General features: G+C 57.2%; 50 protein-coding genes, 1 tRNA gene and 1 pseudogene. 25 read left to right on the plus strand and 27 right to left on the minus strand.

What is annotated here, in order from left to right:
* Positions 1-696, plus strand: a 696-nt coding sequence (locus tag AC1DXW_RS22060; RefSeq protein WP_477760447.1) for a hypothetical protein, incomplete at its 5' end; no start/stop codon positions are given.
* A 293-nt stretch (positions 697-989) separates the two neighbouring features.
* Here the strand turns inward: AC1DXW_RS22060 and AC1DXW_RS22065 are convergent.
* Positions 990-1,199, minus strand: coding sequence for a hypothetical protein (locus tag AC1DXW_RS22065; protein ID WP_223510914.1), 210 nt, complete (start codon positions 1,197-1,199; stop codon positions 990-992).
* A 376-nt stretch (positions 1,200-1,575) separates the two neighbouring features.
* Between AC1DXW_RS22065 and AC1DXW_RS22070 the strand changes: the two genes are divergently transcribed.
* Positions 1,576-1,711, plus strand: a tRNA-Leu gene (locus AC1DXW_RS22070).
* 172 nt (positions 1,712-1,883) lie between these two features.
* On the plus strand, positions 1,884-3,179 hold the full coding sequence (locus AC1DXW_RS22075; protein WP_477756557.1) for a tyrosine-type recombinase/integrase: 1,296 nt from the start codon (positions 1,884-1,886) through the stop codon (positions 3,177-3,179).
* Positions 3,180-3,756: 577 nt separating this feature from the next.
* On the opposite strand, the pseudogene AC1DXW_RS22080 reads toward AC1DXW_RS22075, so the two are convergent.
* Positions 3,757-3,897 (minus strand): annotated as a pseudogene (locus tag AC1DXW_RS22080) (aldehyde dehydrogenase family protein); the annotation flags it as partial.
* Between the two features lie 88 nt (positions 3,898-3,985).
* Positions 3,986-5,245 carry an SGNH/GDSL hydrolase family protein gene (locus AC1DXW_RS22085; protein WP_477756607.1) on the minus strand — a complete coding sequence of 420 codons (1,260 nt, stop codon included), beginning with the start codon at positions 5,243-5,245 and terminating at the stop codon, positions 3,986-3,988.
* A 109-nt stretch (positions 5,246-5,354) separates the two neighbouring features.
* On the opposite strand from AC1DXW_RS22085, the gene AC1DXW_RS22090 reads away from it, so the two are divergent.
* From AC1DXW_RS22090 to AC1DXW_RS22115, 6 genes are all read left to right on the plus strand, one after another.
* Positions 5,355-6,260: a LysR family transcriptional regulator gene (locus tag AC1DXW_RS22090; RefSeq protein WP_477760448.1), complete on the plus strand. Its 906-nt coding sequence runs from the start codon at positions 5,355-5,357 to the stop codon at positions 6,258-6,260.
* A 518-nt stretch (positions 6,261-6,778) separates the two neighbouring features.
* Complete coding sequence (locus AC1DXW_RS22095) at positions 6,779-7,165, plus strand: ectoine synthase (RefSeq protein WP_320390690.1); 387 nt, start codon at positions 6,779-6,781, stop codon at positions 7,163-7,165.
* A gap of 108 nt (positions 7,166-7,273) precedes the next feature.
* Entirely contained in the window at positions 7,274-8,572 is a 1,299-nt protein-coding gene (locus tag AC1DXW_RS22100; protein ID WP_477756636.1) for an MFS transporter, read from the plus strand.
* On the plus strand, positions 8,569-10,098 hold the full coding sequence (locus tag AC1DXW_RS22105; RefSeq protein ID WP_477760449.1) for a class I adenylate-forming enzyme family protein: 1,530 nt from the start codon (positions 8,569-8,571) through the stop codon (positions 10,096-10,098). Before AC1DXW_RS22100 ends, AC1DXW_RS22105 begins: the two co-directional genes overlap by 4 nt.
* Before the next feature lie 32 nt (positions 10,099-10,130).
* Positions 10,131-11,108, plus strand: a complete 978-nt coding sequence (locus AC1DXW_RS22110) for a class I SAM-dependent methyltransferase (protein WP_477756136.1) — start codon at positions 10,131-10,133, stop codon at positions 11,106-11,108.
* On the plus strand, positions 11,108-12,337 hold the full coding sequence (locus AC1DXW_RS22115; protein WP_477760450.1) for an acyl-CoA dehydrogenase family protein: 1,230 nt from the start codon (positions 11,108-11,110) through the stop codon (positions 12,335-12,337). Before AC1DXW_RS22110 ends, AC1DXW_RS22115 begins: the two co-directional genes overlap by 1 nt.
* A gap of 236 nt (positions 12,338-12,573) precedes the next feature.
* On the opposite strand, the gene AC1DXW_RS22120 is transcribed toward AC1DXW_RS22115, so the two are convergent.
* Entirely contained in the window at positions 12,574-13,488 is a 915-nt protein-coding gene (locus AC1DXW_RS22120) for a LysR family transcriptional regulator (protein WP_477756138.1), read from the minus strand.
* Between the two features lie 127 nt (positions 13,489-13,615).
* Here AC1DXW_RS22120 and lysA point away from each other — a divergent pair, with 127 nt between their 5' ends.
* The 3 genes from lysA (at position 13,616) to AC1DXW_RS22135 (ending at position 16,938) form a co-directional block, all read left to right on the plus strand.
* Positions 13,616-14,854: a diaminopimelate decarboxylase gene (gene lysA / locus AC1DXW_RS22125; protein ID WP_477756139.1), complete on the plus strand. Its 1,239-nt coding sequence runs from the start codon at positions 13,616-13,618 to the stop codon at positions 14,852-14,854.
* 432 nt (positions 14,855-15,286) lie between these two features.
* Positions 15,287-15,727, plus strand: coding sequence for a hypothetical protein (locus tag AC1DXW_RS22130; RefSeq protein ID WP_477755533.1), 441 nt, complete (start codon positions 15,287-15,289; stop codon positions 15,725-15,727).
* A gap of 605 nt (positions 15,728-16,332) precedes the next feature.
* Entirely contained in the window at positions 16,333-16,938 is a 606-nt protein-coding gene (locus tag AC1DXW_RS22135) for a transglycosylase SLT domain-containing protein (protein WP_477755534.1), read from the plus strand.
* 128 nt (positions 16,939-17,066) lie between these two features.
* On the opposite strand, the gene AC1DXW_RS22140 is transcribed toward AC1DXW_RS22135, so the two are convergent.
* Both AC1DXW_RS22140 and AC1DXW_RS22145 read right to left on the minus strand, forming a co-directional pair.
* Complete coding sequence (locus AC1DXW_RS22140; protein ID WP_477755535.1) at positions 17,067-17,261, minus strand: hypothetical protein; 195 nt, start codon at positions 17,259-17,261, stop codon at positions 17,067-17,069.
* 92 nt (positions 17,262-17,353) lie between these two features.
* On the minus strand, positions 17,354-18,196 hold the full coding sequence (locus tag AC1DXW_RS22145) for an NAD(P)H-binding protein (protein WP_477755536.1): 843 nt from the start codon (positions 18,194-18,196) through the stop codon (positions 17,354-17,356).
* Between the two features lie 179 nt (positions 18,197-18,375).
* Here AC1DXW_RS22145 and AC1DXW_RS22150 point away from each other — a divergent pair, with 179 nt between their 5' ends.
* Complete coding sequence (locus AC1DXW_RS22150) at positions 18,376-19,032, plus strand: TetR/AcrR family transcriptional regulator (RefSeq protein WP_477755537.1); 657 nt, start codon at positions 18,376-18,378, stop codon at positions 19,030-19,032.
* Between the two features lie 33 nt (positions 19,033-19,065).
* On the opposite strand, the gene AC1DXW_RS22155 is transcribed toward AC1DXW_RS22150, so the two are convergent.
* The 8 genes from AC1DXW_RS22155 to AC1DXW_RS22190 form a co-directional block, all read right to left on the minus strand.
* On the minus strand, positions 19,066-19,350 hold the full coding sequence (locus tag AC1DXW_RS22155) for a hypothetical protein (RefSeq protein WP_477755538.1): 285 nt from the start codon (positions 19,348-19,350) through the stop codon (positions 19,066-19,068).
* A gap of 207 nt (positions 19,351-19,557) precedes the next feature.
* Positions 19,558-19,788, minus strand: a complete 231-nt coding sequence (locus tag AC1DXW_RS22160) for a hypothetical protein (RefSeq protein WP_477760451.1) — start codon at positions 19,786-19,788, stop codon at positions 19,558-19,560.
* Between the two features lie 130 nt (positions 19,789-19,918).
* On the minus strand, positions 19,919-20,140 hold the full coding sequence (locus tag AC1DXW_RS22165; RefSeq protein WP_477755540.1) for a hypothetical protein: 222 nt from the start codon (positions 20,138-20,140) through the stop codon (positions 19,919-19,921).
* Between the two features lie 101 nt (positions 20,141-20,241).
* Entirely contained in the window at positions 20,242-21,321 is a 1,080-nt protein-coding gene (gene modC, locus AC1DXW_RS22170) for a molybdenum ABC transporter ATP-binding protein (RefSeq protein WP_477755541.1), read from the minus strand.
* 3 nt (positions 21,322-21,324) lie between these two features.
* The gene (modB, locus tag AC1DXW_RS22175; protein ID WP_477755542.1) at positions 21,325-22,005 is read right to left on the minus strand and encodes a molybdate ABC transporter permease subunit; all 681 of its coding nucleotides are present in this window, start codon (positions 22,003-22,005) and stop codon (positions 21,325-21,327) included.
* Positions 22,006-22,773, minus strand: coding sequence for a molybdate ABC transporter substrate-binding protein (modA, locus tag AC1DXW_RS22180; protein ID WP_477755543.1), 768 nt, complete (start codon positions 22,771-22,773; stop codon positions 22,006-22,008).
* A 122-nt stretch (positions 22,774-22,895) separates the two neighbouring features.
* Positions 22,896-23,963 (minus strand): NAD(P)H-dependent flavin oxidoreductase, encoded by a 1,068-nt coding sequence (locus AC1DXW_RS22185; RefSeq protein WP_477760452.1) that lies wholly within the window; start codon positions 23,961-23,963, stop codon positions 22,896-22,898.
* A 104-nt stretch (positions 23,964-24,067) separates the two neighbouring features.
* Positions 24,068-26,521 (minus strand): autotransporter, encoded by a 2,454-nt coding sequence (locus AC1DXW_RS22190; RefSeq protein ID WP_477760453.1) that lies wholly within the window; start codon positions 26,519-26,521, stop codon positions 24,068-24,070.
* A 178-nt stretch (positions 26,522-26,699) separates the two neighbouring features.
* Between AC1DXW_RS22190 and acuI the strand changes: the two genes are divergently transcribed.
* Entirely contained in the window at positions 26,700-27,683 is a 984-nt protein-coding gene (gene acuI / locus AC1DXW_RS22195; protein ID WP_477756160.1) for an acrylyl-CoA reductase (NADPH), read from the plus strand.
* Here acuI and ada read toward each other — a convergent pair whose 3' ends face one another.
* From ada to AC1DXW_RS22220, 5 genes are all read right to left on the minus strand, one after another.
* Positions 27,684-28,748, minus strand: a complete 1,065-nt coding sequence (gene ada / locus AC1DXW_RS22200) for a bifunctional DNA-binding transcriptional regulator/O6-methylguanine-DNA methyltransferase Ada (RefSeq protein ID WP_477760454.1) — start codon at positions 28,746-28,748, stop codon at positions 27,684-27,686. It lies immediately after the preceding gene.
* A gap of 87 nt (positions 28,749-28,835) precedes the next feature.
* Entirely contained in the window at positions 28,836-29,516 is a 681-nt protein-coding gene (gene alkB / locus AC1DXW_RS22205; RefSeq protein WP_477760455.1) for a DNA oxidative demethylase AlkB, read from the minus strand.
* The gene (locus AC1DXW_RS22210; protein ID WP_477760456.1) at positions 29,506-30,210 is read right to left on the minus strand and encodes a 2OG-Fe(II) oxygenase; all 705 of its coding nucleotides are present in this window, start codon (positions 30,208-30,210) and stop codon (positions 29,506-29,508) included. Before AC1DXW_RS22210 ends, alkB begins: the two co-directional genes overlap by 11 nt.
* Positions 30,211-30,327: 117 nt before the next feature.
* Positions 30,328-30,495, minus strand: a complete 168-nt coding sequence (locus tag AC1DXW_RS22215) for a hypothetical protein (RefSeq protein ID WP_477756504.1) — start codon at positions 30,493-30,495, stop codon at positions 30,328-30,330.
* A gap of 37 nt (positions 30,496-30,532) precedes the next feature.
* On the minus strand, positions 30,533-30,835 hold the full coding sequence (locus tag AC1DXW_RS22220) for a DUF1883 domain-containing protein (protein WP_007912251.1): 303 nt from the start codon (positions 30,833-30,835) through the stop codon (positions 30,533-30,535).
* A 201-nt stretch (positions 30,836-31,036) separates the two neighbouring features.
* On the opposite strand from AC1DXW_RS22220, the gene AC1DXW_RS22225 reads away from it, so the two are divergent.
* Together AC1DXW_RS22225 and AC1DXW_RS22230 are read left to right on the plus strand one after the other, a co-directional pair.
* Positions 31,037-31,393, plus strand: coding sequence for a hypothetical protein (locus AC1DXW_RS22225; RefSeq protein WP_218430727.1), 357 nt, complete (start codon positions 31,037-31,039; stop codon positions 31,391-31,393).
* Between the two features lie 72 nt (positions 31,394-31,465).
* The gene (locus AC1DXW_RS22230; protein ID WP_046038394.1) at positions 31,466-31,696 is read left to right on the plus strand and encodes a hypothetical protein; all 231 of its coding nucleotides are present in this window, start codon (positions 31,466-31,468) and stop codon (positions 31,694-31,696) included.
* On the opposite strand, the gene AC1DXW_RS22235 is transcribed toward AC1DXW_RS22230, so the two are convergent.
* Together AC1DXW_RS22235 and AC1DXW_RS22240 are read right to left on the minus strand one after the other, a co-directional pair.
* Positions 31,687-31,989: a hypothetical protein gene (locus AC1DXW_RS22235; RefSeq protein WP_477756505.1), complete on the minus strand. Its 303-nt coding sequence runs from the start codon at positions 31,987-31,989 to the stop codon at positions 31,687-31,689. The genes AC1DXW_RS22230 and AC1DXW_RS22235 overlap by 10 nt on opposite strands.
* Positions 31,990-32,125: 136 nt before the next feature.
* Positions 32,126-32,314, minus strand: coding sequence for a hypothetical protein (locus AC1DXW_RS22240; RefSeq protein ID WP_477756506.1), 189 nt, complete (start codon positions 32,312-32,314; stop codon positions 32,126-32,128).
* Between the two features lie 272 nt (positions 32,315-32,586).
* On the opposite strand from AC1DXW_RS22240, the gene galU reads away from it, so the two are divergent.
* The 3 genes from galU (at position 32,587) to gorA (ending at position 36,746) form a co-directional block, all read left to right on the plus strand.
* Positions 32,587-33,426, plus strand: a complete 840-nt coding sequence (galU, locus tag AC1DXW_RS22245; RefSeq protein ID WP_093220174.1) for a UTP--glucose-1-phosphate uridylyltransferase GalU — start codon at positions 32,587-32,589, stop codon at positions 33,424-33,426.
* Between the two features lie 339 nt (positions 33,427-33,765).
* Positions 33,766-35,280 (plus strand): MFS transporter, encoded by a 1,515-nt coding sequence (locus AC1DXW_RS22250; protein ID WP_477760457.1) that lies wholly within the window; start codon positions 33,766-33,768, stop codon positions 35,278-35,280.
* Positions 35,281-35,387: 107 nt separating this feature from the next.
* Positions 35,388-36,746, plus strand: coding sequence for a glutathione-disulfide reductase (gorA, locus tag AC1DXW_RS22255; protein ID WP_477756272.1), 1,359 nt, complete (start codon positions 35,388-35,390; stop codon positions 36,744-36,746).
* Here gorA and AC1DXW_RS22260 read toward each other — a convergent pair.
* Complete coding sequence (locus tag AC1DXW_RS22260) at positions 36,743-37,753, minus strand: DNA-binding protein (protein ID WP_477760458.1); 1,011 nt, start codon at positions 37,751-37,753, stop codon at positions 36,743-36,745. The genes gorA and AC1DXW_RS22260 overlap by 4 nt on opposite strands.
* A 288-nt stretch (positions 37,754-38,041) precedes the next feature.
* On the opposite strand from AC1DXW_RS22260, the gene AC1DXW_RS22265 reads away from it, so the two are divergent.
* From AC1DXW_RS22265 to ahpF, 3 genes are all read left to right on the plus strand, one after another.
* Positions 38,042-38,980 carry a site-specific integrase gene (locus tag AC1DXW_RS22265; protein ID WP_477755296.1) on the plus strand — a complete coding sequence of 313 codons (939 nt, stop codon included), beginning with the start codon at positions 38,042-38,044 and terminating at the stop codon, positions 38,978-38,980.
* A gap of 138 nt (positions 38,981-39,118) precedes the next feature.
* A complete protein-coding gene (gene ahpC, locus AC1DXW_RS22270; protein ID WP_007975937.1) occupies positions 39,119-39,682 on the plus strand; it encodes an alkyl hydroperoxide reductase subunit C in 564 nt (187 codons plus the stop codon).
* 127 nt (positions 39,683-39,809) lie between these two features.
* Positions 39,810-41,372 (plus strand): alkyl hydroperoxide reductase subunit F, encoded by a 1,563-nt coding sequence (gene ahpF, locus AC1DXW_RS22275; protein WP_477760459.1) that lies wholly within the window; start codon positions 39,810-39,812, stop codon positions 41,370-41,372.
* A 162-nt stretch (positions 41,373-41,534) separates the two neighbouring features.
* Here the strand turns inward: ahpF and gloA are convergent, their stop codons facing one another.
* Positions 41,535-42,056: a lactoylglutathione lyase gene (gene gloA / locus AC1DXW_RS22280; protein WP_477755298.1), complete on the minus strand. Its 522-nt coding sequence runs from the start codon at positions 42,054-42,056 to the stop codon at positions 41,535-41,537.
* Between the two features lie 144 nt (positions 42,057-42,200).
* Between gloA and AC1DXW_RS22285 the strand changes: the two genes are divergently transcribed.
* Entirely contained in the window at positions 42,201-42,719 is a 519-nt protein-coding gene (locus AC1DXW_RS22285; RefSeq protein ID WP_477755299.1) for a DUF4946 domain-containing protein, read from the plus strand.
* 163 nt (positions 42,720-42,882) lie between these two features.
* Here the strand turns inward: AC1DXW_RS22285 and AC1DXW_RS22290 are convergent, their stop codons facing one another.
* The 3 genes from AC1DXW_RS22290 to AC1DXW_RS22300 all read right to left on the minus strand — a co-directional run bounded on the left by AC1DXW_RS22290 (position 42,883) and on the right by AC1DXW_RS22300 (position 45,999).
* On the minus strand, positions 42,883-43,248 hold the full coding sequence (locus tag AC1DXW_RS22290; RefSeq protein ID WP_008075430.1) for a histone-like nucleoid-structuring protein, MvaT/MvaU family: 366 nt from the start codon (positions 43,246-43,248) through the stop codon (positions 42,883-42,885).
* Positions 43,249-43,481: 233 nt separating this feature from the next.
* Positions 43,482-45,014 (minus strand): EAL domain-containing protein, encoded by a 1,533-nt coding sequence (locus tag AC1DXW_RS22295; protein WP_477755300.1) that lies wholly within the window; start codon positions 45,012-45,014, stop codon positions 43,482-43,484.
* 112 nt (positions 45,015-45,126) lie between these two features.
* Positions 45,127-45,999 (minus strand): LysR substrate-binding domain-containing protein, encoded by an 873-nt coding sequence (locus AC1DXW_RS22300; protein WP_477755301.1) that lies wholly within the window; start codon positions 45,997-45,999, stop codon positions 45,127-45,129.
* 78 nt (positions 46,000-46,077) lie between these two features.
* On the opposite strand from AC1DXW_RS22300, the gene AC1DXW_RS22305 reads away from it, so the two are divergent.
* Positions 46,078-47,034 (plus strand): DMT family transporter, encoded by a 957-nt coding sequence (locus tag AC1DXW_RS22305; RefSeq protein WP_477755302.1) that lies wholly within the window; start codon positions 46,078-46,080, stop codon positions 47,032-47,034.
* Between the two features lie 251 nt (positions 47,035-47,285).
* A complete protein-coding gene (gene hppD / locus AC1DXW_RS22310) occupies positions 47,286-48,362 on the plus strand; it encodes a 4-hydroxyphenylpyruvate dioxygenase (RefSeq protein WP_223463079.1) in 1,077 nt (358 codons plus the stop codon).
* A gap of 126 nt (positions 48,363-48,488) precedes the next feature.
* Here the strand turns inward: hppD and rarD are convergent, their stop codons facing one another.
* The gene (gene rarD, locus AC1DXW_RS22315; protein ID WP_477760460.1) at positions 48,489-49,370 is read right to left on the minus strand and encodes an EamA family transporter RarD; all 882 of its coding nucleotides are present in this window, start codon (positions 49,368-49,370) and stop codon (positions 48,489-48,491) included.
* Positions 49,371-49,503 lie beyond the last annotated feature (133 nt).

Raw genomic sequence — 49,503 nt, forward strand, 5'->3', positions numbered from 1 at the left:
AACGACAAGGCGAAAGACAACGACAAGGCGAAAGACAACGACAAGGCGAAAGACAACGACAAGGCGAAAGACAACGACAAGGCGAAAGACAACGACAAGGCGAAAGACAACGACAAGGCGAAAGACAACGACAAGGCGAAAGACAACGACAAGGTGAAAGACAACGACAAGGCGAAAGACAACGACAAGGCGAAAGACAACGACAAGGTGAAAGACAACGACAAGGCGAAAGACAACGACAAGGCGAAAGACAACGACGAGGCGAAAGACAACGACAACGCGAAAGACAACGACGACGCGGATGACAATGACAACGATGCCGCACATGCAGCCAGGGACGCTGCCAGAAACGACGCAGATGCAGCCCGGGATGCGGCAAAAGCTAGTGCAAATGCAACCAGAGACGCCGCCAGAGCTGAGGCGGATGCAGCTCGAGATGCAGCCAGAGCTGCTGGCGATCCGGACGCAGATGCTGCCCGAGATGCTGCCCGGGCCGCTGCAGATGCAGCCAGGGACAAAGCCAAGGCAGACGCAGATGCAGCCAGAGATGCTGCCAGGGCTRCTGCAGATGCAGCCAGGGACGCCGCCAAGGCTGACGCGAAAGCAGCCAGAGAGGCAGCCAAAGTCGAGGCGGAAGATGCTCGGGAGGATGTGGCGGACGCGCCGGATGTCGACGCGGTTGAGGTACACAACTAAGCCTGCACGCGCCGTAATGAACACGGCAGGCCTGGCCGTAGAAGACGTCCCGCAAGCTTGAGGGGCGTATCACCAATGAGTCGCAAGCCCTAAAGCATCGCGGGGTTTGCGACTTTTTTTCGAAATATGTCGCACAGTCCGAAACACTGACGAGAATGGCGGCAGTGGGGGCGGAGCTGACCGGGTCAGCAATCAATCCCGGTCGTTCACAAAACCTGGAGCCCTCCCGTTTTTGTGGCGCAGGATCGGGAAGTTGGACTCATCTTTCCACCAACCGCTTTTGGCGATTGCCGTCACTCCGGCGCCATCATCACCGCGAGCGTCATCTTTATGAACTCTTCATTCTTGTCGATGGCTTCCAGCGCGCCGCGCACGTTGTCGGCGACGTCGGCCGAGCCGCGCTGCTCGACCCAGTTCGAAAGCTCTAGGATGGCGGCTTCTAGGGCGAGCTGGTTTTCGTTGATTTTGAAGAGCAGGGAAGGGAGTAGGTCTGAGTTTGGCATCGCGATTCCTCCGTGGAGATTTCAGCGTAGCAGCCGGTGATGATGGAGGAATGGGGAGAGGGGTAACGGTCGGCTGGACGCCGGAAGGGTTGTGCGCAAAACCTCCGCTGGAAGCCGCGGATTATCGTTTGCAAAAGCACAAAAATACGGAAGTTTTACCGCTCTAAAAACCGGATATATACATTATAAAACAATATGTTAGGTTGATGCAGGCCCCGGCATCGGGGGCTAGGGGCCGGAACCACACAGCGAAACGCTATGGTATGCGTGATCGGCATATCTGCGGTGTAAGTCGCTTTGGGGCGAGGACCTACTTTGACACTGAAATGGGTAATTTTTCTGGTCCGCAATCTCTGAAAAGTATGCGGAAACATTGGCCTGGATGGCAGCCAAAAAGGCGTGATTGCGACCCGAAAAAACTATTGAAAGGTGCGGCCTGATTGATTTTCTCTTGGGACTTAAAATCCCCCGCTCGTAAGGGCGTGCCGGTTCGATTCCGGCTTCGGGCACCATCTTGCAATCCATAGAGCGCTTACAAGTTCTCTGGAATCCCCGAAAAACCTGCCTTATGGCGGGTTTTTTCGTTTTGGCGTTCCGTCGGATTCCGGTCCGTTCTGCTGGAATCTAGTCGTTTTAAGGGTAAAATTAGGGGTAGTCTCCGGTTCGAATAAGGAGAGTACCCTTATGTCGCGCACAACTGCTCCGCTCACTGACTCTGCTTGTCGCTTAGCCAAGCCAAGGGACCGCCCCTACAAGCTTTTCGACGGCGATGGTCTCTATCTCCTAATCCAACCAAACGGTCGTAAAGGCTGGCGCCTCAGGTATGTAAAACCTGATGGGCGAGAAGGATTGACCTCACTCGGCAGCTATCCTGTCATTGGCCTCGCCGATGCGCGCCACAAGCGTTTAGAGGCGAAACGGATACTTGCGGACGGCATTGATCCCGTAGAGAGCAAACGTAGAGCCAGGACGGAAGATGTGGTCAATGGCCGGACCTTTGAAAGTGTTGCATTGGACTGGCACAAGAACATGATGGCCAAATGGACACCCGACCATTCCAAGACTGTGTTGAACCGCCTTAAAACCTATGTTTTCCCGTTGATCGGTGCCCGCTCGATTGCTGGTCTCGATACCTATGACCTGATGCAACCTTTGGAAGCGATCAGGAAACGAGGAACGATCGACGTCGCCTTAAGGGTGCAAAGCTTCCTGCAAAGTATCATGCGTGAGGCAAAGCACCTCCGCCTCATCCCCGTAAACCCCGCTTACGACCTTCAAGGCTTGATCAAAGCACCGCGAGTTTCCCATCGACCTGCTTTACCCTTATCACGCCTTCCTGAATTGCAGGCCCGAATCAATGCCTACCAGGGCCGCAAACTGACCCGGTTGACGATCATGCTGTCGCTGCACGTGTTTGTTCGTTCCAGTGAGCTGCGTTTCGCCCGCTGGAGCGAGTTTGACCTCAAGCGCGGCGTGTGGGAAATCCCGGATACTCGGCCCGAGCTGGAAGACGTACCCCATTCGACGCGGGGTACGAAGATGGCGGGTGATGTTCATCTTGTTCCTTTATCGCCGCAAGCCGTGACCCTTCTTGAACAGATCTATGCGCTCACCGGCACATTCGACCTAGTATTTGCGGGCGATGCCAGGGCCTGGAAGCCAATGTCCGAAAACACCGTGAATAAAGCGTTGCGCACCATGGGATACGACACGAAGACAGAGATTTGTGGTCACGGATTCCGCTCAATGGCCTGTAGCGCACTGATCGAGTCAGGTCTGTGGTCTGAGACGGCCATCGAAAGGCAAATGAGTCATAGAGAGCGGAACAGCGTTCGTGCCGCCTGCATTCACAAGGCAGAGTTCATTGAAGAGCGCAGGCTGATCATGAACTGGTGGAGCCGGTACCTTGAGGCCAATCTTCAGGAGCATGTCACCCCTCACGAGTTTGCGAATCAGTCCGGCGAGAATGTCACTCGTTAATAAGTAAAACGTGGCGCAATGAAGTAGGTGTACCGGTAATGCTTCGTTGGGGGGCGATTAAAAGGTCGTTCGCCAATTGATGTCCTCACTCCGGATAATTTCGACGTGACCACACGGTTCGTGTGCAGTGCCCTGGGCTCAAGCTGAGGTGTTAACTTCGAGCGGTGGCAAAGGATGTTACCGTTACAGTTGAGTGCTTCTGATGGACGTTTGTTGTTCTTCGAGTTGCCACTGGAGGGCTGGACTTCACATGCCACCTGAGGCATCGGGAGAAACTCGAAAAGTGACGGTCAGCATCTGATTTCTACGGGCTAATGATCACGATATGCTGCTTCTACCATTGAATAACCCGCTTGATCTGGTCGCATTGTTGGGGGGGCAATCTATTTTTCGATTTAAGAGCTCGGAGTGCAGTCGTTGAGTAAAAAGATTTATAGAGCTTACCTGGCTGCTTTTTTCAATTGACTCAATATGGCCTGCAGCGTCGATATTTTACTGATGTAGGGGCTTTATCATCAGTGGTCGCGCATTGTGTGGATGCGCGACCGGCTATGATTTTAATTTAACGCAGTTGGAATCATGTGGTTTTAAGTTGGGTGTACTTGTCGAAAGAGTGTAGCGAAAGATCTCGACCAAACCCAGACTGCTTGCCACCACCGAATGGAACAGCAACGTCCAGAGCATCCATGGCATTGACTGAGACTGTTCCCACATTTAGTGCATGAGTTGCGAGGGCTTCGTCGTAATCCGCCAAGCCCCTAAATTACTTCTCGAGCTCAGGGCTATTTAAGACCCATATCAACCTTTCACTGGTTGGGCTGAGGTACTAGAAAAGCATTTTTCAGATCGACACTCTCCGCCATCGTCTTGTTGCCAGCATCGCCGGGATGCAGGTGGTCTCCCGAATCAATCAGCGGCAGTAGGCGAGTGGGGTGTTCAGGATCGCGGGTCAACAGATCGAAGTCGATCACTGCGTCGAAGGCGTGACTGGTTCGTATCCAGTGGTTGACTGTCTGGCGCAGTTGTTCTTTTTCCGCGCTGTGATAATTCTTCACGATCGTTCCATCCAGGGCGCCTTCGAAGGGCATCAGCGTTGTTCCAATGATGCGAATGTTGTTTAGGCGTGCTTGATCGATCAGTTGACGATAGCCAGCAATCAATTTTGCCTTGGGCGGCACGAGCCTGTTAGGTTCGAAGGAACTGCCCGGCCAACTGATGTCATTGATACCGAGCATCAGAATCACCGTTTTTACCCCGGGTTTGGCCAGCACATCCCGCTCGAAACGTGCCAACGCGCTGACCCCCATGCCATCCTCGAGCAGGCGAGCCCCGGAGATGCCGGCATTGAGTACAACGAGCTTCTGTGTGGTCAAGCGCTGCGCGAGGAAGTCCGGCCAGCGTCGATTGCTGTCCAAAGTCGAGCCGTTGCCATCGGTAATGGAGTCGCCGAGCACCACAAGTGCATGGGTGTCGAGCGGTGCATCCACCAGAATGTCACTGAGAAACAGCCGCGCCTCCACGTGCTCGCGGCCTTCCAGCCGCTGAGCGTCGAGCTGTTTTCCTGGTGTGATGAATGCCGTTTGCTTGCCATCCCAGTGGAAGGTCGTCAACGGCGTGCGCTGTGGCAGATAAAGAGAGATTGCAAGCTCAGCGAGTACCGGCACTGCCAGTTCTATCGGGTCACTGATCCGCGTTTCGCCCGCAGCGATGATGACCTGCTCCTGATCGCTGAACGTCAGGGTGTGCCCGGAGCCCGCGCGAATGTGATCGACACCTTCTACAATGGCGACACGCGCGGCACCGATGACCAGCGGTTGCTTGCCATATTCATTAGAAACCACCACGCGTACCCGACTACCGCCGCTACTGATGCGCACTTTTTGGTGGATCGTGCTGTCAGTCAGTGTTTCAGGAGTTCGCGTGGGCAGCGGCAACTCATTGCCCCAGGTGGGTTGAGGGCTGGCCATCCAGGTGGTGACCCAGTTTTCCGCTGCCATGACAGGGCTTGCGGCAAGCAGGGCAGTCAAAGCGAGAGGCAACGGTATTCTAGAGTGAAAGGCCTTCATCCAGGTATGTCCTTGGGCGGTAATGGTTCAGGAAGGCCAGATTGCTCTATTCAAAATGGGTGTGGTAGAAGGGGAAATCCCATACAGCCCATTCCTGAATCGAATACCCATGGACAATCTTAAAGCGATGCAGTGTTTCGTACGCGCCGTCGAGCTTGGAAGCCTGTCATCTGCCGCGCGTGAGTCGGGCAGCACTCAGCCCACGGTCAGCAAGCTGATCGCCGCCCTGGAGAAGCAATTGGGAGCCCGCCTGCTGATTCGTGGCACTAACGGGCTGACACCTACCGAACCGGGAAAGCGTTTCTACGAGCGTGCCAAAGGCGTGCTGGAGGAGTACAGCGAAGCTGTTGCAGAGGTGCGCGGTCTGACCGAACGCCCCGAGGGGTTTCTACGCATCAACGTTCCAGTCAGCCTGGGGGTGTTGCGTTTGAATGGGTTGCTATTGTCGTTCATGGAGGAGTACCCGGCCATTGAAGTGGAGCTGATCCTCAATGATCGTTTCGTCGACCTCACTGAGGAAAATGTCGACCTGGCTCTACGCTTGGGGGGCACATTGCCACCGAACGCCGTCGCCCGACACATAGCGACCTCACCGCGATATCTGGTGGCCGCACCTGAATACCTGCGTCCCCATTCCCCGTTGAAAAGCCCGGCCGACCTGAGTGAACACAATTTCCTGCGGTTTGCGTGGTTGACCGCAGGCGATCGTCTGGAGCTCAGTGGCCCCCTTGGGGAGCAGGTAAGCGTCACGACTCAGGGGCGCTATCGAACCAACAGCTCATTGGCCATTCGCGACGGTCTTCTACAGGGCGCCGGGCTTTGTATCACCCCGGCCTGGCTTGTCAGCGACCTGCTTGAATCAGGGCAGTTGGTGCGTGTTCTGCCTGAGTGGAGCGGCCCGCCAAACGACGCTTTTCTGATCTATCCGGAGCGCCGCTACCGCCCTCTGCGCACGCGATTACTTATGCAGTATCTGGCCGAGCGGGTGGGGCAGTTACCAGGGTTTATGCCCTAGCTAAAACCTCTATCGACGCGAAACCGGTTGTATCACAGAGCGAGAGGTGTACGGGCTCTTACGTCAAGGAAAGCGCCAGCTCGGCGAGTCTACCTAAGCGTGCGGATCTCGAATGTGCCGTCGCCTGCATTGAAAAAAGTCGGAAAAAGCCCGTTGACACTCCTAAATTCTTACACGTAGGATCAGGGCTCTTCAGGGAGCAACAACCGGGTCAGGGAATGACTGGTCTGCCGTAATGGCATGCGTGCCACAGGCACGTCCTTCGACAAGACTTCCTGCATTTGCTGTAGGAAAGCATCCTGTTATCTGGTTGTGATTTGCCCTTGATCTGGGGGGCTAGTTTTCATTTTATTTGCGAAAGACAGCGCTACCTCGAAAGGGGCGCCTCAAGCGATCTGTTGAACATTTTGCTGTGTGCAAGCCTGCCTCTGCGTTACCTGTTCAACCTTACCGACGCAGCCGCTGTGCTTGCATCGAACTTTTGAAGCGGCAAGTCAACTATTCACAAGGAACTGAATATGTTTGTTCGTAGCATCCGAGATGTCGAGAAAACCGATTTTTTCGTCGAGTGGGGATCAGGCACCAGCCACCGCCTGCTGACAGAGCAGGACGGAGTCGGCTTCACCATTTGCCACACGGTGGTTCGCGCCGGTACGGAATCGCTGCTTCATTATCGCAATCATCTCGAGGCTTGCTATTGCATCGGTGGTGAGGGCGAAATCGAAGACATGGAGGGCACCATCCATGCAATCCGTCCGGGAGATATGTACGTTCTGGACAAACATGATCGTCACTATCTGCGTGGTGGCAAGTTCACGGACCTTATTCTGGTCAGCGTTTTCAATCCTCCCCTCGCAGGCACCGAGCGCCACTCTATAAACAATCAGAGTGCCTCTTCGTACTGAGTTCCGAAATGGACTGCCTGCTCGACGGGCCAGTCGTTTCCAACCAACGAGTAACGAGACGACAGGGGCTTTTTCAGTCCTGTTGAGTGACTGTGCGGAGTTGATGATATGAAATTGTTCAGGCCGTTGCTTCAGCGGCCCGTAGCCTTGCTGTGGGGAGGGTTGGCGCTCTCTTCGATCGGTGACGAACTCTTCGCGATTGCCATCGCCTGGATGGCGGTGCAGATCGCCGGAACCGATGCGAGCTGGCTCAGTGCCTTGCGCGGTGCCGCTGCGTTGGCAGGTGCTTTGCTGGGGGGGATATGGGCAGAGCGCTGGGACCACCGTCGCACGATGATCGGTGCCGACCTGGCGCGAGCGGGGCTGGCCTTGATTCCGGTGCTGGCTTGGGGGCTCGGCATCATGAGTCTGTGGATGCTGGCGGTGCCGCTCATGCTCATGATGATCGTCAACTCGTTGTTCGAGCCGGCGCTGCGCGCCAGTCTGCCGCGCATTGTCGCGGCGCCGGACCAGTTGCAATCGGTCAACGCGCTGTTCGATGCAATCATCCGGGTCGCCCGGGTGATCGGGCCAATGCTGGCAGCGGCGATTACGCTGCTGATTCCGATCGAGCATCTGTTTACCCTGAACAGCATCACCTTCCTGATCTCCGCGTGGGCGGTCATGAAGCTGGGCAAAGCGTTGCCGCGCCAACCTGTCAAGGCAACAAGCCGGCGTGCCGGATTTACCGCCGGTTGGAGAAGTCTTGCGGGACGCCGCCAGATGCAGGCGGTGTATGTGTGTGCGGGACTGGGCAATGTTGCCTGGAGCGTGGGTATATCGATCGGCATGGCGCTGGCCGTCGTCAAATACGATATCCAGGGATTCGGCGTACAGGGTTTTGCTGCCTACGGCCTGATCATGGGGGCATACGGGGCAGGGAACCTGATCTCCATTTTTGTTGTGGGCAATCTGCAGATCCACCGCTTGTATCACGGGTTTACCTTCGGCTCCGTGGTCAACGGCTTGGGCATCGCGATCATCGGTGCGGCCGTGCTGTACCTGCCACCGGAACACGTCCTGACGGGGATGATGGTTGGCGCAAGTCTTGCGGCACTCGGCGGGCCACTGATCGACATCTCATTCATTCTGCTCATTCAAACCCGGTTCAGGCAAAGCGAAATCGCCGGGCTGGCAAGGCTGCGCTTTGCCACGCTGGGTGCGTCGATTCTGATTGCCGGTGCCTGCGGTGCTGCGCTGTATGCCCGTTTTGAAACCGGCCTGGTGATTGTCGGTGCCGGGATTTTCGAAGTGATCGTGGGGGCAATTGTGCTGCTCGTCCCCAAGGACAACGAAGCCGTACAGGCGAACAGGGAAGACGACTCTTCGTCGTCAACCTTGGCGGATGGCAGCGAGGTGGCCAGATGAAACAGTTCCATGACTATGTAAAAGACCACGCCGAGCGAACACCGGACAAGATTGCGCTGACCATCAGTGGCCGAAAGATCACCTACGGAGCGTTGGACGAACTCGCCTGCGTGGTAGCCCGGCAGTTAGTGGGCACGGGGATGACGACGAGTGATCGGGTCGCACTTAATGCACCCACTTCCATCGAAACCATTGCCTGTGCGCTGGGCGTCATGAAAGCCGGATTCGTCCTGGTGCTGATGCATTACGGTATCGCCGCCGAAAAACTGATCCATCAACTTAACGATATCAAGGCAAAGACCTTGATCGTACCGGCAAGTGCCAGCCTCGATGAGTTGACCGGGAAGGTCCATTTACAGTTCGTCTTGCACATGGGCGATTGGCACACCAGCCGATTTGCCGGGTTGAATGAAGCGTTCCCGGAGTGTGATGGGGGGCTTGAGGGCAGTGAAGTCCGCGTCATCTTTCACACCAGTGGTTCGACGAAAGACTCGAAAGGCGTGGCGGTCAGCAACAGCAATATGATGGCGGCCTACACGGCGGTTTCCAGTTATCTGGGGGACTTCGCAGATGCGGTCATTCTGAACTTCTCACCTCTGCATTTTGATTACGGCTTTTACAACATCATGATGCCGTTGCTCGGCGGTGGTCATTCGGTTTCCGAAAATGCACTGCCTGAGCAGCCGGAGCACTTGCTCGATTTGATTCAACGCCGAGGCATAACCGGGATGCATATTCTGCCGCCCGCCTTTCACTACCTCTTGCAGGCCGACCCCGACACGTTTCAACCGGAAAAAATCAAATCCCTGAAGTACATTGCCAGCAGCGGGCAAGCGTTGCCTCCCAAGCATATACAGCTATTGCGAGCGCTCCTTCCGGGCGTTGCCGTTTACTCCATGTATGGCCTGACGGAGTGCAAGCGAGTCGCGTATTTACCTCCAGAGCAACTTGATCAACGCCCCGGCTCGGTGGGTAAGGCGATTGCCGGGGTTAACGTATTCCTGGTTGACGATGCCGGGCAACTGATTACCCGGCCTGATTGTGTGGGAGAACTTGTGGTCGCGGGTGATTTGGTCATGCTCGGTTACTGGAACAAACCAGAACTGACCCGCCAGGTCGTTAAAAACAATCTGTTCGGTGAAGCGCGGGTTTACTTCACCGGTGACCTGTTCAAACGGGACAGTGAACAGTATCTCTATTTCGTCGGTAGAAAAGACAACGTATTTACGCGGCGGACTTTTCAGGTGAACCCCCGGGAAATCGAGCATGTGATCGTCGCTCATGAAGCCGTGAGCGAAGCGGTTGTGATCCCCGTCCCTGACGAAGTGGCCGGTCAGGTTCCGAAGGCCTGCGTGGTATTGAAAGAAGGCCATGAGTTGTCCGCTGATGCGCTCATCCAGTACTGCGCCACGCAGCTGGATTGGTACATGGTGCCCGCCATTGTCAGTTTTCATGCGGCGTTGCCCCGCAACCTCAACGGCAAAACCACGGCGCATCTCCTGGCCGCCGGCGCTATCGCAATTTAATAAACACTTAACGCGTAAATGGAATTACGGAAATGACCACAGATTCAAACCCTGCGTTTGTCGATTCTGCGATGAACAAACTGGCCGATTATTTTGACGATCTGGCAAACGGGAAGGTCCAGGTGCCCAGGCAGGCTGTGACAACCAGAATTCGTGAGCGTATCCAGGACGATGATGTCAGGGCCTACCATGATTTGCTGGTGACGCAGACGGGGCCGCTTTTCTCGCACTTCCTGGCCAGTGTGCCGGGGATTGTGGAAGAGCTTTCACGCATCGGTGTGGCGCTCGACCGATATACCCGTGAGCGACGAAAAAAAGACGATCGAAACTTTTCCCTGTGGGAAATCGATGCGTTTGACGGGAGCAGTGCAAGGACCCTGGCGAAGTATTCCAATGGGGCCATCAGAACCCTGACCAATTCTCCGAACAAGGCCAACCAGCAACATTTCGACGCCCACACCGACAAGGAAATCTCTGCATTTTATTCGGGGTCATTTCTTCAGATCACAGAGGATATCGTGGCGGACGCCTTAGGCGTCGACTCGCTGTTTTGCGGAGTCGACTACCTCTATGAGATGGCGGCCTTTCAATTCTATGGCAGAAACAGGGATGAGCACCTGAAGTTCGTTTCCCGCTTTTTGCGAGAGGATGGCCTCGCTTTCTTTCTGGAAAAATGCAATCAGAGCGACATCCAAGAGTATGAGCGACGGGCGCGGGTAAAGGACGAACAGCACAAGTCTCATTATTTTTCCGAGGCGCAGATAGCCTGGAAAAGGGAGGCCATGTTAGTGCAGATGGAAAACGGTCAGATCCTTTTCTCTGATTTCGTCGAAGCCGCGTCCCGCTATTTTTCTCATATCTATGTCATCTGGAACGGCACCAATTTCTATGAGTTTGTCGCGTCCAATGACGAAAACTGCATCCGCAGGTTCATCGAACTGCTAGGCGAGCCCTTTATCCCCGAAGGGTTCTGCTTCGAGTCTCCGGTTGTCAGGAAACTTTGTCCCTAATGCTGATTGTCGAGGTAACGAAGTTCATGGACTGGATGGCTAACCTGTCATTGGAACATCATGAAACCTGCGATCGCGCGCGAAAACTGCTTGGCCGGTGGCGGGCCCGTGCCGCTGAAACCGAACAGGCTCGCTGTGTTTCGCAGCAGACGGTGGAGGAATTACTTGCAGAAGGGCTTATGCAGTTGTTTGTGCCTGGACGCTATGGTGGGCTGCAGCGCGATTGGCCAACCCTGGTTGAAACCTCCCGAATTGCCGCACGCGCTTGTCCGTCGACCGGTTGGATGATAGGTCTGGTGGGCAGCCATGCGGCGATTGTCGGGCGGCTTCCTCCCACCTGTCAGGAGCAGGTCTTTGCCGATGGCGCCGGGCAAATCATTGCGACTGCTTCCGTGTCCAAAGGGGTCTCGATCCTGAAGCAAGACGGTGGTTTTCGTATCGGCGGAACCTGGCGTTTCAGTTCAGGGATCGATCATGCCAACTGGGTGATCGTGTCCGGCAAGGATCCTCGTGGCGCATCGTTCGGCCAAACGCTGTTGTTCACGCTCCGCACGGATCAGGTTCAGATCGAGGATGTCTGGCACGTTGCTGGAATGTGCGGTACCGGATCAAAAGACCTGCGGCTGGATGATGTCTTTGTGCCGGATGCTTGGGTCGTCTCGCAATCCGAGTGTTTCGGCCCGGCACCGGCAGGCGCCAGGCACAATCCGGACGGCTACCTGTTTGATGTGGAGTTCATTCCGTATCTGGGCAGTCTGCACATCGGCCCGGTGCTTGGCTGCGCGGAGGGGGCCTACGACGACTGCATTGCAGCACTGCGAAAGCATGAACCCACGAAGGAGGGCGGGGCATTAAAGGCTCGGCCAATATGGCTGGAGCGACTCGCGGAGAGTGCTGCGGAGTTGAGCTGCGCCAGACACCTTTACCAAGCCATTACCTTTTTACTCCATAGCGCAGGTGTCGCCCGCAGGTCACTGTCTCTGCAAGAGTTGGTCACCCTCAAGCGCGATCGTGCGTATCTGATTCGGTTGTGCGTGCAGGCCGTGCAACGGCTGGTGTGGCAAATGGGGACTGCGGCGATTTTTGATGCGAGTCCGGTGCAACGGCACTGGCGTGACATTCAGGTGATGGCGTCCCATATGGATGTGAATTGGGATGCCGCCATGCTTGCTTATGGGGATTTTGTGCTGGATCCGCGCCAAGGTGATGCATTAGCGAGAACACTCTGAATTGCGCACTGGGGCGAGAGGGTGATCCGTCCCGGTATCCGACATTGCTTCGCGCGTACACAACGCTCGAAATCCTTGCCGAAAAGAAGATTCTTCATTACGGCCAACTGCTAGATATCGTACAGCCTGAGAGGTAGAACGCTTTGTTCGGATCACACCGAGTCCGCGATGTACTCACGCAGCCATTGATGCGCGGGGTCATGATGGGAGCGCTCATGCTAGAGCATGGCTATCTTTTAACTGGAACCCTCTAGTGCATTGGCAAGACACAGCGCCTCATCGCTCAACGACTTGCAGAAGGCATCGACGAAGATAGAGGAGGGCCGATAATCAGGCCTGATCAACATAACGCGATAGGGAATGGACACATTGATCGGCCGAATGGCCAATCCTCTGCCTGATTCCTCCACGGCGGTCAAAGGGTTGATAATCGCCACCCCCAACTGTTGCCTGACCATGGCACAGACCGATGCGGCGTTGGTTGTTTCGATGACGGTATGCCGTTCGACTCCGGCCTGACGAAAGTGCTCATCGAGCGTCTGACGATAGATGTCCAGACCCGAAAAGTTGATGAAATCGACACCGCGAAAATCTTCCATTACGAGCAGCGGCCTGGACAGCAAAGAGTGACCCTCTGGCAGTATGCAGACCATGTCGGAACAAAAGAGCAATTCCCCTTGGGTGCCTCGAGGTACATGCTCACCCTCGGTCAATCCGAGGTCGTAACGCTGGGCGCTGAGTGACTCTTCCAGTAAGGGGGATTCCTGTGCAGCAATGCTCAAGCCTATGCCGACATGCTGTTGCTGAAAGTGCTTACAGACCTTGGGCAACAGCGTCTGGGAAAACAACGGAAGGCAGGCGACGCTCAGTTGGCCATGTTCGAAGCGACGGATCGACTGTGCAACGCTGTTGATTCGTTCCAACCCGATGTAGGAACGTTCAACTTCTTCGAGCAGCATAATGGCCTGAGCCGTCGGTACCAACCTCCCTCCCTCTCGATCAAACAGCCGAAGGCCAGAGATGCTTTCAAGCCGCGCCAGTTCCCGACTGACCGTGGGTTGGGAAGTAAATAGTAAGCGGGCCGCTCCGGTGACGCTCCCCGCCTGCATGATGGCGCGGAAGACTTCGATATGCCGTATGGAAATTCCCACACCTGGCCTCCGTCAGTTGATCAAGGCCTATATCAAAACTGAATCGACTAGCAAAGAATAGATATTTTATTGAATGCTGAATGGTCGACATGATGGCTTCTCTCTTTACTTCAGATTGAATACCTCCATGCCCAACCATTCCGTTTTCCAGCAATTAGCCGAGACTGCGAGACAGCACGGCACCCCGCTCTGGTGTTATGACGCGAAGACCATCAGGGCACGCATCGACCAACTGCAAGGCTTCGATGTCATTCGATACGCGCAAAAAGCCTGTTCCAACCTGCATATTCTCCGGTTGATCCGCGAACAAGGCGTGCGGATCGATGCCGTATCACTGGGTGAAATCGAGCGGGCGCTGCTCGCTGGATACAGCCCTGCCGGCGACCCGGCAGGCATTGTTCTGACTTGTGATCTGTTCGATGAAGCGACATTGCGACGCGTCGTCGAACTGAACATTGAGGTCAACACCGGCTCGATTGATATGCTCCGCCAATTGGGCCAACAGTCTCCCGGCCATCGCGTCTGGCTGCGGATCAATCCAGGGTTCGGCCATGGCCACAGCCGCAAGACCAATACCGGTGGTGAAAACAGCAAGCATGGGATCTGGCATGACCAGGTTCAAGAAGCGCTCAGCGTGATTCGGCAATTCGGGCTGAAGCTGGTGGGATTGCACATGCATATCGGTTCAGGTGTGGATTACGCGCACCTTGAGCAAGTGGGCTGTGCCATGGTCTCGGCCGTGAGGGCACTCGACCACGATATCGAAGCTTTCTCCATAGGCGGGGGGCTTTCCACGCCTTATCGTGTGGGGGATGAACCGGTGGATATCCAGCGTTATGCGAACGCATGGCGCCAGGCCAGACAGGACATCGAGGCTTTTCTCGCTCACCCGGTACGGATGGAGATCGAGCCCGGTCGCTTCCTGGTAGCCGAGTCAGGCTATTTGGTTACCGAAGTCCGCGCGGTCAAAAAAGTCGGTAGCCAAAACTTCATCCTGGTGAACGCCGGCTTCAATGACCTGATGCGGCCAGCCCTCTATGGCGCCTATCACCACATGACCTTGCTGGACTCCCAAGGTGTCCCGGTCAGTCGTCCGGAGCACCTCTGTGTAGTGGGAGGTCCCCTGTGCGAATCCGGCGATATTTTTACGCAGGATGAACAGGGCGTCACACCCCGTTTGTTACCTGAAGCGCAGGTTGGCGACTTGCTGGTCATGCACGATACCGGCGCGTACGGCGCCTCCATGTCATCCAATTACAACAGCCGCACACTGTTGCCGGAAGTGTTGATCGAGCAAGGGCAAGCTAAATTGATTCGACGTCCCCAGCCGTTGTCGGACTTGCTGGCCTTGGAGTTGGGGCTTTAAAGCCAAGTGGTGATCGAAACCGATCTATCAATGAGCTGCGAATCTCTCCATGCTTGCGCCCCCCCCTCATACAACGCGACACCTGCGCTTCCTGCCGTGCAAAAAGGCGGAACGGGAAACGAAACTCACATCTAGCGTCGCGTTCCAGTCGTACCATTGGAAAAGCTCAATGAGGGTACACATAGAGGTAGAGAAATTTTCGAACTTAAAATTTTCCTTTATTTTCAGCGACAAAGAAGAAGGTTCGATTCAGGCTTCACCATGAATATCAAGGGCTTGCGTGAGATACCTCATGCAGGCCCTTAGTTTTTTATTGCCGCAATTCCTATTTTGTAGACGTCACCTTCTTCCCTTTGCGGTTGCGGATGTATTGCTTAGTCATCACTACGGTGGTGTGACCAAGCTGGTCCATTACCTCCCGGATGTTGCCGGTTGACTCAGAAACTGCCCCGTCCTCGGATCGAAGTGGCGCACAAAGTGAACGTGCCTGGAACCGAAGGGCTGGTCGCTGACCCCGGGCCCTCTGATCACCTTGACGCTGTTCATCCGGTGGATTGGTATGAAGTGCCGGTTATCCATTGGTACGAAATGCCGGTTGTGCATTGGCACGAAATGCCGGTTTCCCATATGAAACGGGCCCGTGTGGAAATGGTGGAATTGCCCGCATTGCTGTGGCTGCCCACTGACCAGAACGGTCGGGTGAGGATTTTGACCGAGGCCGCCACCGCTGATTGCCTCCAGGGAGAGGCTGCTTGCCAGAAGCCCCGCGACCAAGAGCAGGAGCTGTTTGAAGATACGCATAGCGCCACCTCTGACGGTCCCCCTGCACTAAATTATAGTGCGCCATGGACCCCGGCCTGGCCTTGGCGCTGAAGTAGACATCTAACCAAACGGCGGGTGAGCAGAAAGTAATAACCTATAAATTACCTTCTAATTCATTGTGTTACAGAGCGGATGTCCTAATTTTTACCATATCTCGGCACGACCCCGAAAAGATGCCGCAAAAAAATCTCAAACCACTGGGTATAAGGCTTGTGGCGGCGTGCCTCGGAAAGAATTGAGGCAGGAATATTCGTGTAAGCCATTGAATTATATGAAGATATCGAGTGGAATTAAAATCCCCCGCTCGTAAGGGCGTGCCGGGTCGATTCCGGCTTCTTACCATGAATATCAAGGGCTTGCGTGAGATACCTAATGCAGGCCCYTTTTCTTTACTCTGCAAAAACCAGCCTCTGCTCCAATCCATCACGTTACGCATCCGAACGGACTACCCGGTCATGCTCACGCAAAAAGAATCACCTCAGGCATGAAGTCCATGCAGGGCCTGGTTTTGCAATAGGGATTTACAAAGCAGTCTCTCAATAAAGGTGACGAGGTCAAGATGGATGTCTTCTGAAGTTTTTGCCTGCAACTGCCGACTCAAGCTCCTTGCAGTAATCGGAGGGCACTTTATGCCCTTATTTTTTTGAGGGTGCTGGATGAAACAAAGACAAGTTTCGCTGTTGGCTCTGTTGTTTATGTTTTTGACAGGTTGCACGACTACGCCACCCAAAGATCAAAGCAATCTCTGCAATATTTACCATGAGTATCCCGACTGGTACGAGGACTCGCTGGAAATGCAGAGTGAATATGGGACGCCTGCGCATGTGGCCATGGCGATAATGAAGCAGGAAAGCAGCTACGTGGCTGACGCATTGCCGCCTCGTGACTACCTGCTCTGGGTGATCCCTTGGGGGCGAGTCAGTTCGGCTTATGGTTATGCGCAGGCTCAAGATCCGGTGTGGGGCGAGTACAAGGGCGATACTGGCAACGGCGGTTCGCGTGACAGCTTCGACGACGCGATCATGTTTATCGGTTGGTACACCACTGGCACCCACCGCCAGCTCGGAATCTCCAAATGGGACACCTACAATCAGTACCTGGCTTACCACGAGGGGCGTGGGGGCTATAGCCGCAATACCTATCGCAGTAAGCCGTGGCTGATGCAGGTTGCCCAGAAAGTGCAAAAGCAGTCAGAGATTTACAGCGCCCAACTCAAGCAGTGCCGTCAAGAGTTGGAAGACGAACGTAGTGGGTGGTTTTAGAGAGGCAATGCCATCGATTCCGTTGCCCGGCGTTATCTGAAACCAAGGGTTCGCGAGCGAACGCTGTGCAAACCCTTGGTTGTTTCTGCTTCATTTCATCTGTCTAGATCGTGGTTGCCTGATGTTTTTCAGGACGCCGGATCTGCCTTGCGGCGATCGCTGCCGGTCGGGTTGCCGGTATCGATCAGCCTTCTTTCCAGCAGTACGTTTTCCAAAGCCTGGCGGTCTGACGGGTTCATTTGATGTTCTCGCTCCTTGAGTTCCAACAGGATCGGGCTGGACCATTGGCGATAGATTTGTTCAGCACTACGATTGGGTGACATGGGTACCTCCTTGATCAGGCTCCTGCCAATAAAGGCGCCGCAGTTCGATACGCAAAATACCCTAGTCGACGAAGCGGGTTCTCGCCACTGCTTTACGTCGGACTTGCATTTCCCCAGATGCCCGTAGCGGCCGTGCGCTGTACGTAGTCGCTAAAGTCGCGTGCCGGCCGACCCAGTGCCCGTTGTACGCCATCGGTCACGGGCGTGTTGCGGCCATCGAGCACAGTCGTGAACAGATACAGCACCAGATCGATCAACTCCGGGGGAAGTTGTTCCTGTTCCAATGCTTGTCGATAGGCATCCGCTGGTACGGCCACGAATTCGATGTTGCGATGGGTGGAGCGGGCGATCTCGGTCACGGCTTCGGCAAAGGTCAGCGCCCGAGGGCCAGTCAATTCATAGAGCTGGTTGGTGTGTCCGGGTTGGGTCAGTGCGGCGACGGCACATTCGGCGATGTCCTCTGCATCGACAAAGGGTTCGGCGACTCGGCCGACGGGGAGTGCGAGTTCGCCTTGCAGAATGGGTTCAAGAAAGTGCGCCTCGCTGAAATTCTGGCAGAACCAACTGGCCCGCAGAATCGTCCAGTCAATCCTGCTGTTCTGTACGACACGTTCGGCCTGTTCTGCTTCGATCTCACCGCGCCCGGATAACAAAACCAGTTTGCGGACTCCGCTTTTCACTGCCAGGTCGGTGAACGCCTGAATGGTTTCAAGGGCGCCTGGAACGGCGAGATCAGGTTGGAAGGAAATGTAGACCGCATGAGCGCCATCTATCACCGCGTCCCAGGTTGATCGATCTTCCCAGTCGAAAGGGGGATTCGCATCGCGGGAGCCTTGGCGAACGGGCAAGCCGGCCGCTTCGAGTCGTTGTGTGATTCGCCGCCCGGTTTTGCCCGTGGCGCCAAGGACCAGTGTGATTGGTTGATCGGTTTTCATCGCGTTCATCTCCATCGGTTAATGTGAGTGATACTCACGTTTAAAAGATGATAGATGCTCATGTTTTGTCGTCAACCCATCAGATCGAATTGCCCGACGTGTGGACATCTGATATTGGGCGTAAGGAGTGGCGATGCTAAGGTGAGTACATGTCACGTTATTGACCGGGAAATTCGCTCGTGCGCAAAAAAACCTCTGAAACCCTCGAACAGCCTGCTGCGCAAGCGGTTCGACGCAATCCCATGCAACAGCGCAGCCGTGAGCGTCAGGAGCGGATATTGGCGATGGCGACTCAATTGATCGCAGACAAGGGCAGCGATCAGCTCAAGATGAGTGAAATCGCCGAGCGCTCCGAAATCTCGATCGGTTCTCTTTATCAGTACTTTCCCGACAAGAGTTCCGTCATCCGGATGCTGGCCGAACGCTACAACGCTGAGAGCCGTCGTTGCATTACAGAGGCAATGGAGGCGGTCGAGGATGCCCAGGGTTTGCAGGCGGCTTATTCGCAGTTGCTCGATCAGTATTACGAGATCGTGATGGCGACACCGGTGATGCGTGACATCTGGTCCGGCATGCAGGCCGACAAACAGTTGTTGCAGCTGGAGCTGGGGGAGAGTCGGGTTGCCGGAGCGCTGTTGGCCCAGGCCATGCTTCGCGTATTTCCGCAAAGCGATGAGCTACAGGTTCAGGAGTCCGCGTTTTTGATTTGGCACCTGGGCGAGGCGACCATGCGGTTGGCTGTCACTTGTACGCCAGAGGAAGGACGCGCGCTGGTCGAGGCGTTCAAGCGCATGTCCCTGCGCGAGGTCATGGACCCAGCGTGCAGGGACATCTAATCGCAGTAAAAGCCTGGCAGTTGTTTCAATTTCCTAAACGAAAGGTTGGCCGGCAAAGCCGCGCGGCAGTCGTTGCAGGCCGGCCATCGCAGTCAGTCGCTCGGTCCAGGCTGAACGCCAGTTATTGGCGGTGTGGACGGCTTTGGCTTTGCGTGCTGCGCGGCGGGCAGCGTTGCGTTCGGTCTTGCGGGCTTCCTTGTATGCGTCGGTGTTTCGGCAGCTTCTGCATTTCACCCGATTGAGTTCGCGGGTCGATACGAGGTTGTTGCCGTTGTGACCGCAGGCCAGGTGCCCGCTGACTTTGAAGTGAGTGACCATTGGAACGTCTCCTTGGTGACGTGTGATCGGTTGACCCCACGTGAGCGGTGACGTTCGTTTGGTTTTGCGCAACAAAAAATCCCGGCGCCAGGTCGGGTTGTGAGAGAGGGTGAAAACCTGGCAGGCAGCCAAACGTTCGGAGACGTCACCGTCACCGATCATGCTGCCCGAATCGGACCTGTCCTCGTACCGCAAATCCGCGACGGATCATCTGAACCGGGGCAGAGGCGGGTCGACAGGTTTGAGTGACGACAGCGTGTGCCGAATCAGCGGCGCGTCCTTCTCGATGTCGTTCAGGCGATCACGAATTCTGAGGGCGGTGGGGTGCCCGCCTTGATGATCGACCCAGTCGGCGATTTCCTTGCAGGCCGCGGCCAAGCGGGCCTGACGGGAGTCCAGCAAGGTGAGCAGGGTGGTGATGGACTCTTTTTCGGACATGGGAGACACCTCCGTTCAAGAAACCTGAGTGTGGCAGCAAAAAGCCCGCCGGGAGCGAGCTTTCTGCCGAATGGGTTACTGATCCTTCTGCAATTTCAGTATAGACCCGTTCAAAAATGGTGACGGGCCGTCAACTTTGTCGGGCTGTCACTTGTGATTTAGCGTTCAACAACCGGCAAACGCGCTGGGCGTCTTCCTCAACATCGTATCCGTCACCGATGAAGCCTTGGGTTCGGGTATCGGCGATGCGGTACCAGGCCGCGGCATCCGGTGGCAGGTGGTCATATTCACCCGCACGGCGGCCATGGATGATGATCCTGTTGCAACGCTTCACTACGAAAATCTCTTCCATGGCGTCTCCGCAGCTGATTCGTGTACAGATCAACTATAGAAGCCATTGGTGATCGTGCAAAAAACAGGCAGGTTAATTCGTCGGCTCAGGTGCCGCCGGATTTACGCCAGCACCGCGACCGCTTTGATTTGTGCCCAGAGTTGCTGACCGGAATGGACGTTCAATTGGTCGCGGGAATAACGCGTGATCCGTGCAAGCAGCGGCGAGCCTGCGGCGTCCAGGCGAATCAGCACATGGGCGGCGTTGTCGGCATTCATTTCACTGACCACCGTGACCGGCAGGCGATTGAGAATGCTGCTTTGCTCGGCACTGTGCAGGCTCAGGCTCACATCCCGCGCCTGGACCTTGCAGCGCAGTGTCTGACCCGTATCCATCGGTGTGTGAGGCACACGAATGTTGAGAGTGGTGTCGGGCAACTGCAGGCTGAGCAGTTGATAGTCGGCGTCATAGGCGCTCACGCGACCTTCGATCACCACACCGGCGTCATCCCCCATTGCCAGCGGCAAGTCGAGGCGCGCCAGGGTCTGGCCGATCGGGCCGCTGGCCAGCGCTTTGCCGTTGCTCAGCAACACGATATGGTCGGCCAGCCGCGCAACTTCATCCTGGGAGTGGCTGACGTACAGCACCGGGATGTCGAGTTCGTCGTGCAGACGTTGCAAGTAGGGCAGGATTTCACTTTTGCGCTGGGCATCGAGCGCGGCCAGAGGCTCGTCCATCAACAGCAGTTTCGGGCTGGTGAGCAGTGCGCGGGCCATGCCGACGCGCTGTCGCTCACCGCCCGAAAGGTGTTGTGGGTGCCGGTCCAGCAAATGGCTGATGCCCAGCAACTCGGTGGCGTGGGCCATATCGACCCGACGCTGCGACTTGGGGATGCGCTTGAGGCCGAACTCCAGGTTGGCCAACACCGACAGATGAGGAAACAGGCTGGCTTCCTGGAACACGTAGCCGAGCGCGCGTTTGTGCGGCGCGACGAACACCCTGTTTTCGCTGTCTTGCCAGACTTCATCGTTGACCTGGATAAAGCCTTGATCGGCCCGTTCCAGGCCGGCAATGCAGCGCAGGCAAGTGGTCTTGCCCGAGCCGGAGTGACCGTAAAGCGCAGTGACGCCACGCCCCGGCAGTTGCAGGTCGACGTCCAGGGCGAAGCTCGAGTAGCGTAGTTTCAGGCGCATTTGAATCATCGATCAGCTCCAGCCCACTTTGGTTTTTCGGCTGGAATACAGCGCCAGCAAGACGACAAACGAGAACATCAGCATCGCCCCGGCCAGCCAATGGGCCTGGGCATATTCCATGGCTTCGACGTGATCGTAGATCTGCACCGAGACCACGCGGGTCTTCTCGGGAATGTTGCCGCCGATCATCAGCACTACGCCGAACTCGCCGACGGTGTGAGCGAAGCCGAGAATGGCTGCGGTAATGAAACCGGGGCGGGCCAGGGGCAGCGTCACGCTGAAAAAGGTGTCCCAGGGATTGGCCCGCAGCGTCGCGGCCACTTCGAGCGGGCGCGTGCCGATTGCGGAAAATGCGTTTTGCAGCGGCTGGACCACGAACGGCATCGAATACAACACCGAACCGATGACCAGCCCCGCAAAACTGAAGGTGAGGGTGCCAAGGCCGAGTGATTGGCTGAGCTGGCCGATGTACCCGTGAGGGCCGAGCGCCAGCAACAGATAAAAACCAATCACTGTCGGCGGCAGCACCAGGGGCAGGGCAACAATCGCCCCGACCGGGCCGCGCAGCCAGGAGCGGGTGCGCGCGAGCCATAGCGCAATCGGAGTGCCGACAATCAGCAGGATGACGGTCGTCAGGGACGCCAGTTTCAGGGTCAGCCAGATGGCGGAATAATCGGCACTCGATAGCGACATTTAGATTTCGTAACCGTAGGACTTGATGACAGCTGCCGCTTTCGGCCCCTTGAGGTAGTCAACCAGTGCCTTGGCGGCCGGGTTGTCCTTGCCCTTGTTGAGAATCACAGCGTCCTGTTTGATCGGGTCGTGCAGACTGGCTGGAACGATCCAGGCCGAACCGCTGGTGATCTTGCCGTCCTTGTAGATCTGCGACAGGGCGACAAAACCCAACTCGGCATTGCCGGTGGAGACGAATTGGTAGGCCTGGGTGATGTTCTGGCCTTCAACGATCTTCGCTTTGACCTTGTCGGTCAGACCTTCCCTGGCCAACACCTGGGTCGCCGCCAGGCCATACGGTGCAGCTTTCGGGTTGGCGATGGACAGGTGCTGGTATTCGTTCTTTTTCAGCACATCGCCCTTGGCATCGACGTAGCCTTCTTTGGCCGACCATAGCGCCAGCGTACCGACCGCGTAAGTGAAGCGCGACCCCTTGACGGTATCGCCTTCGGCTTCAAGTTTTTGCGGGGTGCTGTCGTCTGCCGAGAAGAACACTTCGAACGGCGCGCCGTTTTTGATCTGGGTGTAGAACTGGCCGGTAGCGCCAAAGGATGCGACCAGTTTATGCCCGGTGTCTTTTTCGAAATCAGCGGCGATGGCCTGGATAGGCGCGGTGAAGTTGGCAGCGACAGCCACCTGGACTTCGTCCGCCTGGGCTGAGCCCAAGGCGAATACGGCGAGAAGGCTTGTCAGGCAGGCAGGGGCAAAACGTGAGGCACCAATGGTCATGAAACGGCTCCGTTAAAGGCAATTGCAGCAGGTTAATCGTTATGTACAAAAATATATAGCGAATTGCCTTTGAACGGAATGTGCTGTCACAAAACTGTATACAATTTTAACGCAAGTGCTGCTCAGGGGTGACGTAGCAGTCTGGCTAATCCTTCTTCAGCCAGTTGTCGAGTGAGTGCCGCGGTGGTCAATTCAACCCCGAGGGTAAAGGCCTGGCCGGCCCAGAGGTTGCTGAAGTCCGCTTCACCTTTGGCCCGCAGAGGCATCAGCGCGCCACCGGCAAGGGGGAAGGCCGGGGCCTTGGCGCTCATGGGCCCCAGTTCACGCATCACCCGATTGAGGATGCCCCGGGCCGGGCGACCGGTGAACACGTTGGTGACGGCCGTCTCGCTTTCCCTGGCGGTGCGCAAGGCTTTGTGATGGGACGGACTGACCTTGGCCTCTGGGGTGAACAGGTACGCCGTACCCACCTGCACTGCCGAAGCGCCCAGCATGAAGGCGGCGGCGACGCCTCGTGCGTCAGCGATGCCGCCGGCGGCAATCACCGGCACTTTCACCGCATCGACGACTTGCGGCACCAGGGCGAAAGTCCCCACCTGACTGCTCAGGTCATCGCTGAGAAACATCCCGCGATGGCCCCCGGCTTCGTAGCCCATGGCAATGATTGCATCGCAGCCATGCTGCTCAAGCCACACCGCTTCTGCGACGGTGGTGGCCGAGGACAGCACTTTCGCACCGGTGGCTTTGACCCGGTCAAGCAGGGATTTTTCCGGCAGGCCAAAGTGAAAACTCACCACTTCAGGGCGAAACGCTTCGACCACTTCGCAGGCGGCGTTATCGAATGGCGCCCGGTTGGACACCGGTGTTGGCGCATCAAAGTCGGCGCCGAGTTCCTGGTAGTAGGGTTGCAGCAGGTTTTTCCAGTCCTGCGCGCGTTGTTCATCAGGGGCTGGAGGCTGATGACAGAAGAAGTTGACGTTGATCGGGCGCTGGGTGTGTTGGCGGATGGTTTTCAGCTCTTCGCGCAATTGATCCGTGCTGAGCATCGCCGCCGGCATCGAGCCCAGCCCGCCGGCATTGCAGGCTGCAATCACCATGGACGAGTTGGTGGCACCGGCCATCGGCCCCTGAATGATCGGCAGTTCGATCCCGAGCAGGTCAAGAATGCGGGTATCTGGCCATTGGTTCATGTGCTGTGTTCTCCGACATTGAAGCAGGGCAGGGACGGTAGAACAGGATTTGTAACGCAACGACTGGCGCAAGGCCAGTCGTCATTTCAGCGGCTGAGGCTTTTTCAGCGTCGGTGGAAGCCGCCACCCCCACCGCCGAAGGAGCGATTCATAAACCCGGAAGAGTCGTGAAAACTGTTGAAGCGATCATTACCGAAGGAGCGCGCATCGTATTCTCGGTTGAGATTCTGGACCTGGGCCGTGTTGGCCGAATCGAGATGGGTTGCACCGCCCTGGACCATCGATTGCCAGCCGCTGTCGGTCCTCTTGTAAACGTTGCCATCATGGCCGGCGTACACGTTGTCGCCGACATGCGCAACGCTGCCGTTGCGATCGTGAATGCCAGCGTATTGGGTGGTGTTGCCGGTATTGGGGTTGTAGACGGCCCCGCGATTGGCGGTGACCTGGGTGCCGGTACGGACGTTGCCGGCCGTCACGTGCTGGCCGGCAATGGCCCCGCCGTTGGGGCCGACGGCCACACCGCTGCGGCCAGCGGCATAGTTGCCGGTGTAGACGTTGTGTACCGCGCCACGCTGGCCGGCCGCGGCGATGCCGGTGCGCGAGTTGTAGGAGGCTCCAACCTGACCGGCCCAGCGATTGCCGGTCCAGGCGTTGTAACCGCCGCCGTAGCGGCTGACCGAAGCCCGGTCGCCCCACTGGCGGTAGATGTTGCCGGTCGTGCCGGCCCAGCCACCGGGGCCCCAGGCGACGGCGCCGCCATGATAGCCGTAAGCGGCACCGCCCCAAGGCATTGGCGCCGGGTACAAATGTGGCCCCCAAGCGTAACCCCAACCGTAATTGCCCCACCACGGATAGGCGCCCCAGCCCCAACCCACGGCGACCGTGCTGCCGCCCCAACTCCAGCCGAAACCGAAGCCGAAGGTCCAGCCTGTCCAGGGTGTGTAGCGAATCGCCACGCCAAAGCCATAGGTCACCGGCGGGCCGTACCAGACACTGCCCACCCACGGCGTATACGGATAACCGGTGCCATACACCACCACACCGCTGTCAGGGTCCAGCGTCGAACCCTGGTACCCCGGCGTGTAACCGACGACGACCGTATCGCCACTGGCTTCGTAGACTTTCACGTAAGTGACGTAGTGCATCGGTGAACTAGGCGGGATCGAATAAATCACCGCCGGCACCGAAGAGGCGACCGTCCAGGGGCCTTGCACCGACGTGGCCACGAACCAGACACCGTTCTCCACTGCGTACCAGCTTTGTGCATCGACCATGATGATCGGCATCGGGCTGTTGACCACGTATTGCAGGGGCGTGCCTTTGATGGCCTTGAGTTGCGGTTCGCCGTCAAATGCCGGCTTGCTCATTTTCACCTGGCTTTTCTTGATCGCCGAGGTCTGCGCAATGGTCGCTGCAATGGCCGCTTCCCTGGCTTGCGGTGTACCGGCCACCGAGGCTTTTACGTTTTCCTTGGGGCTGTCATCGGGAATGTTGGCGAAGTCTGCCGGCAGTTTGTCTGCGCCGACAAAGGTCCAGGGGCCTTTCATGTCTCCGGCGCGGAACCAGCGACCCGAGATCAGCACGTAGCTGTCCTGGTCACCGATCTCCTTGAAAATATGCCCGGTGGTGTTGGTCACATACAGCAGCTTGGTGTTCTGGATCGGCTGCCATTGCGGCGGGCCGTCAGTGACGATCAGCTCGGTCGGCACCGTGGCGATATAGATTTGCGGAATCGGCGGTTTGGCCAGTGTCGGTATCTTGTCCTTCGGATCGCTCTGGCCCGTCAGCAGGTCTACCTGGTGACCCTGGATCGCAGCTTTCTTGGCTTTCTCCAGCTCGGCTGAAGGCGGGTGCAGTGGCGCATACTGCCCGCCCAGATTGTCCGCCACCATCCAGCCATCGAACACGTGCAGGTAATGTTTGCCCTTCGCATCCTTGAGCAGCAGCGGCCGGGTGTTGATCACCCGCTGCAGTGAGGTGCCATCAACGGGGCGATAGGCAGGCTCGCCATCGATGTACACCAGCAGTGCGGGTACCTCGGACGAAATAATGGTCGGCGGGGTATTTTCCAGCGGCTCGCTGCCGGACTTTTGCTCGGCGGCGATGACGCCGAGCGCGGCTTCGAGTTGGTCGAGGGAAATGCTTTTCGTGCGGTTCTCGGCGTCTTGCTTCACCGCGGCGACCCAGCTGTCAGCCTTGGTTGCGCTATCGGGGAAATCGGCCTTGGTGATGGTGTAATGGTCGAGCGCCACCCAGCGGGTGGCCTTGTCGACCAGCGTGTGTGCGCTGAACTGCACGATGCCGTAGGTGGATTTGCCATCGGTGCCCGTGGCCTCCACGGCAGTCCGCGCGTTCAGGGTGTAGCCGTCCCAACTGTCCAGTTGCGGTTGGTAGATGGTCAATTTGGTGTCGCCGGCAGCCAGCACCTGTGGCCAGCTGGGGGAGGCGGTCGCCTGATTCGCGGGAGGTTGGGCGGGCTGCTCCGGTGCTGCCTGAACGCCGCTGAGCGGAACCAGACAGAGCATCAGTAAAACGCTGAATAAACGCAGTTGAGGCATTGTCAGCTCCATCGACAAGACAGTTTGTTGCGGCATTTCAAGGTTGCGAAAAGCATAGCCGCCGTCAATGAAAACGCTCGGCGGTTTGCCTGATTGGCTTAAAGTCGGGTACGGCAATCCGTTGCCATGTGTTATTTCAATGGCTCCACCACCAGACTGATTCCATTGAGAGGCCGTAATGTTCAAAGGTATTTTGATCGACAAAGACGACAGCGGTTACCGGGCCACACTGCAAGAGATCCAGGACGATCAGTTACCCGAGGGCGATGTCACGGTGCGTGTTGCCTACAGCACGCTGAACTTCAAGGATGGCCTGGCGATCACCGGCAGCAGCCCGGTGGTGCGTAAATTCCCGATGGTGCCGGGCATCGATCTGGCCGGTGTCGTTGAAGTCAGCGACCATCCGGACTACAAGGTCGGTGACCAGGTCCTGCTCAATGGCTGGGGCGTGGGTGAAGGGCATTGGGGGGGATTGGCGCAGAAGGCTCGCCTGAACGGTGACTGGCTGATCCCGCTGCCCAAGGCATTCACCGCTGCCCAGGCGATGGCCATCGGTACGGCGGGCTACACGGCCATGCTGTGCATCCTGGCCCTTGAGCACAATGGCGTTACGCCCGAACAGGGTGAAATCCTGGTCACCGGCGCCAACGGTGGTGTCGGCAGTTTCGCCATCGCGTTGCTGAACAAGCTCGGCTACCGGGTGGTGGCTTCCACCGGGCGTACGTCGGAGCATGACTACCTGAAGCAACTGGGTGCTGGCGAAATCATCGACCGCGCCACGCTGTCCGAGCCAGGCAAGCCGCTGGCCAAGGAACGTTGGGCGGCCGTCATCGACTCGGTCGGCAGCCACACCCTGGCCAACGCTTGCGCCAGCACCAGGGCCAATGGCACCGTCGCGGCATGCGGTCTGGCGCAAGGCATGGACTTTCCTGCATCCGTTGCGCCGTTCATTTTGCGCGGCGTGACCCTGGCCGGTATCAACAGCGTGACCCAGCCCAAGGCCAAGCGCGTAGAGGCCTGGAATCGCCTGGCCAGGGATCTGGATTTCAACCTGTTGCCGCTTATCAGTCACGAAATCGGCTTGAGCGAAGCCATCGAAGCCGCGCCGCGCTTGCTTGCCGGGCAGTTGCGCGGGCGCGTGGTAGTGGATGTGAATCGCTGATTACGGCGACTCGCGCTCCAGCAACTGCCGTTTGCGCTCGACACCCCAGYGATAGCCCGACAGGTTGCCATCGCTGCGCACCACGCGATGGCAAGGGATCGCCACGGCCAGGCTGTTCGCGCCGCAGGCTTGAGCCACGGCGCGAACGGCTTTCGGCGAACCGATGCGTAGGGCGATGTCGGCGTAGCTCGCCGTGCTTCCGGCAGGGATCTCCCGCAGCGCTTGCCAGACCCTTTCCTGAAATGCGGTGCCGCGCACGTCCAATGGCAAATCAAGGCCAATGGCCGGCGCCTCAATAAAGCCGACGACTCTGGCAATCAACGCCTCGAACTTCTGGTCAGCACCAATCAGGTTGGCGCGCCGAAACTTGTCTTGCAGATCACAAACCAGTTGGTGCGGATCATCGCCGAGCAGGATCGCGCAGACCCCGCGCTCACTCTGCGCCACCAGAATCGCGCCCAGCGAACACTGGCCGACGGCAAAACGAATGTCGTTGTTTTGACCGGCGGCGCGGTAGTCCCCGGGTTTCATTCCCAGCAGTTGGTCTGCCGCTTCATAAAACCGGCTGTTGGAGTTGAAGCCGGCGTCATACAGGGCATCGGTCACCGAGCCGCCGTCTGCCAGTCGCTCGCGTACCTTGCGTGAACGATGGGCATCGGCGTAGCCCTTGGGCGTCAGGCCGGTGACGGCTTTGAACACACGATGGAAGTGAAAGCTGCTCAGGCCCGCCGCCTCGGCCAATTCGCCCAGGGCAGGCAGCGTTTCGGCGGTTTCGATCTGGCGGCACGCGGCGGCCACGATGGCGGCATGTTGCGCGGCGACTTCGCTCTGATCCTTTGTCGCGCGTTTGCTCGGACGATAACCCGCGGCCCGGGCCTGTTCGGCGCTATCGAAGAATTCGACGTTCTGCGGCTTGGGCAAGCGCGCGAGGCTGCTGGGGTTGCAATAGATGCCTGTGGTCTTCACGGCATAGACAAACTGCCCGTCAGCCTTGGGGTCGCGCGCGACCACGGCGGCCCAGCGCGGATCGTTTTCGATGGAGATCTTGGTCGATTGGGTAGTCATGGCGTCACGTCCATTGAGGGGTTGCCTGCACATTAACCATGGGGCAATTCCCACACACTCCGGCGCTTGCGGTCAAATTCGCAGTCTTTATCTGGCGGTGCGGAAGGTGAAGTTGATGCGTTGCTCGCCCAGTCTCGGGTGATGGCCGTCCTTGATCGGCAACACGCCGTGATAACGCAGGCGATCCACGCCACCCCAGACGACGATGTCGCCATGCAGCAGGGGGATGCGCTGGCTGTTGTCGCCGCGTGCAAAGCCACCGAACAGGAACATCGCCGGCAGCCCCAGCGACACAGAAACGATGGGGGCTGCGTAGGAATGTTCGTCCTTGTCTTGATGCAATGACATTTTTGCCCCGGGGATGTAGCGGTTGATCAGGCAGGAATCCGGCGCAAAATCGGGGAAACCCGCTGCCAGTGCCGCCGCTTGTGCCAGTTGCAGAAACACCTCGGGCATCATTGGCCAGGGCCGGCCGGTCTGTGGATCATCGCGGGTGTACCGATAACCGCTGCGGTCAGTGGTCCAGCCGAATGTGCCACAACTGCTCAGGGCGACCGACATGGTAAAGCCGCCGGGCGTGACCATCTGCCGAAACGGCGCAGCCGCCAGCACCGCCTCCAGGGCGGGCAGCAAACGCTCCAGCCAGGGCAGGGCGAAGCCTCTAAGTACGTAGGACTGTTCACCAATCTGCTCGCGCCTGGGTTGTTGCTCGGGCTCTGCATCGGCAAACAGATCGAAAGTCAGCGGATTCATGGGTTCATGACGCATCGTGAAAGATGATTCCAAGGGTATGCCGTTTGCCGCTGTGCAGGCGACTCACGCCGTGGCGCAGGGTCACGCGATAGTAACCGCGAACGCCTTTGACCGGCCGCTGGTTGACGGCAAAGATCACCCCGTCGCCTTTCTTCAGGCTGATGACCATCGGGCGTGACTGCATTCGCGGGCGCTGTTCGGTCAGGACAAACTCGCCACCGGTGAAGTCTTCTTCGGGTTCTGACAGCAGAATCGCCACTTGCAGTGGGAAAACATGCTCACCGTATAAATCCTGATGCAAACAGTTGTAGTCCTGCGGACCATATTGCAGCAATAACGGTGTCGGACGGTTCTGACCAGCGGCATGACAGCGTTCGAGGAAGGCTTGATGGGTTTCAGGAAAACGCTCGGGCAAACCCATTTGTTCCTGCCAGCGATTGGCGATGGGCACCAGGCGCGGGTAGAGCGCACTGCGCAAGCGGGCCACCAATTCCGGCAACGGGTAGTTGAAATACTTGTATTCGCCGCGGCCGAACCCGTGACGAGCCATCACCACGTGCGAGCGAAAGGGCTCGGTTCGAGGGTACAAGGCGCTGACCTGATCACAAGCCTTGTGGCTCAACAGTGACGGGATGACGGCGCAACCGTCCTGATCAAGTTGCTGTTCCAGCCAGGGCCAGTCCAGCCTGTCCAGATATTGCTCGCTCATTGCCGGGCCTCTTGTTGTTGAGGTCGCTAGTCTGCACGGCAAAAATAAAGCTGGCACTCCGCTGCTTGCGGTCGAACTGCGAATGGGAGCGGACGTCCATTGTCGCTCCGGATCGCGTTACAGCGCTTTGCTGACGCTGATTTCGCTGATGACGTCGTCTTGTCCATGAAGGGCATCCAGCGCCGCTTTGGCTTCTTCCGGGGTGCCGTTTTCAAGCTGGGCAAACTCGAAGCGGCGCTCACCGTTGAGTTTGTATTTGATGACGTACTTGGTCGTTTGGGCCACGGTTGTATCTGCCTGTCTTGTGTTTCGGGTTCGCTGATCAGCTCAGTTTCGTGCTGGAACGGCGAATGATTTTGATCGAGTGGGTCAGGGTGGGTTTGCGCGTCACGCTGATAGCGCGGCGGTTGACGGTGTCGATCGTGATGTTCCAGAAACCGGTGCTGGGAGCGGTGATGCGGGCCGGAAACGTGTCGAATGCGCCGCCGTGATAGGTGTGACGACCGCCATTCTTGAAGCTGCGGAAGTTGGCGTCGTTCATCAAGCGGATGTTGCACATTTGGGAGCATTGAATGACGACAATGTCGTCTTCATTGAGGTGCTCGCGCTGATGGATAAATTTCATGAGGCGCCTCCAGAAGGGCTTTTTCTACAAAATCAAAACGATAGCATGGGCGATTGGCGCAGTTTATCAGCCCGAAGGGCTTATTATCCGGCCACTTTGACAATTAAAAACGCTAATTTCACGTTTGATGAGCGATAAAGCAGTTTGTCTCGGAGAAAAAACGCATCTGCGCTGTCCGAGCCTCTTTATCGGAGGTTTTGTATGAAGTGGGGTTTTTTGGTTCTTTCGCTGGCGGTATTGGTGAGTGGTTGTGCGAACGTCTCGGAAATCAACGAGTCGCTGCCGACCATGAACGTGATTTCTGGCAAGAAACCCCATGAATATGCGCAATGCCTGAGCGAAAAACTGGCCGACAGTCGTGGCGCCTTGCAAATCGAGCCGCACAAGGATGGGTTGCGTGTCATCGTGCCACTCAAGTATTCCTCGGGCCCGTCTGCCGTATTCGACATTGAAGAGCGTTCGGGTGGCAGCAGCATCAAGCTGCACGAGAGCATGTCCAATGTCCCGGTGCGTCCAATGGACGTACAGAATGCTGCCAACGAGTGCATTTCCGGCTGATAGACTGTCGACGATCAGCACCGATGCCGCCAAAGCCATGCTTTGGCGGCATCGTCATTTCTGGAGTCGAACATGAAGCGAGAGCAGGTCCGGGAGCGCCATGCAGAGGGTTTAATCTCTGCCACTCATGTGATTCAGAATCCGGCGGAGCTGGGGGAATGGATCGTGTTTTTCAAGAAAAGCGCCGGGCGCAGCTATTTCCTGGTGGATGACAATGATGAAGTCGAGTCTTTCAGTCGCCTTGATGATTTGATCGATACCGTGCGTGGACTTGGGATCAAGTTCGCCGAAATTCATCTGTAGGGCCGAGCGCCTTCTTTGCAGACCACCACGACACTGCGGCTCTTGTAGTTGCCGATATCGGCGCCGAGGGTCTTGTCGCTCTCCTTGAGCGAGGGCGTACCATCGGTTCCGACAATCTTGTAGCCGGTGCCGGCACAGGACGCATCGGCCTTTTCGTAGCACGCAGCCCAGGAATTGGCTTCCCCGGAGCAATCAATCGATAGGCCTTGTTCTCCGTTGCCCAGGTAGGTTTCTTCCGACGTTGCGCAGCCGCTCAGGGCCAATACCGCTAGCAAAGGCAAAATTTTGTTCATGGCTTGATCATCATCAGGGGAGGGGCTAAGGCTGAGACAGCGCCGCAGGCAAAAGGTTATAGCCAAACGCCACGTTATTGCATGCATTCATAAAAAAGCCCTGCGCAATGGCAGGGCTATTCGCATTGGACGTCGATCAGCTATTGTCCTTGCCACGTCGCTTGGGCTCCGGGTGCTCAAGCTCCAGCACCGAGGCCACTTCGATTGCCAGGGCTTCGGAAGGGAAAGGTCCGGCGATATTTTCACCGGCGACACTGGCTACCCACCATTGACCGTCTTTCACCTGATTGATCAGGAATCCGTTGACGCTTTTTACTGCCGACATCTATTTGCCTCGTTGTCTGGTTCAATCGCGCCATGATACCGCCAAACGCACTCAACGGGTGCCGAAGGGCGTATGGTGCTTCGTTCCTGGCGGTTGAAAGCCGTGCAATTGCGCAAGTCTCTGCTATGCATAAGGGCTTGCGCAGGGAACTATCGGCCAGTTTATTTCTCTATGTTGGCATCGGTTAGCCAGCGCGGGGGCATTGTAAGGTGCACGCCGCCTGATTAGACTGCGCCGAAACTCGTACACGCACAGCCCTTACAAGGACTTATATGATCAAGAAATGCTTGTTCCCAGCAGCCGGCTACGGCACTCGCTTCCTGCCAGCGACTAAAGCCATGCCCAAAGAAATGCTGCCGGTGGTGAACAAGCCACTGATCCAGTACGGCGTTGAAGAAGCACTGGACGCTGGCTTGAACGAAATCTCCATCGTCACCGGTCGCGGCAAGCGCGCCCTGGAAGACCACTTCGACATCAGCTACGAGCTGGAAAACCAGATCAAGGGCACCGACAAGGAAAAATACCTGGTCGGCATCCGCCGCCTGTTGGATGAGTGCTCGTTCTCCTACACTCGCCAGACTGAAATGAAAGGTTTGGGTCATGCGATCCTGACCGGTCGTCCGCTGATCGGCGACGAGCCGTTCGCCGTGGTACTGGCGGACGACCTGTGCGTCAACCTGGAAGGTGACGGCGTACTGAAGCAGATGGTCAAGCTGTACAAGCAGTATCGCTGCACCATCGTCGCGATCATGGAAGTAGACCCGCAAGAAACCAGCAAATACGGTGTGATTGCAGGCGACCTGATTGGTGATGACCTGTACCGCGTACGCAACATGGTTGAGAAGCCAAAGCCGGAAGATGCCCCGTCGAACCTGGCGATCATCGGTCGTTACATCATGACGCCGGACATCTTCAGCCTGATCGAACAAACCGATCCAGGCAAAGGTGGCGAGATCCAGATCACTGACGCCCTGATGAAGCAGGCGCAGGATGGTTGCGTGATTGCCTACAAGTTCAAGGGCAAGCGTTTCGACTGCGGTGGCGCCGAAGGCTACATCGACGCAACCAACTTCTGCTTCGAGAACTTCTACAAGACGGGCAAGGCGTACTGATAGCGCTTGAGCTGCTTGTATTGAATTCACCTTCTCAGGTTGTGTAGCAACAAACAGATGAAAGCCCAGGCAAACGCCCCGACTTGTTCGGGGCGTTTGCTTTTGTGCGGGCTCAGGTACGCAGGGGAACGAGAAGGTAGGTATCGCCTGACATCCATCGCTAGGAGTTGCGAAAGAAAATTCTGATTTGTTAATTGCCGGCGCAAACGATGATTGTTGTGGCTAAAAACCTCTGTATTAAATGGGATATACCAGAGCCGGTTTGCACTGCGTGACTAATGTCACGTCAAGGACGCGCTTAAAGTCGCTGAGGTTTTATGAGGAAATGGAGCTTCGTGAATGGCGTTAACAGGAAGCGTGACCCTAAAACGGTGGTTGGCTCTAAGCGTACTGATGCTCCCGGTATTGCTGGTAACAGTTGACAATACGGTGCTTGGATTCGCGTTACCAAAAATTGCCGAGGCCCTGCGTCCGAGTGCTAGCCAGCAGTTGTGGATGATCGATGCTTATTCGCTGGTATTGGCGGGGTTGCTGGTGTCGATGGGTAGTCTGGGAGATCGAGTCGGTCATCGTAAGTTGTTGCTGGTCGGGTCCTTGGGTTTTGCGATTGTGTCGGTGTTAACCGCGTATTCCGATACCGCCGCGCAACTGATTGCCGGGCGAGCCTGTATGGGTATTTTCGGTGCAATGCTGATGCCCTCAACGTTGGCGTTGATACGTTCGGTGTTCGAGGACCGAGAAGAACGCAGACTGGCAGTCGCGATCTGGGCAACGACGTTGACGGTCGGCTCGGCACTCGGTCCTTTGGTGGGCGGGGTGTTGCTGGAATTCTTCAGTTGGGGGTCGATTTTCCTGTTGGCGGTGCCCGTGTTGGTGCCACTGCTGGTGTTGGGGCCACTGTTGTTGCCCGAATCCGAGCGAGATGCTTCAGGACCGTTGGATCCGATAAGCATCCTGCAATCGATGGTAGCTCTTGGTGCCATTGTTTATGGCATTAAACACAGCGCCAGTAATGGTTTCGACTGGATGGCGCTGACAGCATTTGCAGTAGGCGCAGTTGCGGGCTGGATGTTTGTGTGTCGACAGTTACGCCTGCCAGTGCCGCTGATGGACCTGAGCCTGTTCCGCAGTGGCACCTTTAGCGGCTCTGTCGCGATCAATTTGATGAGTCTCGCGTTTCTCGTCGGTTTCGTATTCTTTGCCACTCAGTTCCTGCAGATCGTTCTTCAGATGTCGCCCTTGAGTGCTAGCCTCGCGTTGATTCCTGGTCAGGTCATGGCGATTGTAGTGGGGATGGCGGTCGTGCCTGTCGCACGGCGATTACAGGTGCATGTGCTGATACCGATTTTGATGGCGTTTGCTGGAGCGGCGTTTTTGCTGGTCGCCAGCATGGGCAGTAGCCTGACCGTTCTAGTGGTGGCTTTTGCCTTGCTGAACATTGGCGTGGGCGCAATCGCGACGGTGTCCAATGATGTGATTTTGTCAGCCGCACCACCGGCAAAGGCGGGCGCCGCGTCGGCCATTAGCGAAACGGCCTATGAAGTGGGCGTAGTTTTGGGGACGACAGTGCTCGGCGGTGTCGTCACCGCCTACTATCGCGGCGCATTGCAGCTTCCGGGGTTCCTGAGCGAAGTGCAGATGATGCTGGCGAGTGAGACGCTGTCTGGCGCCTATCATGTGGCGGCAGACTTGTCGGGTGATCAAGCAAGGGAATTGATGGCGCAGGCGGGAAGGGCATTCGAAGGTGGGATCGGTTTGGTTTCGTGGGTGACGTTCGGCTTGGCACTCATGGCGATTTTGATTGCTTGGCGCACTCTGCGGACACCGAAAACGCAATCTGCAGAGGGGCATTGATCGAAAATGAAGATTGGGCCGCGCATCGCACGGCCCGAGCATTTCAGCACAATGCTTGCTCAGCGGCCGTCCGCAGGTATGCTGTTGGCCTGCCGAGGAGATTGAAAATGGCCTACGATTTTGACCTTTATGTGATTGGTGCCGGTTCTGGCGGTGTGCGGGCGGCGCGGTTTGCTGCCGGGTTCGGCGCAAAAGTGGCCGTGGCCGAGAGCCGCTACCTGGGCGGCACCTGTGTAAACGTCGGCTGCGTGCCGAAAAAATTGCTGGTCTACGGTGCGCACTTTGCCGAAGACTTCGAGCAGGCTTCCGGTTTTGGCTGGAGCCTGGATGAAGCGCAGTTCGACTGGGCGGCGCTGATCGCCAACAAGGACCGCGAGATCAATCGCCTCAATGGCATTTATCGCAACCTGCTGGTCAACAGCGGCGTGACCTTGCATGAAGGTCACGCGAAGATCGTCGACCCGCATCAGGTCGAGATCAATGGCGAGCGCTTTACCGCCAAAAATATCCTGATCGCTACCGGCGGCTGGCCGCAGATTCCGGAGATCCCGGGGCACGAGCATGCCATCAGTTCCAACCAGGCGTTCTTCCTCAAAGAGCTGCCCAAGCGAGTGTTGGTGGTAGGCGGTGGCTATATTGCGGTCGAGTTTGCCGGGATCTTCCACGGCTTGGGTGCGCAGACCACGCTGTTGTATCGCGGCGAAATGTTCCTGCGCGGCTTCGACGGTTCCGTGCGCAAGCATTTGCAGGAAGAATTGACCAAGCGCGGCATGGATCTGCAATTCAATGCGGACATCGAACGCATCGACAAGCAGGCCGACGGCAGCCTGAAAGTCACGCTCAAGGATGGTCGCCAACTGGAAACCGATTGCGTGTTCTACGCCACGGGTCGTCGTCCGATGCTGGACAATCTCGGGCTGGAAAACACGGGGGTCAAACTCGACAGGAAAGGCTTCGTCGAGGTCGATGAGCTGTATCAGACCGCCGAGCCGTCGATCCTGGCGCTGGGCGATGTGATTGGTCGTGTCCAGCTGACACCGGTTGCCCTGGCAGAAGGCATGGCGGTGGCGCGACGCCTGTTCAAGCCCGAGCAGTATCGTCCGGTGGATTACAAGATGATCCCGACGGCGGTGTTCAGCCTGCCAAACATAGGCACCGTCGGTTTGACCGAAGAAGAGGCTCGCGAAGCCGGCCACGAGGTGGAGGTCTTCGAAAGCCGCTTCCGGCCGATGAAACTGACCCTGACTGAATGCCAGGAGCGCACGCTGATGAAGCTGGTGGTGGACGCCAGGACCGACAAGGTCCTGGGTTGCCACATGGTCGGCCCGGACGCCGGTGAAATCGTCCAGGGCCTGGCGATTGCCTTGAAGGCCGGCGCCACCAAGCGCGACTTCGACGAAACCATCGGCGTGCACCCGACGGCCGCCGAAGAGTTCGTCACCATGCGTACGCCGCTCGCCGGTTAATCGTCCTTCGCTGCGTCTGCCGCTGCCGCAAGGGTCGCGGCCAGACGCACGCGTTCTTCCAGATCCGTGCGGGTCTTGGCCAAATCCATTTCCAGTGACCTGTTGAGCTGCGACTGCTCATCGACATTCTGTTTGAGTGCCTGGCTTTCCAGCAGGGCGACGCGCAGGCGTTCCTGGAGGAGGGTGCGTTCGCCGTCGACGCGGGTGGCCTGTTCCAGCAACTGATCCTGACGGCTATTGCTTTGCTTGAGCTGTTCTTGCAGCAGGCTCAGTTCGCGCAGCGTGCCGCGGTTTTCAGTCAGCAAGCGTTCATTGTCGCGGTGCAACTGGGTGATTTCATCCTGGCGTACCAGCGCGCTTTGTTGTGCCTGGCGCAGTTCCATCTGTAGTTGTTGCACCTGGCCTTCATGGCGACTCATTTCCTGTTCGCGCTGTTCCTTGACCGCATTGCGGTAGTGCTCCAGCGCGTCGCGAGTGTGCAGGTGTTTTTCTTCAAGGGAGCGGATCTGCTCGTCCTTGTCTTTCAAGCGCAGTTCGAAATCGGCCAGCGCCTGGTTCAGCCCGGCGTTGCGGGTTTGCTCCGTTTGCAGAATGGCGCGGGTTTCTTGCAGGGCCTCGGATTCCTGGGTCAGCGCCAGGCTTTGAAATTCGTATTGCTGGTGCAGTTCGCTGTTGGCCTCTTGCGCTTTGCCGAGCTGGTTATCCAGCGCCTTGCGTTGTTCTTCGTACTGCGCGCGTGCCTGGTCGATGGGTTCTTGCGCCTGCTCCTTGAGTCTTTGTGCGAGCCGCGCCACCAGCGCCATCAGTTCGTCGTCGATCGGTTCCGTCGGCGCTTCGACAGGTTCAACCCTGTCATCGAGCTCCTTGAGATAGCGATGGATCGTGGTTTTCGAACCGGTATTGCCCATCTCGATCCGTACGGCATCGATGCTGGGGTTTTCGCCGCGGGCGAGGATCGCCAACCGAGCGGCTTGAACCACCGCTTTATTTACACCGCCGCGTGCCATGAGTTCTCCCGGGTTTTGATGGTGTGGTACGTACCACGTAAATACACATTGTACCATTCAATCCATAAAGTTAAATACTGAATGCTATTAACACGGGATATACTGGTATTACCCCGTGTGATGACGATTTCAAGGTATTCCTCGAGCTATTTCCGTACACAAACCCTGTAGGAGCGAGCTCGCTCGCGAAAAACCAGAGAGCGCCGCGTGCATTCAGACGGCCAGCGTCATCGTTAACGATCATCGCGAGCAAGCTCGCTCCTACAATCAGTCAACACAGGTTTTGCAATGACCGAGCTGGATCGTTACCTGCAGGCTGCGACACGCGACAACACTCGCCGCAGCTATCGCGCGGCCATCGAACACTTTGAGGTGACATGGGGTGGTTTTCTGCCGGCCACCGGCGACAGCGTGGCGCGGTATCTGGTGGCGCATGCCGGGGTGTTATCGATCAATACGCTCAAGTTGCGGCTTTCGGCGCTGGCGCAGTGGCACAACAGTCAGGGCTTTGCCGATCCCACCAAGGCGCCGGTGGTGCGCAAAGTATTCAAGGGTATTCGTGCGCTGCACCCGGCCCAGGAAAAACAAGCCGAACCCTTGCAGCTTCGGCATCTGGAACAGGTGGTCAGTTGTCTGGAACTAGAAGTGCAAACCGCCAGGGCCGCAGGCGACCGGCCGGGTTTGCTGCGGGCCAGGCGCGACATGGCGTTGATTCTGCTGGGCTTCTGGCGCGGCTTTCGCAGTGATGAGTTGTGCCGGCTTCAGGTTGAACACGTGCAGGCCAGCGCCGGTTCCGGCATCAGTCTCTATCTGCCGCGCAGCAAGAGTGATCGTGACAACCTCGGCAAGACCTATCAGACGCCGGCCTTGCAACGCTTGTGTCCGGTGCAGGCTTATATCGACTGGATTACCGAGGCGGCACTGGTACGTGGGCCGGTGTTCCGTGGCATCGACCGTTGGGGGCATTTGGGTGAGGAGGGATTGCACGCCAATAGCGTTATTCCGTTATTGCGTCAGGCGTTGGCGCGGGCGGGTATCGCCGGCGAGCTTTACACCAGTCACTCCTTGCGCCGTGGCTTTGCGACCTGGGCGCATCAAAGTGGCTGGGATTTGAAGTCGCTGATGAGCTATGTAGGCTGGAAAGACATGAAGTCAGCCATGCGTTACATCGAAGCCAGTCCGTTCCTCGGCATGGCGCGCATCACAGAAAAGCCCGTGTCACCCTAGATACCGTTTTCTTCTATTAATACAGCTGGCTAATAGCGAAAGCCAATCAGCAGCATCAGGTTTGCCAATGAGCCTTCCGTTCGTCGAGTGGGTAAAGTTCTCTCCATCAACTTCTTAACCCCTGACGGAGAGTCAACGATGCCTATCATCAACAGCCAAGTTAAACCGTTCAAAGCTGACGCATTCAAAAATGGCGACTTCGTAAAAGTCTCGGACGCTGACCTGAAAGGCAAGTGGTCTGTGGTGTTCTTCTACCCGGCCGACTTCACCTTCGTCTGCCCGACCGAGCTGGAAGACCTGGCCGACAACTATGACGCGTTCCAGAAGCTGGGCGTCGAGATCTACAGCGTTTCTACCGACACCCATTTTGCCCACGCTGCCTGGCACAACACTTCGCCAGCCATTGGCAAGATCCAGTACACCATGATCGGCGACCCGACCCACGCGATCTCCCGCAACTTCGACGTGCTGATCGAAGAAGCCGGTCTGGCTGACCGTGGCACCTTCGTGATCAACCCTGAAGGCCAGATCAAGATCGTTGAACTGAACGACGGCGGTGTAGGCCGTGACGCTTCCGAGTTGCTGCGCAAAATCAAGGCAGCCCAGTATGTCGCTGCTCACCCAGGTCAGGTTTGCCCAGCCAAGTGGAAAGAAGGCGAGGCCACTCTGGCACCGTCCCTGGACCTGGTCGGCAAGATCTAAGTCTGTGACGCTCTTCATCAGGGCGGACTTCCGCACCTTCTAAGCAAGCTGCACCGCCCAATAAAAACGCCCGGGCGAGATTCGCTCGGGCGTTTTTTTGTCTCAAGAATTCAAGGAAATCGCCCGTATGTTGGACACCAATCTTAAAGCCCAGTTGAAATCGTACCTGGAACGGGTCACCCAGCCGATCGAGATCGTTGCTTCCCTCAACGACGGTGCGAAATCCCAGGAAATGCTCGAACTGTTGAAAGACGTTGCCAGTCTTTCCACCCGGATTACTTTGCTCGACAACGGTGATGATGCGCGCAAGCCGTCGTTCTCGATCAATCGCCCCGGGGCCGATATCAGCCTGCGTTTCGCCGGCATCCCGATGGGCCATGAATTCACCTCCTTGGTGCTGGCCTTGCTGCAAGTCGGCGGTCACCCGTCCAAGGCCAGTGTCGAAGTGATCGAACAGATCCGCTCGCTCAAGGGCGAGTTCAACTTCGAGACTTACTTCTCGCTGTCCTGCCAGAACTGCCCGGACGTGGTCCAGGCGCTGAACCTGATGGCGGTACTGAACCCGAACATTCGCCACGTCGCCATCGACGGCGCGCTGTTCCAGGCTGAAGTCGATGAGCGCCAGATCATGGCGGTGCCGAGTATCTACCTCAATGGTGTGAACTTCGGTCAAGGCCGCATGGGTCTGGAAGAAATCCTCGCCAAAATCGACACCAGCGGTATCGAGCGCCAGGCCGAGAAGATCAGCGCCAAAGACGCTTTTGATGTGCTGGTGGTCGGCGGTGGGCCAGCCGGCGCCTCGGCGGCAATCTACGCGGCCCGTAAAGGCATTCGCACCGGTGTCGCGGCCGAACGTTTTGGTGGGCAGGTGCTCGACACCATGGCCATCGAGAACTTTATCTCGGTGCAGGAAACCGAAGGGCCGAAACTGGCCGTGGCCCTGGAGGAGCACGTCAAACAGTACGACGTGGATATCATGAATTTGCAACGCGCAGACAAATTGATCACTGGCAAAGAAGGTGAGTTGCACGAAGTCCACTTCGCCAGCGGCGCGAAGCTCAAGGCCAAGACCTTAATTCTGGCGACCGGCGCACGGTGGCGTGAAATGAACGTTCCGGGCGAGCAGCAATACCGCAACAAAGGCGTGGCGTACTGCCCGCACTGTGACGGCCCGCTGTTCAAGGGCAAGCGCGTGGCAGTGATTGGCGGCGGTAACTCCGGCGTCGAAGCGGCCATCGATCTGGCCGGTATCGTGTCCCATGTCACGCTGCTGGAGTTCGATGTGCAGCTGCGTGCCGATGCGGTATTGCAGCGCAAGTTGCACAGCCTGCCGAACGTCACCGTGATCACTAGTGCTCAAACCACTGAAGTCACCGGCGACGGTCAGAAGGTCAACGGCCTGCGCTACAAGGATCGTCAGAGCGACGAGTTGCGCAGTGTGGAACTGGAAGGAATCTTTGTGCAGATCGGTCTGCTGCCCAACACCGATTGGCTCAAAGGCACCATTGAGTTGTCACCCCGTGGCGAGATCATCGTCGATGCCCGCGGTGAAACGTCGGTGCGGGGTGTGTTCGCCGCCGGCGATGTGACCACCGTGCCATACAAGCAAATCGTGATCGCAGTGGGCGAGGGCGCCAAGGCTTCCCTGAGTGCCTTCGATCACTTGATCCGTACTTCTGCCCCGGCATAAACCCCGGCGCTGAAAACACAAAACCCCATGAATGATCATGGGGTTTTTTTGTCTTGCACGTCACTTATGTAGGAGCGAGCTCGCTCGCGATGGTCGTCAACGATAACGCTGGTTGGCAGGTGCCCCGCGGTGTTCTCAGGTTTATCGCGAGCAAGCCCGCTCCTACAGTGGCGCTGGCTGAATGATCTCGATCCAGTAGGCGTCCGGGTCCTTGATGAACGCCAGGCTCTTCATACGACCATCGCTCAAGCGTTTCTGGAAATCGCAGCCCAGTGCTTCAAAGCGCTCGCACGCGGCGACGATGTCCGGTACCGAGATGCAGATATGGCCGAAACCGCGGGGGTCGGTGTTGCCATTATGGTAGGCGAAATCCGGATCGTTCTCGGTGCCATGGTTGTGGGTCAGCTCCAGGATGCCGGGGATCGATTTCATCCACTCGGTGCGCGCGACGGCATCGGCCGGGATCTGGTTTTTGTCGACCAGCGCCAGGAAATACAGACTGAACTCGGCTTCCGGGAAGTCGCGTTTTTCCACCAGCGTAAAGCCCAGAATGCGTGTGTAGAAATCCAGGGACTTGGTGATGTCCTTGACCCGCAGCATGGTGTGGTTGAAGACAAACTTCTGCGTGGCGGCGTCCGGTTGGGCGGTGACGCCGGGGAAGGTGTTCAATTCGTGCAGGCTCATGGGCCCTCCGGGAAATATGTGGGCTAACGAATGGCGACAATGATACGCAAGGGCTCGGACATCACCAAACCCAAACAGTCGGCTATTGCCTGACAGCCGGCCTGGGCCCAGACTTTACGGCTTGATCCGTGAGTGCCCATTGCAATGATTCGATTCCGTAACGTGCTGTTCATCTTGCTAAGCGTGCTTTCGCTGGCTGGCGTTGCCCGCGCCGATGCGCCAGTAGTGACCTGGCCGGAAGGCTGGCAGGTCGAAGTCGTGCCTGAATCGGCGTCTGGGGTCAGTCGCCAGCGGGCGGTAAAAAATGATCAGAATGGATCGCCGCTCATGGTGATGGAACTGACCATGAGTCCGGTGCAAAGCGATCACCAGGTAAACCTCGAAGGCGTATTGCTGGAGATGCGCAAGTCAGTTCAAAAAGACTTCTTTCAGGGCGGGTATCAAAGTGTCTGTACGCGCATTCATTCGACTACGTTGAGTCGATTGGCCGCGCTGGAAACAACCTGCACCATCACGCAAAATGGCAGGCATGTGCTTTCTCAAACATTGGTGGCTGCGGTGGATGCCGATAAGGCCTATGTTCTTTCCTACGCCGGGCAGGCTGAGGCTTATAAGGCGAGCCAGGATGAAATAGACGCTGCCCGAAACAGCTTGAAACTTTAGTAAGCGACAGTGCTTTTTCGATGCATGAAGAAAATTTTAGATATCCAAATGGATTAAGCACAAAGTTGGTGGCAGTCAGGTAGTTGGCTGGTGTCCGCCCCGGGCATTTAGATAACCCATGAAAAAGCCCTGCATAAGCAGGGCTTTTTTGTCGCCGCGAGAGTTAGCCGCGCAGCCACGAATCAACGGTGGCTGCACCGTACTGTTCTTTCCAGGCTTTCAGGCCGCGGTGGTTGCCGCCCTTGGTTTCAATCAGCTCGCCGGTGTGCGGGTTCTGATAAACCTTGACCACACGGGCGCGGCGGGTTTTAGGTGCGGCTGCCTGCTGCAGGCCGGATTTTGCCGGGTTGGGGTCGAGAATGGCGATGATGTCGCGCAGGCTCTTGCCATAGGTTTTCATCAAGCCCTGGAGCTTTTCTTCGAATTCAATTTCTTTCTTGAGCCCGGCATCGTTCTTCAAGGACTCCAGCTGCTTGAGCTGTTCTTGAAGAGCCTTTTCGGCTGCACGGAATTCAGCGAGTCTGGACAATATCTTTACTCCAATAGTGTGTTTGGCTGATACCAACCGCAAACAAAGCTATAAGCCAAGAGCCTTGAAGCGACTCGGTGATAGTGGCTCACCTGCCAATTTAGCACAGGCATGTAAAATTGTAGTAGTTAATTGGCCAAGAGTAAATCCTGTCTTTTTTTTCATGTAACGGCAGTAGTGTTTTGATTCAAATTGGTGCGTGTGGTCGTTGTTTTATCGGTTAAATCCGCTAGTTAATGGTTGCTTAATGCACTAATGAACTCCGCGCCGGGCATGGGTTTGCCGAACAGATAACCTTGCAGGAAGTTGACCTGATGAGCGCTCAGGTAATCACTCTGTTCACGGGTTTCGACACCTTCGGCCACCAGGGCAAGGTCGAGCTTGGCCGCCAGCTCGATGATGCTGTCCAGGATGTGGCTGGAGAGTGTGTCGATGCCGATCATGGCGACAAAGCTCTGGTCGATTTTCAGGAAGTCCACATTGAACTGCCGCAGGTAGCCAAGGCTCGAGTGGCCCGTGCCGAAGTCGTCGATGGCGATTTTCACGCCTAGTTCGCGAAGTTGCTCCAATAGTTGCAGGGTGATGGTCGTGGGCACGATCAGTTCACGTTCGGTCAGTTCCAGCACCAGATGGATCGAGCCCGGCTCGAACGCATCGAGAAACTCGCGACAATCCTTGACCAGCTCCAGGTCCTGACAATGGCTGGCGGTGATATTGATGCCAATGTGAAACGGCTTGTTGAATCTGGCGGAGTGCGGGGCGAGCAGGGCGGCGGTTTGTCGCATCAGCGAGCGGGTCATTGGTACGATCAGCCCGGAGTGCTCGGCAAACGGGATGAACAGGTCCGGACGCACCAGACCTTCCTTCGGATGTTTCCAGCGCATCAGCACTTCCGCGCCGGACCAGTTTTTGCTGTCGCCATGCACCACGGGCTGGAAATACGGAATGAACTCTTGAGCTTCCAGTGCCCGCTGCATTTCCTGGGTGGGTGCCGATGAGCGTTTTTGCAGGAAATGACCGATTGACCCGGCAATCACACCGAAGAAAATCAGCAAGCTGAACAATGGCGGATATTCGTTTCTCATGTATCGCCAGGTTTCGCCTTCGGGAAAGCCGGCTTCCACGGCAAAAGCATAGTGCCGGGAGGCCAATCGACTTTGCGCAACGGGCAGGTCCGGCGCGGCGCCCCTGTGAACCTTGCCGTCGGCGGCTATCCAGTCCGGGCCTACTTGCAGCAAGAGCAAGGTCTTGCGGCCGATCAAACGCAGAATATGACTCAAGTGATGACCATAGAGGGTCGTCAGTGCCCCTTTTTTTCCTTCGCTCAGGCGGTATACCAGCAAGGCGGTGTCGGGCGTTACCGGATTGCCGTTCCTGAGCCATAAGGCGCCCTGGGTGTAGTCACCGGGGTTGACCTTCTCCTGGTAGTCGCCGAACAGAGAGCTGCAATAGAGGTTGTTGTTCCACACCAGATTGGTTGAACTCACGAAGGGGCGGCGAGTGACCTGCTCGCGCAGGGCCAGACTGACGTCAGCGCAACTTTGGCCCGCCAGTGGCAGCAGTTCACGAGCGGCCTGGGCGCTGTTGTCGAGCATCAAGTCGAACTGGCGAATCGCTTCTTCGGCGGTTTGTTCGGCATTTTGTTTGAGCGCACGCCCTGCTTGCATGTAAAGAATGGCGGCCCCCAGCAGCACCGGGAGCAATCCACTGATCAGGGTGACAGCCATTCTTGTGCTGCGACTGCGGGTTTTGGCTTTCAGCGGCATTCGCGAATCCTGTCACGAAGAAGTAAGGCTCTCAAACGCTGGCAGGGCAAAACGCCTCCCACGAAGAGTTCGGGTACGGGCCATGATAGTTGGCCCTTGGCGGTTATGCCGCTCAACGCCAGTCAAGGCTTTCGGCCAGTTTGATAAAGGCCAGCGTCGCGGGTGATGCCTGGCGTCGATCGAGCACCGCCAGGCCGACTTGGCGCAACACTGCCGGCGACAGCGGTTTTTTCACACAGCGGCCGTCAATTTGATTGGGCAATGAACCTTCGGCAACTACCGTCACCCCGTCGCCACGAGTGACGACATCCAGGGTGCTGATCAACTGTGAGCAGCGATAACGGATGTTGGGCGTCAGTCGGGCCGCCGTGAACAGGCGTGAAACCAGCTCCGAAGAACCGGCCTCGGTCAGCACAAACGGGAAATCGCATAGATCCTTCAGACTGAGGCTGTCGTGAACCGCCAGCGGGTGGTCGGCGGGCAGTAGCGCGACCATCTGGTCTTCGATCAACGCGACCGTGTCGAAACGCTCCTCGGGCAACACAACAAAGCCGATGTCGATCCGTCGTTCCTCTAGCCACTGGAGCACCTGGCGGTCGGGGCCTTCGTCGATATGCACCTCTATGCCGGGATGGGCGGCGCGGAACTGCTGCAGAATCAACGGCAGCAATTTGATCGATGAGGTCGGGCCGAAGGAGCCGATGCGCAGCGTGCCGCGTTTCATGCCCCTCGCATCGGCCGCTTCCTGGCGCAGGGTGTTGGCCAGGCCGAGCATCGTTCGGGCGCGCAGCAACAACTGCTGGCCAATGTCGCTCAACTCGACCCGGGATTGATGGCGGCGCAACAGCTCGACACCCAACTCCAGTTCCAGGGACTTCAAGGCATGGGACACCGCCGATTGGGAAATACCCAGGCGATTGGCTGCTGCCGTGAAGCCTTGGAGTTCGGCCACGAGGGAGAAAATCTCCAGTTGAGTGAGGGTCATGAGTGTTTGCTCATTTTACGATGACTGGGTATTAGTCAAATGATACGTCATCTCTCCAATATCCGGTCCTGGAATCTAATGACGATCTGCGAGCAAGCGCTGTCAAAACCCTCGGATCTGCCGGTGTATCTGAAACTGGCGGCGGTCACCATGGTGTGGGGTGGCACCTTCGTTGCCGGACGCTATCTGGCCGATAGCCTCAACCCACTGCTGGCGGCCAGCCTGCGGTTTCTACTGGCCAGCGTGGCGTTGCTGCTGTTTGTGCGCATGGCGCGGATACCGATGGTTCGGCCTAGCGCCCGGCAATGGCTGCAATTGCTTTTGCTTGGCTTTTTCGGGATTTTTTTTTACAACCTGTGCTTCTTTTACGGCCTGCACTACATCAATGCTTCACGGGCATCCTTGATCGTGGCACTGAATCCGGCCGTGATCGGGCTGGCCTCCTGGCTGCTGTTCAAGGAGCGTTTGAACAAGGCAAAAGTCGTGGGTATTGCGATCTGCATGGCGGGCGCCAGCATGGTGATCGTCAGCCGCGATCCGCAATTACTGGCCGGCGGTGTCGGTGTCGGTGCTGGTGCCTGGCTCGGCGATCTGCTGATTTTTGGCTGTGTCCTCGGCTGGGGAGTCTACTCGCTGTTCTCCAGAGAGCTGAACCAGACCCTGGGACCGGTGCAAACAGTGACCTATTCGATTTTGCTCGGCACCGGCATGCTCTGGATGACTAGCATCGTCCGCGGCGAGGTGAGTGTCGCCGCGATCAGCCAGCTGGGTGCACAGCAATGGTTGAGCCTTTTGTACCTGGGCGTGCTGGGTTCGGCGCTGGCCTATATCGGCTATTACGAAGGCATCCGCAAAATCGGCGCGATGCGTTCCGGGGTGTTCATTGCCTTGAACCCACTGACGGCGGTAGTCCTTGGCGCGCTGCTGCTGGGTGAGCCGCTGACGCTGGCCATGTGTCTGGGCGGCGGGCTGATATTGGCAGGGATTTTCCTGTGCAATAAACCCCTTGCACGAGCAGGGAAAAAGGGGATTTGATACAGAAGGCGGACAAACTGATTTACGCTGTGTAGAATCGGTTTACGCATACAATAATAATCGTCTTCTGGCAGCAGAAGCCTCGCCCGCAAGAGCCTTGGGTCGACAATGAAGATATTCGGGTTTCAACTGATCTACGGTGACTTTCTCGCCCGCAGTGTGCGGGGCATCTCCTGTGCGCCACCCGCCAGTCTCAGCATTGCTTACAACTAACCTTTGTTAATTGATAAAAAAATGATGAGGCGCCGACCATGGCAGATCTATACGAAAACCCAATGGGCCTGATGGGCTTTGAATTCATCGAGCTCGCATCGCCAACCCCGAACACCCTGGAGCCGATCTTCGAGATCATGGGCTTCACCAAGGTGGCGACCCACCGTTCCAAGGACGTGCACCTGTATCGCCAGGGCGCGATCAACCTGATCCTCAATAACGAACCCCATAGCGTGGCCTCGTACTTTGCGGCCGAGCACGGTCCGTCGGTGTGCGGCATGGCGTTTCGCGTCAAGGATTCGCAAAAAGCCTACAAGCGTGCCCTGGAACTCGGCGCCCAGCCGATCCACATTGAAACCGGCCCGATGGAGCTGAACCTGCCGGCGATCAAAGGCATCGGTGGCGCGCCGCTGTACCTGATCGACCGTTTCGGCGAGGGCAGTTCGATCTATGACATCGATTTCGTGTTCATCGAAGGCGTGGACCGCCACCCTGTTGGCGCCGGCCTGAAGATCATCGATCACCTGACCCACAACGTGTATCGCGGTCGCATGGCCTACTGGGCCAACTTTTACGAGAAGCTGTTCAACTTCCGCGAAATCCGCTACTTCGACATCAAGGGCGAGTACACCGGCCTGACCTCCAAGGCCATGACCGCGCCCGATGGCATGATCCGCATTCCGTTGAACGAAGAATCGTCCAAGGGCGCCGGGCAGATCGAAGAGTTCCTGATGCAGTTCAACGGCGAGGGCATCCAGCACGTTGCGTTCCTGTCCGATGACCTGCTCAAGACCTGGGATCACCTGAAAAGCATCGGCATGCGCTTCATGACCGCGCCGCCGGAGACCTACTACGAAATGCTCGAAGGCCGTCTGCCGAACCACGGCGAGCCGGTCGGTGAACTGCAAGCGCGGGGCATTTTGCTGGACGGTTCGTCCGAGTCGGGCGACAAGCGCCTGCTGTTGCAGATCTTCTCGGAGACCCTGATGGGGCCGGTGTTCTTCGAATTCATCCAGCGCAAGGGCGACGATGGTTTCGGCGAAGGTAACTTCAAGGCACTGTTCGAATCCATCGAGCGTGACCAGGTGCGTCGTGGTGTTCTTTCAACCGACTAAGCCGTTACACCGATAAAAACTGTGGGAGCGAGCTTGCTCGCGATGGCGGTGTGTCAGTCAACATTAATGTTGAATGTACAACCGCCATCGCGAGCAAGCTCGCTCCCACATTTGTTTTGTGTGTGCTTAAGGTCTGCGCTGCCGCACCAGATGCTTGAACCCCTCGAACATCAGTACCAGCACGGCCATCCAGATCGGGATGTAGGTCAGCCATTCGCCGGCCTTGATGCTCTCTCCCAGCAGCAATGCCACCCCCAGCAGCAACACCGGTTCGACGTAGCTCAACAGGCCGAACAGGCTGAACGGCAGCAGGCGGCTGGCAATGATGTAGACCACCAGCGCCGACGCACTGATCACGCCGAGCAGCGGGATCAACAGCGACAACCATGGATGCTGGTCAAACACAGCGAAACCTTGCGCGCCGCTCTGAATGAACCAGATCGCCACCGGCAGCGTCAATGCCATGTCCAGCCACAAGCCGCCGAGGTTGTCCGCCGCCAGCCGTTTGCGCAGTAAGAAGTAGGTCGGATAGCCAATGCAGACCAGCAAGGTCGCCCAGGAAAAACCACCGACCTGATATACCTCGTTGATCACGCCCAGGCAGGCGAATACCACGGCAACTTTTTGCAGGTAGGACAGGCGTTCGCCGTAGGCGATCCGCCCGGTCAAGACCATGGTCAGCGGCAACAGGAAATAGCCGAGTGACACGTCGAGGCTGTAGCCGTTCAGCGGCGCCCACATGAACAGCCACAATTGCACGCCGAGCAGGGCAGAGGAGGCGATCAGCGCGCCCATCAGTTTCGGGTTGGCAATGGCGCGCCGAACGATCTCCAGCACGCGCTTCCACTCGCCGGATGCCACCATGAACACGGTCATGCACGGCACGGTCAGCAGCATGCGCCAACCGAAGATTTCCACGCCGCTCAAGGGGGTGAGCAGCGACGTGTAGTAATACATGACGGCAAAAAGCACCGAGGCTGAAACCGATAGAGCGATACCTTTAGACAAGCTGTCCTCGCGATGTTGAAGGTGAAACGGGGGGGCGGAGAATACGTGGTTTTCGGGCCGAACATTGACCAATCAATCAACACTGTCCAACTGTAGGAGCGAGCTTGCTCGCGATGGTGTGTCAGTTGACATC

The organism is Pseudomonas sp. P4_C4, from assembly GCF_056402055.1.

What these genes read in the sequence shown, in the direction of transcription:
- AC1DXW_RS22190 (WP_477760453.1), bottom strand. Translation starts at nt 26,521, where the DNA reads ATGCCTCAACTGCGTTTATTCAGCGTTTTACTGATGCTCTGTCTGGTT.
- AC1DXW_RS22220 (WP_007912251.1), bottom strand. Translation starts at nt 30,835, where the DNA reads ATGAAATTTATCCATCAGCGCGAGCACCTCAATGAAGACGACATTGTC.
- AC1DXW_RS22240 (WP_477756506.1), bottom strand. Translation starts at nt 32,314, where the DNA reads ATGTCGGCAGTAAAAAGCGTCAACGGATTCCTGATCAATCAGGTGAAA.
- AC1DXW_RS22165 (WP_477755540.1), bottom strand. Translation starts at nt 20,140, where the DNA reads ATGGAAGAGATTTTCGTAGTGAAGCGTTGCAACAGGATCATCATCCAT.
- AC1DXW_RS22300 (WP_477755301.1), bottom strand. Translation starts at nt 45,999, where the DNA reads ATGACCCTCACTCAACTGGAGATTTTCTCCCTCGTGGCCGAACTCCAA.
- gorA (WP_477756272.1), top strand. Translation starts at nt 35,388, where the DNA reads ATGGCCTACGATTTTGACCTTTATGTGATTGGTGCCGGTTCTGGCGGT.
- ahpC (WP_007975937.1), top strand. Translation starts at nt 39,119, where the DNA reads ATGCCTATCATCAACAGCCAAGTTAAACCGTTCAAAGCTGACGCATTC.
- AC1DXW_RS22235 (WP_477756505.1), bottom strand. Translation starts at nt 31,989, where the DNA reads ATGAACAAAATTTTGCCTTTGCTAGCGGTATTGGCCCTGAGCGGCTGC.
- AC1DXW_RS22265 (WP_477755296.1), top strand. Translation starts at nt 38,042, where the DNA reads ATGACCGAGCTGGATCGTTACCTGCAGGCTGCGACACGCGACAACACT.
- AC1DXW_RS22100 (WP_477756636.1), top strand. Translation starts at nt 7,274, where the DNA reads ATGAAATTGTTCAGGCCGTTGCTTCAGCGGCCCGTAGCCTTGCTGTGG.
- acuI (WP_477756160.1), top strand. Translation starts at nt 26,700, where the DNA reads ATGTTCAAAGGTATTTTGATCGACAAAGACGACAGCGGTTACCGGGCC.
- AC1DXW_RS22305 (WP_477755302.1), top strand. Translation starts at nt 46,078, where the DNA reads ATGACGATCTGCGAGCAAGCGCTGTCAAAACCCTCGGATCTGCCGGTG.
- AC1DXW_RS22085 (WP_477756607.1), bottom strand. Translation starts at nt 5,245, where the DNA reads ATGAAGGCCTTTCACTCTAGAATACCGTTGCCTCTCGCTTTGACTGCC.
- hppD (WP_223463079.1), top strand. Translation starts at nt 47,286, where the DNA reads ATGGCAGATCTATACGAAAACCCAATGGGCCTGATGGGCTTTGAATTC.
- AC1DXW_RS22075 (WP_477756557.1), top strand. Translation starts at nt 1,884, where the DNA reads ATGTCGCGCACAACTGCTCCGCTCACTGACTCTGCTTGTCGCTTAGCC.
- AC1DXW_RS22185 (WP_477760452.1), bottom strand. Translation starts at nt 23,963, where the DNA reads ATGAACCAATGGCCAGATACCCGCATTCTTGACCTGCTCGGGATCGAA.
- ahpF (WP_477760459.1), top strand. Translation starts at nt 39,810, where the DNA reads ATGTTGGACACCAATCTTAAAGCCCAGTTGAAATCGTACCTGGAACGG.
- AC1DXW_RS22135 (WP_477755534.1), top strand. Translation starts at nt 16,333, where the DNA reads ATGAAACAAAGACAAGTTTCGCTGTTGGCTCTGTTGTTTATGTTTTTG.
- modC (WP_477755541.1), bottom strand. Translation starts at nt 21,321, where the DNA reads ATGATTCAAATGCGCCTGAAACTACGCTACTCGAGCTTCGCCCTGGAC.
- AC1DXW_RS22210 (WP_477760456.1), bottom strand. Translation starts at nt 30,210, where the DNA reads ATGAGCGAGCAATATCTGGACAGGCTGGACTGGCCCTGGCTGGAACAG.
- alkB (WP_477760455.1), bottom strand. Translation starts at nt 29,516, where the DNA reads ATGCGTCATGAACCCATGAATCCGCTGACTTTCGATCTGTTTGCCGAT.
- AC1DXW_RS22095 (WP_320390690.1), top strand. Translation starts at nt 6,779, where the DNA reads ATGTTTGTTCGTAGCATCCGAGATGTCGAGAAAACCGATTTTTTCGTC.
- AC1DXW_RS22105 (WP_477760449.1), top strand. Translation starts at nt 8,569, where the DNA reads ATGAAACAGTTCCATGACTATGTAAAAGACCACGCCGAGCGAACACCG.
- AC1DXW_RS22160 (WP_477760451.1), bottom strand. Translation starts at nt 19,788, where the DNA reads ATGTCCGAAAAAGAGTCCATCACCACCCTGCTCACCTTGCTGGACTCC.
- AC1DXW_RS22090 (WP_477760448.1), top strand. Translation starts at nt 5,355, where the DNA reads ATGGACAATCTTAAAGCGATGCAGTGTTTCGTACGCGCCGTCGAGCTT.
- galU (WP_093220174.1), top strand. Translation starts at nt 32,587, where the DNA reads ATGATCAAGAAATGCTTGTTCCCAGCAGCCGGCTACGGCACTCGCTTC.
- modA (WP_477755543.1), bottom strand. Translation starts at nt 22,773, where the DNA reads ATGACCATTGGTGCCTCACGTTTTGCCCCTGCCTGCCTGACAAGCCTT.
- AC1DXW_RS22145 (WP_477755536.1), bottom strand. Translation starts at nt 18,196, where the DNA reads ATGAAAACCGATCAACCAATCACACTGGTCCTTGGCGCCACGGGCAAA.
- AC1DXW_RS22065 (WP_223510914.1), bottom strand. Translation starts at nt 1,199, where the DNA reads ATGCCAAACTCAGACCTACTCCCTTCCCTGCTCTTCAAAATCAACGAA.
- AC1DXW_RS22285 (WP_477755299.1), top strand. Translation starts at nt 42,201, where the DNA reads ATGATTCGATTCCGTAACGTGCTGTTCATCTTGCTAAGCGTGCTTTCG.
- AC1DXW_RS22260 (WP_477760458.1), bottom strand. Translation starts at nt 37,753, where the DNA reads ATGGCACGCGGCGGTGTAAATAAAGCGGTGGTTCAAGCCGCTCGGTTG.
- AC1DXW_RS22225 (WP_218430727.1), top strand. Translation starts at nt 31,037, where the DNA reads ATGAAGTGGGGTTTTTTGGTTCTTTCGCTGGCGGTATTGGTGAGTGGT.
- AC1DXW_RS22115 (WP_477760450.1), top strand. Translation starts at nt 11,108, where the DNA reads ATGCTGATTGTCGAGGTAACGAAGTTCATGGACTGGATGGCTAACCTG.
- AC1DXW_RS22250 (WP_477760457.1), top strand. Translation starts at nt 33,766, where the DNA reads ATGGCGTTAACAGGAAGCGTGACCCTAAAACGGTGGTTGGCTCTAAGC.
- gloA (WP_477755298.1), bottom strand. Translation starts at nt 42,056, where the DNA reads ATGAGCCTGCACGAATTGAACACCTTCCCCGGCGTCACCGCCCAACCG.
- AC1DXW_RS22295 (WP_477755300.1), bottom strand. Translation starts at nt 45,014, where the DNA reads ATGCCGCTGAAAGCCAAAACCCGCAGTCGCAGCACAAGAATGGCTGTC.
- AC1DXW_RS22110 (WP_477756136.1), top strand. Translation starts at nt 10,131, where the DNA reads ATGACCACAGATTCAAACCCTGCGTTTGTCGATTCTGCGATGAACAAA.
- AC1DXW_RS22155 (WP_477755538.1), bottom strand. Translation starts at nt 19,350, where the DNA reads ATGGTCACTCACTTCAAAGTCAGCGGGCACCTGGCCTGCGGTCACAAC.
- AC1DXW_RS22230 (WP_046038394.1), top strand. Translation starts at nt 31,466, where the DNA reads ATGAAGCGAGAGCAGGTCCGGGAGCGCCATGCAGAGGGTTTAATCTCT.
- lysA (WP_477756139.1), top strand. Translation starts at nt 13,616, where the DNA reads ATGCCCAACCATTCCGTTTTCCAGCAATTAGCCGAGACTGCGAGACAG.
- AC1DXW_RS22140 (WP_477755535.1), bottom strand. Translation starts at nt 17,261, where the DNA reads ATGTCACCCAATCGTAGTGCTGAACAAATCTATCGCCAATGGTCCAGC.
- modB (WP_477755542.1), bottom strand. Translation starts at nt 22,005, where the DNA reads ATGTCGCTATCGAGTGCCGATTATTCCGCCATCTGGCTGACCCTGAAA.